The organism is Nitrosomonas sp. ANs5 (assembly GCF_050584665.1).
In the GTDB taxonomy this organism is placed as follows: domain Bacteria; phylum Pseudomonadota; class Gammaproteobacteria; order Burkholderiales; family Nitrosomonadaceae; genus Nitrosomonas.
Window position 1 is genome coordinate 1 of record NZ_JBEUDO010000012.1, and the last position, 57,671, is coordinate 57,671.

Below are 57,671 nucleotides of genomic sequence, written 5' to 3' on the forward strand. Positions count from 1 at the left end.
CCACCCCATCAGCACCATTCGCGCCTATTCGTGGTTACACACCCCCAGCAAGGCCAGTGGCAATATGGCCCACAACCGATCATGACGCCCCATACAGGCGCCTTTCCAGATCGGTGTGGTCCAGAATCGACGCACTGATTTCTTCTATTGAAATACCGCTGGTATCGATAAAGGGAATATCGAATTGCCTGTACAGCTGATTTTGCCACTCGAGTTCCCGCTGGCATTCGGGCAATGAAGCGTAACGACTACCAGGATAGCGTTCTTCACGGATAGCATGCAGTCGCTCAACGCTGAGCGTCAAACCAAACAGCTTGTTGCGCAACGCTTGTAGCGGCGGCGGCAAACGGACGGCACGCATATCTTCCGGTGTAAATGGGTAATTGGCAGCCATCACCCCGTATTGCAGCGCGAGATAGACGCAGACCGGCGTTTTACCGCTGCGCGACACGCCCACCAGGATCACATCTGCGTCCGCCAGTACTTTGGCATTCACACCGTCATCACTATTCAAAGCATACTGAATAGCAGCAATACGCCGGAAATAAGAGACCTCCTGTCTCAATCCATGAGAGCGGCCAGGGACGCGGGCGGAGGGTTGCTGCAAAATGGCTTCCAGAGAACCCAGATAGGTCTCGAAGAAATCAAAAAAATGGCAATCCGCCTGACGCACGACAGCGAGTATCGCCGGATCCAGCAAAGTGCTGAATACCAGCGGCCGCTGCCCTTCCTGCACGCCCACGGTATTAATGCTTTCGACGACAGTTTGCGCCTTGTGGGTACTATTCAGAAAGGAAATATAGTGTTTCTTCCATTCTATCCCGTCAAATTGGGTCAGCAGACTGTGCCCCAGCGTTTCCGCCGTGATGCCCGTTCGGTCCGATAAAAAGAATATGCTGCGTTGCGACATGATGGCTATTTCTCCGCATCAGCCAAGTGCAGCCAGGTATCGATCACTGTATCCTGATTCAGGGAAATGCTGCTGATACCCTGCTCGACCAGCCACCGAGCGAACTCGGGATAATCGGACGGTGCCTGACCACAAATTCCGACATATTTGTTCTGTTTGCGACAGCTCTCTATCGCCATACTCAACAATTTCTTGACCGCTGGATTGCGTTCGTCAAACAAATGCGCAACCAGTTCCGAGTCGCGATCCAGCCCTAGAACCAACTGGGTCATGTCATTGGAACCGATCGAGAAACCATCGAAATATTCAAGGAATTCCTCTGCCAGCACAGCATTGGATGGAATCTCGCACATCATGATCAGGCGCAAATCATTGCGCCCGCGTTCCAGCCCGTTCTCGGCCAGCAATGCCGTGACTTGGCGCGCTTCCTCTAGCGTGCGACAGAAGGGTATCATGACTTCCACATTGGTGAATCCCATTTCCTCGCGCACTTTGCGCAAGGCCTGGCACTCTAGCTCGAAACACTGACGGAAAGAATCGGCCAGATAACGTGCAGCGCCGCGCAGCCCGATCATCGGATTTTCTTCGTGCGGTTCATACCGGTCCCCAGCGATGAGATTAGCATACTCGTTGGATTTGAAATCTGACAGGCGCACAATTACCGCATGCGGGGCAAAAGCTGCCGCAAGTGTTGCAATACCTTCCGTCAATTTCTCGACATAAAAGCTCACGGGATCGGCATAACCGGCTATCCGCTTGTGAATGGCTGCCTTCAGATCCTCCGGCAGTGTTTCAAATTCGAGCAGGGCCTTCGGGTGGATGCCAATGATATTGTTGATGATAAATTCCAGACGGGCCAGCCCTACTCCCTGATTGGGCAGTCGGGAAAACTTGAATGCCTGGGCAGGGTTGCCAACATTCAACATGATTTTGACCGGCAGATCCGGCATCTTATCGACTTCTGTCGTAGTCCGCTGGAATTCGAGCAAGCCCTCGTAAACAAAGCCGGCATCCCCTTCCGCACACGACACGGTGACCGCCTTGCCATTTTCAATATTCTCGGTCGCGTGCTCACTTCCCACCACCGCAGGTATGCCCAATTCGCGTGCAATGATGGCCGCATGACAGGTACGTCCACCACGGTTGGTCACGATCGCCGCAGCGCGCTTCATGATAGGCTCCCAGTCTGGGTCGGTCATGTCCGTCACGAGCACATCGCCCGGTTGTATTTCTGCCATTTGCTCGATGCCTTTGATGATTCGTGCCGTTCCCTGCCCGATTTTCTGGCCCACTGCACGCCCTTGCACCAGCACTTTTCCCCGCTCACACAACCGAAACTGTTCCACAATACGATCAGCCCGGCTTTCCACGGTTTCCGGGCGGGCCTGTACAACGTACATCTGCCCATCGACGCCGTCGAGCGCCCATTCGATATCCATGGGCCGATTGTAATGCTGCTCGATAATCAATGCCTGCCGGGCCAGCTGCTCGACTTGTGCGTCAGTCAATGAGAACCGTTGACTGCGATCGGACGCGACCGGCTGCACGATGGTCGCCTGCCCCGCCTGGGTATCGCTGTAGAGCATTTCGGTCGCTTTGGTGCCCAGTCTGCGCGACAGTATAGCGGGCAATCCTTTTTCCAGATTCGGCTTATAAACGATGAACTCGTCCGGGTTGACGGTTCCTTGCACGATGGTCTCGCCGAGACCATACGCGGCAGTAATAAACACCACCTCCCGGAAACCGGATTCCGTATCGAGGGTGAACATCACGCCGCTGACACCCACATCGCTGCGCACCATCTTCTGCACACCTGCGGACAAAAATACCTGATCATGGCGAAAACCGTGATGCGTGCGGTAAGCGATTGCGCGATCGTTATACAAAGAGGCAAACACTGTTTTGATTGCCGTCAGCAGGTTATCCAGTCCCCGTACATTCAGCAAGGTTTCCTGCTGACCGGCGAAGGAAGCATCCGCCAGATCTTCTGCCGTGGCCGAGGAGCGAATCGCAAATGAGGCATCCTCACCACTGTCAGCGGCCAGTTTCTGATAGGCCTCCGCCAAGGCGTGCTTCAAACCTTCCGGCAGTTCCGCAGCCAGCAACCAGCCACGTATCGCTTTACCGGCGGTGGCCAGCGCTTGCACATCCGCCACATCAAGCGGCGTCAGTAATTGATTGATACGGTCAGACAAGTCATTGGTTTCGAGAAATTCTTGGTAAGCCCGGGTCGTCGTGGCAAACCCGCCAGGCACTTTTACGCCAAGCTGCGTAAGATGACTGATCATCTCCCCTAACGAGGCATTCTTGCCACCCACCGTGGCAACATCACTCATGCCTATTTGATCAAACCATTCAATATAGCCTGTCATTGCATAGCGCTCCTATCAAAATGACAAAATTTTGGCGCCCCGGTCAAGCCCGACCGAAACCTGTATGTTTTAAAATTTGAAAATACCGCTTGCCACCAGGCCAGAGTTTTCTGAAGGGCGGCATCACGGCTTGAACACTGCGATCAATGCAGCCCAGCAGTACGACTACGCATTACAGCCAAAATATTTGCCGTTACGCGTCACGCGCTTGCACCAGCATGGCAGCAGCAACCCGCCTGCCCTCCGTGGAAAGAATGTTATAGGTCCGGCAGGCGGCCTGTGTATCCATCACTTCAAAACCAATCCCTTGCGAAACCAGCGCCTTCATCAGAGACATATTCGGAAACCGTAGCGTTCGGCCTGTACCCAGCAGGATAATCTCAGGCTGGGCCATCAGCAGCGTATCAAAATGTTGTATATCCAGTTGCTCGATACTGCTGACATGCCAATTTTCAATGATTTGATCAGGCAGCACGATCAGATTGCATGCATAATGCACCTGATTGACCGCGACATAGCCTTCTCCATAACCCGAAAACGCATTCAAGCCGGCATAATCGGTAAGATGCAGTTTCATGGCAGTTCCCTCAAAACGATAATAATAATGTTGAGCCCGGCATGCGCAGCAGAACAAAGCAGCGGTGGGCCGCACAGCCGCTAGCATTCACAGACACCTGAGTTCTCACCCTCCGGACAAGGGCAGGCAGGCCCGCTCGGCATGCACGTCATTGCACGATTTAATCAGTAGTTTTCAACCCGGCAAAGTCTAGCGTAACATGGTATGCTTTTTTTTTGAAAGTGCTGAAATGGGGCGCAAAGCAAATAAACTGCATGATTGGCGATAAATCGGGCAGGTAAGCGGAACGTTGGGCCTGGCCCGATATCGAAACGTTTACGAGCGAAGCGAACGAATATAATCAGCGCTGCCCAAAAGCACATTTCGTACCGAACGTTTTGATACCTGTCATGCAAAGACCCATCAAGAAATCCAGCAAACTTGCCCATGTCTGTTACGACATCCGGGGGCCTGTTCTCGATCGTGCCAGACAAATGGAGGAAGATGGCCAGCGCGTCATCAAACTCAACATCGGCAATCCCGCCTCCTTTGGATTCGAGGCGCCCGACGAGATTCTGCAAGATGTCATCAGAAACCTGTCCGCCGCTTCCGGCTACTGCGATTCCAAAGGCCTGTTTGCCGCGCGCAAGGCAATCATGCACTACACCCAGCAGAAGAATATCGCCAACGTACAGATGGACGATATCTATATTGGCAACGGTGTATCGGAACTGATCATGCTGGCCACCCAGGCGCTGCTGGAAAACAATGACGAGGTACTGGTACCGGCGCCCGATTATCCATTATGGACTGCGGCAGTTTCACTGGCGGGCGGCGTTGCGCGGCACTATGTCTGCGACGAACAGTCTGGCTGGCTACCAGATCCGGAAGACATCCGCTCAAAAATTGGCAGCAATACCCGGGCAATCGTGATCATCAACCCCAACAATCCGACCGGTGCGCTCTATCCCGATGCGTTGCTGCTGGATATTATCGAGATTGCCCGGCAACATGGCTTGATCATCTTTGCCGACGAAATCTACGACAAAATTCTCTACGACCAAGCCACGCACACTTCGATCGCCTCGCTGGCTGATGATGTTTTATTCGTCACCTTCAACGGTCTATCCAAGAACTACCGCGCCGCCGGTTTTCGTTCCGGCTGGGCAGTCGTCTCCGGTAACAAACCCCAGGCCCGGGACTACATCACCGGTCTCAATATGCTTGCTTCGATGCGGTTATGCGCTAACGTCCCGGCGCAATTCGGTATTCAGACCGCACTGGGCGGCTATCAAAGCATTCACGATCTGACCATGCCCACCGGCCGGCTCAAACGTCAGCGGGATCTGGCCTGGCAATTACTGACCGATATTCCGGGCGTCACCTGCTTCAAGCCCCAAACTGCGCTATACCTGTTTCCTCGCCTCAATCCAGCGGTTTATCCAATCGAAGACGACGAGCAATTTGCGCTCGACCTGCTGCTGGAAGAAAAAGTGCTGGTCGTACAAGGCACCGGTTTCAACTGGCCCCAGCCCGATCATTTCCGGGTCGTTTTCCTCCCCAATAGCGACGACTTGACTGAAGCCATCGGCCGGATCGCGCGCTACCTCGACCGCTATCGCACACGGCGGGGAACCTGATCATATTGACCTTCAAGGCCAAGCAGCTGACTTGCGCCCTCCCATTGCGTATATAATCCGCAACTAATTTCATTCATGTTTTCAAGAAATCAACTATGAAGCCAATTTACGTAGGTTTGCTCGGCATTGGTACTGTAGGGAGCGGCACTTATGCCGTTCTGAAACGTAACCAGCAAGAAATCGTCCGCAGAACCGGGCGCAACATCGAGATCCGGATGATCGCCGACCTCGATCAGGAAAAAGCACGTCACCTGGTGGCAGGTGATCCTGTCACGATCACGACGGATGCGCACGAAGTGGTCAGGCACCCCGATATCGATATCGTCATCGAACTGATCGGCGGACAAACAATTGCCAAAGCGGCCATACTCGAAGCCATCCAACATGGCAAACATGTCATCACCGCCAACAAAGCACTGCTGGCTGCGCATGGCAACGAAATTTTCGCAGCCGCACAGCAGCACAATGTCATTGTCGCATTCGAAGCGGCAGTGGCTGGCGGCATTCCGATCATCAAGGCATTACGCGAAGGATTGACAGCCAACCGTATCGAATGGATTGCAGGCATCATTAACGGCACCAGTAATTTCATCTTGTCCGAGATGCGCGCCAAAGGGCTGGATTTCAATACCGTACTGGCTCACGCTCAGCAACTGGGTTACGCAGAAGCGGATCCAACCTATGATATCGAAGGCATCGATGCGGCTCACAAAATCACCCTCTTGGCGGCGCTGGCTTTCGGTGTGCCAGTCCGGTTCGATCAAACCTATATCGAAGGGATCACACAACTTGCCAATGACGACATACGCTATGCAGAGGAACTCGGCTATCGCATCAAGCTACTCGGCATTACCAAACGTGTATCCAGTGGCATTGAATTGCGCGTACACCCAGCATTGATACCGGTCAAGCGTCTGATTGCCAACGTAGAAGGCGTGATGAACGCAGTCATTGTCAAAGGCGATGCGGTCGGCCCAACGCTTTATTATGGCGCGGGCGCCGGAGCTGAACCGACTGCCAGCGCAGTCATTGCCGATCTGATCGATGTCACCCGCTTGTTCACCGCCAGCCCGGAACACCGCGTCCCGGCACTCGCGTTCCTTCCCGAACAGCTGTCCGACACGCCCATTGTGTCCATGGAGGCGGTAGAAACAGCCTATTATCTAAGGCTGCAAGTCATGGATAAACCCGGCGTTCTGGCTGACGTCACACGCATCCTGGCAGAATGTGGCATTTCGATCAGCGCCATGGTGCAGAAGGAACATGCCGATGAAGAAGGCAAGGTCAACATCATCATGCTCACACACAAAACTGTGGAAAAGAATGTCAATACGGCCGCAGAAAGAATACAAAGTCTGCCGGTCATGGCTGGCAAAATCATCCGGATCCGGCTCGAAGAGCTCAACAGCTAGCATCCGTATAAACTGTTCTGAATTTCTAGGAGGCTGTCCGAGAATAGCGATCGTAGCGAGGGCGAGGCTGGTTGAGTTGGATTTTTCGATCATTTGAGGCGAATAATCGTTCTATTTAACGAAAAGGATCGTAAAATCCAGCCAATCAGGCTCGTCCGCAGTAGATCAGTCTATTCTCGGACAGCCTCCTAGGGCACTTCTAAAAATTCAGAGTTTTAAACAAGACGAGGCGGGAACAAAAAATGTTGACGCAGCATATGATGGATATGTAAGGGGACATTTTTTGTGAACAACGACGTATTGTGACGAAATATGGATTTTTAGAGGCGCCCTCTATTGAACTCGAATTTCTCCCTGACATATCCGGGCTACGCTTTCGGCAAGGCGTCCCCTATCGTTGACATCCCATTTTATAGGTGAGTATGCGTTATCTTTCGACCCGGGGCGGCATGCCGCCCAGAACTTTTAGTGAAATCCTGCTGACCGGGCTGGCCCCGGACGGTGGACTGACCATCCCCGAAACTTATCCGCAAATAGACACGTCCGAACTGGAATCCTGGCGGCCGCTCGATTATCCGGCGCTTGCCTTCAAAATCCTGTCCCTGTTCATGGATGATATTCCCGCCGAGGATTTGCGTGCGCTGATCACACGCACCTACACGCCAGAGGCGTTCGGCAGCCACGATATCACACCGGTGCAAACCCTTGAACCTGGCCTGCATTTGCTGCGACTGTCCAATGGTCCGACGCTGGCGTTCAAAGATATCGCGATGCAGTTACTCGGGAATCTGTTTGAATATATTCTGGCAAAAAACCATGACGAACTGAATATTCTGGGCGCAACCTCAGGCGATACCGGTTCCAGCGCTGAATATGCCATGCGCGGCAAACGTGGTATCCGTGTATTCATGCTTTCGCCCTACGGCAAAATGAGCGGTTTCCAGACGTCGCAAATGTTTTCACTGCAGGACAAAAATATTTTCAATATCGCGATAGAGGGCGTGTTCGATGATTGCCAGGATATCGTCAAGGCAGTCAGCAATGACCGGGCCTTCAAGCAGAAATATCATATCGGCACCGTCAACTCGATCAACTGGGCACGAATTGCCGCCCAAATTGTGTATTACTTCAAAGCTTATTTTGCAGTCACTGGCTCAAGCCAGGAACAGGTCTCCTTTTCGGTGCCGTCTGGCAACTTTGGCAATATTTTCGCAGGTCATGTCGCGCGCATGATGGGTCTGCCGATCAAGCATCTGATCCTGGCAACCAATGAGAATGACGTACTGGACGAATTTTTCCGGACTGGATTGTACCGGCCGCGCACCACTGTTGAAACCAGACATACCAGCAGCCCATCGATGGACATTTCAAAGGCATCCAACTTTGAACGCTTCATCTTTGATTTGACCGGCCGTGACGCCATGCGCCTCAAGGAACTTTGGAAGTCGGTCGACCAGGGCAGCTCGTTCGATCTGTTCGGCACCGCTTTGTGGACCAAAACAAAGGATTTCGGCTTTGTTTCCGGTGCCAGTCATCATGCCGCACGCATCGCCACCATTCGCGAGTACTACCAGAAATATCAGATTCTTGTCGATACCCATACCGCCGATGGGTTGAAAGTAGGCATGGCGTTCCGCGAAAAGGATGTGCCATTGATTTGCCTGGAGACAGCCCTGCCGGTTAAATTCGCTGAAAGTATCCGGGAAGCGGTTGGATTCGAACCCCCATGCCCGAGTGGATTTAACAATCTCGAGAACCTTCCACAACGTTTCGAGCGCATGGCACCCGATGCCAATCAAGTCAAACAGTTCATCGTCAAACAAGTTGATTCGACCGACTCAACGGATGCTCAGTGAAATCAGCTGATGGGCAATAATCCTACAAGACAGTAGTCGAACAAACGCAATTCCCTGTAAAATCACAAGACAAAGGGATAGATTATCTATATCGAATGCGTCCGCTGCCCCAGGGAAAACCAAACGAATCGGCATGGACCATGGTTAACGTGACCAAGCCATCCAGCAAACAAGGCATCACGCAATGCTCAAGCGTCATGTGCCCCATGATGACGAGCCCGATCAATTTCCCTGGCGCGAACCGCAATCGCCAAAGCCTTCGCATCATCAGCAAAAGTTTGCGCTTTGCTCATCAATAGATCATATGTGAACGAAAAAAAGGAGTGTGCCATGCAATTTTCGATCAGCCGTTTTGATCCGGACAAGGATGAAAAACCTTACATGCAGGATTACGACATCGAGCTGGCCCCCACGGACAGAATGCTGCTGGATGCGCTGATCCGCATCAAGACTGTCGACGACAGCCTGAGTCTGCGGCGCTCCTGCCGGGAAGGCGTTTGTGGTTCCGATGCAATGAACATCAATGGCCGCAATGGCCTCGCCTGCATTACGCCCCTTGCCGAACTGCGCGAGCCGGTCGAGATCCGGCCCCTGCCTGGACTACCGGTCATTCGGGACCTGATCGTCGACATGACCCAGTTCTTCAAGCAATACGATTCGATCAAGCCCTATTTGATCAATAATGATCCCCCTCCCGAGACTGAACGCTTACAGTCACAAGAGGAACGGGCATTGCTCGATGGTGCCTATGAGTGTATTCTGTGCGCGTGCTGCACTACGGCCTGTCCTTCGTTCTGGTGGAATCCCGATAAATTCGTCGGTCCGGCCGGATTGCTACAGGCATATCGTTTTCTGGCTGACAGCCGCGACCAGGCCACGGCCGAACGTCTGGACAACTTGGAAGATCCCTATCGTTTGTTCCGCTGTCATGCCATCATGAACTGTGTCGATGCCTGTCCCAAGGGGCTGAATCCTACTCGCGCCATAGGCAAAATCAAAACCATGATGTTGAATAAAACCGTATGAACCACCAGGCCCGCATGCGTTGGCGCTGCCGTCGTGGCATGCTGGAGCTGGATATCGTATTACAGCGTTTTATCGACAAGCATTACGCGCGACTGGACGAACACCAGCATGAACAGCTGGAAACATTACTGTCACTTCCCGATCATGATCTGTGGGATATGATTATAGGCAATAGCGATGCGCCCGATAAGGCATTGAAACCTTTGTTGAAACTTTTGCAACAAAGTTAACCCCAAACTGACTAAGCATAAGCCCAAGAAGCTGCCCCGAAAATTTGCAGGCACTGTGCGGTGAACATGCATTTAATTGACCGCATGAGCGGAAAATTAAACCCAAATAGCGTCCGACCATACATCGTTTTGTCCCCGGTCAGCTTCCCAGCGTCAATTTTAGGATAAATGGAGAAAATTATGCCCCCACAAAACATAGCCACCTTGTCACTGGGTGAAGGCAAAGAAACCATTGAACTACCCATTCTGTCTGGTAGTGAGGGCCCTGATGTCGTCGATATCCGCTCGCTCTACGCCAAGGGTGATGTATTCACCTATGACCCTGGTTTTGTTTCTACAGCCAGCAGTAAATCAGCTATCACGTTCATCGATGGCGACAAAGGCGTGCTGCTTTATCGCGGCTACCCAATCGAGCAATTGGCAACTCGCTGCGACTTCATCGAAGTTTCCTATTTACTACTGAACGGAGAATTACCCACCCCGGACCAGAAACAGCAATTTGTGCAGACCATCAAGAATCACACCATGCTGCATGAGCAACTGGTCAAGTTCTTCAGTGGCTTCCGGCGCGACGCACACCCGATGGCCGTCATGGTCGGCGTGGTGGGCGCACTCTCCGCTTTCTATCATGAAGCCATGGACATCTCCGATGCGCTGCATCGCGAACAATCCGCATTCCGCCTGATCGCCAAGCTACCGACGATCACGGCCATGGCCTATAAATACAATATTGGACAGCCCTTCGTCTATCCGCGTAACGATCTGGACTACACGGAAAATTTCCTGCACATGATGTTCGCCACGCCGGCCGAAAAATACGTGCCCAATGCTGTCATTGCGCGGGCGATGGATCGCATTCTGATCCTGCATGCGGATCATGAACAAAATGCCTCCACTTCGACCGTCCGCCTGGCCGGTTCAAGTGGCGCCAATCCGTTTGCCTGTATCTCGGCAGGCATTGCCTGCCTATGGGGACCGGCGCATGGCGGCGCAAACGAGGCCTGTCTCAATATGCTGGAGGAAATCGGCGATGTCTCGCGTATCAACGAATACATCAATCGGGCCAAGGACAAGAATGATCCTTTCCGGCTAATGGGCTTTGGACATCGGGTTTACAAAAACTTTGATCCTCGCGCCAATCTGATGCGAGAAACCTGCCATGAAGTTCTGAATGAATTGGGATTGCACAATGACCGGTTATTCAAACTCGCGCTGGAACTGGAAAGAATCGCACTGGAAGATGACTATTTCATTTCCAAGCAACTCTATCCCAACGTTGATTTCTATTCCGGAATCGTGCAGCGTGCGCTAGGCATTCCAACATCCATGTTCACATCCATATTTGCCATGGCGCGCACCGTTGGCTGGGTCGCCCAGTGGAATGAAATGATTTCGGACCCGGAACAAAAAATCGGCCGGCCTCGCCAACTATACGTTGGCGCACCCCGCAGAGATATGCCATGATAATCACTATTTTCTTGAATTGATAAGAACCTGTGAATACCTATACTGTACAGGCTAAGAGCAAGAGAAGCGGCACTCGCTCCCCGCCTCCTTGCCAGGCAATTCCTATCTTCGCGCATCAAGCACTTTATGCTTGGGACATAGGTTGAGAAATTCTTCACAGGCCCTGGATATAATTGCGATGAAACAATTTCTAAAAAACTCGATGCTGTTTGGGGCTAACGCGGCTTTTATCGAAGCGCTATATGAGCAATATCTGGACAATCCGGCCAGTGTGCCCACCGAATGGCATCAGTATTTTGATTCACTGCAACAAACAGAAACAATCTCCGTGCGCGATGTACCGCACTCTCCCATTGTCCAGTCGCTGACACGACCGGCGACCACCCAGCCAGCAGCCACCCTACCGGAAGAACGGCAGACTGCCGCACAGTTGGCGAGCACCGAAATCAAAGAGCGCAAGCAAGTTGCCGTACTGCAGTTGATCAACACCTATCGCTTCCTGGGCGCACGCAGAGCAGCGCTGGACCCGCTCAATTTGCAACAGAAACAGGATGTACCCGAGCTCGATCCAGGTTTTCATGGCTTGAGTGATGGCGATCTGGACCAGGTATTCAACAGCGGCTCACTGGTCGGCCCGGAACGGGCCACCTTGCGCGAAATATTGCAGCGTCTGCAGCAAACTTATTGCGGCAGCATAGGCGCGGAATACATGTACATAGCCGATCTCAAACAGAAGCGCTGGATACAGAACAGGCTCGAATCGGTTGCCTCCCAGCCCAATTTCCCCCCAGAATATAAACGCCATATTCTGGAAAGACTGACTGCTGCGGAAGGATTGGAAAAGTATCTGCATAATCGCTATGTCGGCCAGAAACGTTTCTCCGGAGAGGGCAATGAAAGCCTTATTCCGTTACTGGACAGACTCCTGCAACACGCCGGCACAATCGGTGTACAGGAAATCGCCATGGGCATGGCGCACCGTGGGCGCCTGAATGTGCTGGTCAATACGCTGGGGAAAATGCCTTCCGAGCTGTTCCAGGAATTTGAAGGCAAGCATCCGCAAGCATTGACTTCCGGCGACGTCAAATATCACCAGGGTTTTTCATCCGCTGTCATGACACCTGGCGGCATTCTATACATAGCGCTGGCGTTCAACCCCTCCCATCTTGAAATCGTCAACCCGGTAGTAGAAGGATCCGTACGCGCTCGGCAGCATCGCCTGGGTGACAAAGTTGGCGATCTGGTCATTCCAGTCCTGCTGCATGGCGATGCCGCATTCTCTGGCCAGGGCGTTGTGATGGAAACCTTGAATCTGTCGCAAACCCGCGGCTATGCCACAGGCGGCACCATTCACGTCATCATCAACAATCAGATTGGCTTTACCACATCCGATCCACGCGATAGCCGCTCCACACTGTATTGCACGGACGTCGTCAAAATGATCGACGCACCGGTTCTCCATGTCAATGGAGATGACCCGGAAGCCGTTGTACTGGCGACCGAAATCGCCCTGGATTACCGCATGCAGTTTCACAAAGATATTGTGATTGACTTGGTCTGCTTCCGCCGCCAGGGTCATAACGAGCAGGATGAGCCGATGGTCACCCAGCCGTCCATGTATCGTGTCGTCCGCAAACACCCCGGCACACGCAAGCTTTATGCCGACAAGCTCATCCAGGATGGCGTGATCGACGAAGCCGCTGTGGCGGCCATGGTGCAGTCCTACCAGGACGCGATGGATTCAGGCCACAACCCCAATCCCAACATCTGCTATGACTACAAGCCCCCTCATGCCGTCAACTGGGCACCCTTCCTGAAACCGGTCAAATGGAACAAGCCGGTCAAAACCGGGGTCGCACTCAAAGATCTGAAATATCTGGCTGAACGTCTGACCGATATTCCTTCCACCTTCAAATTACATTCCAGGGTTGAGAAGATTATTGAGGATCGACGCAAAATGGGCGATGGCAATCTGCCGATCGACTGGGGTATGGCTGAAAATCTGGCCTATGCTGCTTTGCTCAAGGATGGCTACCCGATCCGGATTTCCGGGCAGGATTGTGGTCGCGGCACTTTCTTTCATCGTCATGCCGTGCTGCATGATCAGAAACGCGAACAGGACCAATGGGAAGATGGCACCTATGTCCCATTGCGCCATATTGCACCCAAGCAACCCAGTTTTGTCATCATCGATTCGATGTTGTCCGAGGAAGCTGTGCTGGGTTTCGAATACGGCTACGCCACCGCGCAACCCAATGATCTCGTAATCTGGGAAGCACAGTTTGGCGATTTCGCCAATGGCGCACAGGTTGTGATCGATCAATTCATCTCTTCTGGCGAAGCGAAATGGGGACGACTGTGCGGTCTGGTCATGCTGCTTCCGCATGGTTACGAGGGCCAGGGCCCGGAGCATTCTTCGGCACGGCTGGAGCGGTTTCTGCAGCTGTGTGCGGAATACAATATTCAGGTATGCATCCCCTCGACGCCCGCGCAAATCTTTCATTTATTACGCAGACAAATGCTTCGGCCGCTCCGCAAACCGTTGGTCATCATGTCGCCCAAAAGCATGCTGCGTCACAAGGGAGCGGTCTCTTCCCTGGAAGATCTGGCCGATGGCCACTTCCAGGCTATCATTCCCGAAACGGAAGCGCTCGATGCCGACAAAGTTAAACGCATCATTGCCTGCAGCGGCAAAATCTACTACGAGCTGATTACCTATCGGCGCGAGCACAATATTACCGATATGGCGATCATCCGCCTGGAGCAGCTTTATCCGTTTCCCCACGACGACTTTCAGGCTGAAATCGATCGCTATAGTCAGGCACAGGAAGTGGTCTGGTGTCAGGAAGAACCTGGCAACCAGGGGGCCTGGCACCGCATCCAGCACTATTTATTGCGCCATATGCGGGACGATCAAACACTCGGCTATGCATTGCGGCCATCATCGGCCTCACCCTCGGTCGGCTATCTCGCGCTGGACAGGCTATTGCAGAAACAGGCCATCGAAGCGGCATTTCGCGACAAATTATAAAACTCACAATCATCCAGGATCCCGGGTTAAAAATTAAGGAGAACATCATGCTGATCGAAGTCAAAGTCCCCGCGCTATCTGAATCGGTGGCGGAAGCCACTCTGATCAGCTGGCACAAAAAGCAAGGTGAAACGGTTGAGCGTGGCGAGAACTTGGTCGACATCGAAACCGACAAGGTCGTACTGGAACTGCCCGCGCCGCAATCCGGCACATTGGCAGAAATCATTAAGGATGACGGCGCTACCGTGACCAGCGAGGAAATCATCGCCCGCATTGATACCGAAGCACAAGATGAAAAACCCGCTGCGCAGGAGAGCACTGAACCCGCAGCAAAAACCGCTGCCGCCGAGACCCCAGAACCTGTTGCCAAGGAAGAGCAGGCCGATGCGGGTCAGCCACCAGAGACTGCGGCGGAACCTCCGTCATCCATACCGGCACTCATGCCCGCCGCCAAAAAAGCCGCGGCGGAACACCAGCTCGGCGCCCAAGAGATCGAGACCATTCATGGCAGCGGTCGCGGCGGCAGGATTACCAAGGAAGATATCCTGGAGTATGTCAAAAGCAGAAAGGAAACGCCCACACCGCAACTCGCCGAGGCTGAGTCCGGCACCTCTTCCAAGCCACCTCAAAGCGAACCTGCTGCCACAAAACCAGAGCGCCCCGAAAAGCGTGTTCCCATGACGCGTTTGCGCATGCGCATCGCCGAGCGGCTGGTCCAATCCCAGTCTACCGCCGCCATTCTGACCACGTTCAATGAAGTCAACATGCAAGCGATTCTGGACTTGCGCGCACGTTACAAGGATGCTTTCGAGAAGGAACATGGCATCAAGCTGGGCTTCACCTCGTTCTTTGTCAAAGCGGTCGTCGCCGCCCTCAAGAAATTCCCGATCCTGAATGCCTCGGTAGACGGGAACGACATCATTTATCATGAATACTACGACATTGGTATAGCCGTAGCCAGCCCGCGCGGCCTCGTCGTCCCGATCCTCCGCGATGCCGACCAACTCACCCTGGCCGAAATCGAACAACAAATCGCCGACATGGCCAAACGCGCACAGGAAGGCAAAATCACGATCGAGGAATTGACCGGTGGAACCTTTTCCATCACGAATGGCGGTGTATTCGGCTCGATGCTCTCCACGCCGATCATCAATCCACCGCAAAGCGCGATCCTCGGCATTCACGCGACCAAGCCGCGTCCGGTCGTGGAACATGGCCAGATCGTTATCCGCCCCATGAACTACCTGGCGCTCTCCTATGACCACCGCATCATCGATGGCCGCGAAGCGGTACTGTCGCTGGTCGCCATCAAAGAGGCATTGGAATACCCGGCCAGCCCTTTATTGGGCAGCTGATACACTGGCAAACCAGTGATCCACCCGGATCGAACTTATCGATCCGGGTGGATCACTCAAGGAAGTATGCTGAACAATGTCCTCCTGCAAAAAATTCGCTTGCGTTTGTTAACCTAACGGTTCATACTGTCTGTAACGGGTTTTCAAAGTATGACAGCACTTACGTAGTACCACTATTAGCGGTATCCCAGTTTGTCAGCTCCGAGTCTTGATCCTCGTCACACCGGGCAACCGCCCTTTTTAAAAATTATCGCAAGGATGCGTATTATGGCAACTGGTACTGTTAAATGGTTTAATGACGCCAAAGGTTTTGGATTTATCACACCTGCTGATGGAGGTGATGATCTTTTTGCACACTTCTCCGCGATTCAAAATTCTGGCTTCAAATCGCTCTCAGAAAATCAACAAGTGACTTTTGACGTCACCACTGGCCCCAAAGGCCTGCAGGCGTCAAATATTCAGGTGGTGAAATAATCTCACCCCCTTCTTAAGGACAATAAAAAACCCGGTTTTCCGGGTTTTTTATTGTCCTGCTTTCCCATCCGCGCAAAGTCTTGCACCTTCAAACTGCCCCTCATTCACGCTGAAGCAAGCTCCGGAAAATCAGTATAGCCTTTTGCCCCGGTAGGGCTATACCAATCCGCCATGTCGGCATCCGGGCTGAGGGGCATATGCTGGCGAAAACGCTCTACCAAGTCGGGATTGCTGATAAATGACCGGCCGAAGGCGATCAAATCAGCATGGCCAGCAGCAATGGCGGCTTCCGCGCTCGCCTGGGTGTAGCCACAGTTTCCTATCAAGGGCCCATTAAAAACTTTGCGAAAATCGCTCAGTGTCATGGGCTCGCCCAGCTCATGAAAACCGAAGCCCAGTCCATCCATGACATGCAAATAAGCAAGGCCGAATGGGTTCAACTGTTCAGCGACATAAGTGAATTGTTCGCGGAAATCGGGCGACCCCATGTCGTTGAATGATCCGTTAGGAGAAAGGCGCACGCCGACCCTGCCAGATGGCAACACTTCACAGATGGCATGTACGATTTCATGCAGAAAACGATAGCGGCGCTCGATGCTGCCACCGTACGCATCGGTGCGGTGATTGGTTTTCGACTGCAGGAATTGATCCGGCAAATAGCCATTGGCCGCGTGCACCTCGACACCGTCAAAGCCCGCCGCCTGCGCGCGCAAAGCAGCACTGCGATAATCATCGACCACTGCAGGTATTTCATCGATTTCAAGTGAACGCGGCGTTTCAGTAGCGGCTTTCCCCTCGGGCGTAGCAATATAGTCGGCATTCAGTCTGACGGGTGAAGGTGCTACGGCGGGCTTCCCATCATGAAAACTGCTATGCGAAGCCCGCCCGCAATGCCAGAGCTGCAGAAAAATCTTTCCGCCCTTGGCATGTACCGCAGCGGTCACCAGCTTCCAGGCAGCCACCATCTCCTCGGTGTATATTCCAGGCGATTCGTTCCAGCCGTTGCCCTGCTCGGAAATGGAGGTCGCTTCGGAAATAATCAATCCAGCCGATGAGCGCTGCGCATAATATTCCGCCATAAGCCTGTTCGGCAGGCGCGCCACGCCAGCACGGGCACGTGTCATGGGCGCCATGACAACACGATTCCCAAGTTTCAAACCATGCAAATCAAAAGATGCAAGCAAATTGGATGTACTGGACATAATATTCCTCAGTAATTTTCTAGAAATAGCCTAACAACACATGACGCCTCTATACAATTTTCAGCAGGATGTACGAAGCTCAGGATAGTCACTCGTCAAATCAAGCACCGACGAAATGGGCACGTCGGTTTCAGAATTTATATTCCAACGATATTGCCGTGAAGGTATCTGTTCGGGTGTTTCCGGCAGGCACATTGGAATTGTGACGAACTTTGTAGGAGGCCACCATACCTAAGGCGCCCAGCAGCTTGGTCTTTATCGCTGCCACGCCCTCGGCAAAGGTATTATGGGAGCCGCTTTCCATGGCCAGGTCGAAATTGAATGCCGCCACATCATTAAAACGGAATTCGTAATCGGTAGCCAGCCGCAAAATCCCCTCGTTCAAATTTTCATCGGTACGCCGCCTGGACTGCCGCGCACCGGCACCGATCTCGACGTTAAGGTGCTGCCGGGGCAGGTTGACCAGCCGGCGACCGTATCCGATCGCCTCACTGATTTGCTGCTTGAAGCCACCGAATCTATCTTTGCGCCAGTTGACGCGACCAAACGCATAATCGAACTTGTTGAAATCATAAGTCACACCACCACCAGCATCGTAGGCCTCAGCCGTCGTGCGCCCATCCTCACGGGCACCCAGACCGCCAGCAAAGGCATCATACTTCCATGATCCAGGCCGGTATTTCACCGACATCCGCCCATTGATGCTGTCTGTATTGGTATTGCCCGAGGTGGCCAAGTAACCAAACCGGGCCGAGCCAGACCATGGACTTTCCGGCTCTTCCTCATCCGCGTGCGCCAGCAGGCTGAACAATAATCCAAGCAACATAATAGGGAAGCCGAGCGCAAACACGCGGACATGAGTTTTCATCAACAAAATCTCGGGGGGAAACAAATCAGATGCGAGGCAGACCTACATTCGAAACCGCACTATTATACAGAAAGCGATCTGCTGCACGAACGCCCAGGGACAAAGGGGACCGCAGCCTTCATTGCCGCCTTTAGCATTTCCAAGACGCCCCAAAGGGCGGTCACGCAACAGCCTGCCGCCGGAACAGCAATCAGGTGGATGTGGTAGGATATCAAGCCGCAGGCCAAAAGACCAGCCTGCCGTAGCTGTCAGAATCGCAAGGGTTTATTTTATCAGCCAGGTATAGACATGGCCGGCAAAGTTCAGGAGGATGCCGGCGACAATCCAGAGCCAGCCATGCACCCAGAGACCAAAGATGATCATGATGAACCCAGCGGCCGCAAAAACAAGATGCAGTGGATGCGCATGTTCCAGGATCCGCTGGTCCAGCCAGCCCGCCTGCCCGCCGCACCGGTAGGATTCAAGCTTCCTGTCAGGCCAACCCCTGAAATAGCCGTACCCCAAACCCAACAAGTATACGGCTACACCTGCACCAATCCATGGCCAGGCATGCAGCCATAGGCCGCCAATCAGCATCAGCAGCCCAATCATCGCCAACAGCAGCGCAATTGGATGGGTAAAACTCAGAATCAACCGCTCGATAAATGTCGCTGGTTGACCTTCGCGATAGGCGTGGATTCTTTTTTCTGCCCATGTCATAGCTTTCTCCTCTACCAGATGAACATAACCCAATCTATGGGATCAGACTTGGTTGATCATGGCTTTCCGTCGATAATCTTCATATTTGTGATTCCCCCTTGGCGTGGGTGAGACACGCCGCTTCAGTTGTCGCTCTATTCTAGCCTTGAATTGATCACTGCCTAGTACTCCGTTCCGTCAATTAGCTTACAAATGAAATCGATGGATTCGCCTGCCAGGCTAGGCGCAAACCGCAGTCATAGCCGTAGCTATGGCGAGGATTTGCAACAACGCATGACAGGCGAAGGCGCGATTTCATGTAAGCGGTTTGGCGGAACGGAGTACTAGGCCTTGTTGGCCCGCATGACTCGGGGCCAAGATGATTTGCTACTTCTTTCTTGTATTTAACTTTCACCAGCTATCACTTGCCAGTTTGTGCTGGTGCACGCCCCCTTGATTCTATAATAGTCTATAGCTGCAAATCTTTTTCCCAGGGCAAATTCCTGTGAAACATGGTAACTAAGTGATCAATCACAATCCGGACTTTCTTTGGGACATGACGGTTTAGTGGATAGACTGCGTAAATTGTGTCAGCTACAGGGTTTGCAGAAGGTAGGGCGTTGATTAGCCGGCCCTCCATCAACGCCTTGGAGGCGATAAATAGAGGAAGAATGGCAATCCCCAGTCCTGCAATGGCCGCATCTCGCATGGATTCACCATTGTTAATGACAATCCTGCTGCGCACTACCAACGGACGGGGGGCCCGCCGGGTTCTGCTGACTCGAATTGCCAAATCTGGCTGGGCGAAACATTTGAATAGCCGATGCAAGCATGATTGGCAAGCTCTTCAATGGTGACAGGCAAGCCAGCTCGCTGGGCATAAGCCGGACTACAACAAGCTATGCGACGGCTAACAGCTAATTTGCGCGCTATTAGCGTTGAATCGCGCAGTCGTCCAATACGAATTCCAAGGTCGTAACCCTCGCCAGACAGATCAGTAATCTGATCATTTAGCTCAAGTGCAAGTTTCAGGCGTGGATAGTGGTTGATAAACGAAAATAAAATTGGCCCAAGATAGCTTGTTCCAAAAGACATTGGCGCTGCAATACGCAGTACTCCACATAAATCTTCATCTTGTTCTAACAGCGCCTCCGATGCTTGGTCAAGCTGCTGCATGATGGCACGAGCGCGTTGGTAGAATGCAGCACCTTTATCGGTTGCAACCACCCCTCGGGTGGATCGGTGCAACAATTTAACTTTCAACTTGGTTTCAAGATCACTGATACGCTTACTAACAACAGACTTTGACAAGCCCAGTCGCTGCGCAGCCGCACTAATGCTATGAGTTTCTATCGCTTGTAAGAAAGCAAGGATGTCATCAAATCGATGTTGCATTGTTCTGTATTTCCGAACGCAAATTTCGAAGAAGCGGCAATTTTCAACCAGGAGGGAAAAGTGTAATCTTAACGCATTGAATCACATCATGCGTCATTATGAACACATGGCCCGATCTCAAATTTTTACCGGGTTAGCGAAAAAGGAGGCTGCAAATGTTAGCAAAAAGTCCTGGATTATCCGAAAAAAAGTTGCGATTCATCGAACGTAAAACTGACCGTCACTGGGTGGGTGATGGCTTTCCTGTGCGGACACTGTTCAGTTATCCAAAACTTGGGCCAATGATCAGCCCTTTTCTGCTGTTTGATTACGCTGGCCCCGAGGAATTTTTGCCGACAAGCAAGCGCCTCGGTGTCGGAGAGCATCCGCATCGTGGTTTTGAGACGGTGACTATTGTTTATAGTGGAGAAGTTGAGCATCGCGACAGTTCCGGTGGTGGAGGGATAATAGGGCCTGGTGACGTGCAATGGATGACGGCAGCATCTGGCATCGTGCATGAGGAATTTCATGGTAAGAATTTTGCTAAACGGGGTGGTTTATTTGAAGCCGTCCAGCTATGGGTCAACTTGCCTGCCAAGGATAAAATGTCTCCACCGCATTATCAAAGCATCCTGAATAATCAAATTCCCTCCGCCAAGCTACCTGGTGACCAAGGTAGCATACGAGTCATCGCAGGAGAGTTCGATGGGCTTGCAGGGCCCGCCCAGACGTTTACGCCAATTCATATTTGGGATATGCGTCTTGAGAGCGAGCAACCAATCATCCTTAATGTCCCTGATGGCTACAATACCTTGCTTGCGGTACTCAAGGGCGCAATTCAGATGAATGGTTCTGAAACGATTGGCGCAGCGGAAATTGCCGTGCTCGATCCGGCAGGTGATCACGTTCATATCGATTACGCACAAAACGCAACCGTATTGTTGCTTAGTGGCAAACCAATACAGGAACCGATCGTTGGAAGTGGCCCCTTTGTCATGAACACTCAGGACGAAATTCGTCAGGCGATAGCGGATTACCAAAGCGGTAAGATGGGGCATATAGTACCTTCAGCCAGGATTTGTTAGCGGGGTGAAGGGTAACGTTTTTGAGTGTGCATGGAGATGAGAATGACCTTGCAAGAAAAATTGAATGACTTGAATCGCATGATTCTGAAAGGAGAGATATTGGAATCAATGGATAAGTACTACCACGCTAATTGTGTTGTCATCGAAAAAAATGATGTGGTGGCTGAAGGCCTGGAGCAAGCCAAGAAACGTGAATCAGAAATGTTTGAAGGCGTGGAAGCGTGGTTGAAATCAGAGATCATATCGACAGCTGTGGGTGAAAACGTGACGATGACGGAATGGTGTTTTGAGTATAAGCACCAGGACCTTGGTCACAAGAAATTCGATCAGGTGGCGGTTCAGCATTGGCAAGACGGGAAGATCATCAGTGACCGATTTTATGCATTATATTGAATCCAGGATTTCCATTCAGTGAGCTGCTTGATGCTTGGCAGTGGGCGGGAGGACTGCCTCACAAACCAATTCATGATCATCGTATATTTTAATTAACCACAGAGGAGTATGAAATTGAATAAGGATTTTAAATATAACCGGCTTTCCAGGGATGATGCTGCATTACTGTTGGTGGATCACCAATCCGGTTTGATTTCTCTGGTGCAAGATTTTTCACCTAATGAATTTAAAAACAACGTGCTCGCGCTAGCCGCCTGTGGGAAGTATTTTGAACTGCCAACAATTCTAACAACAAGCTTTGAAGAGGGTCCAAATGGACCGCTGGTTCCGGAAATCAAGGAAATCTTTCCCGCAGCCCCTTATGTTGCGCGTCCTGGCAACATTAATGCGTGGGATAATGAAGAGTTTGTCGATGCAGTCAAAAAGACTGGCTGTAAACAACTCATCATAGCGGGTGTGGTGACTGAAGTGTGCGTGGCCTTTCCGGCATTATCCGCTGTGGAGGCAGGCTATGAAGTGTTCGTTGTTACCGATGCTTCCGGCACTTTCAATACAGTGACCCGTAACGCGTCTTGGATGAGAATGCAGTCTGCCGGGGTGCAGTTAATGAACTGGTTCGGTGTGGCTTGCGAGCTTCATCGAGACTGGCGTAACGATGTTGAAGGTTTGGGCGCATTATTATCCAGCTACATCCCAAACTACCGGAATCTGATGACGAGCTACTTTGCCATGAGTAAAAAATAGAAGAATAATTCCATGAGCTATTTTCATGGGGCACCAATAAGTTCGGCAGATCAAGAAAGTTTCAAAATCAACAGGGTAACGAATCAATAGCAATTATAAGAAATCAATCGAATCCGACCCCTTTGATTCTTACTTAGTGGGGTAACTTGTGCAGTTGTGAAAAATGTTACCCCTAAAGCCACCCCTGTTTTAGGCTGGATGCAAACGGATAAGCCAGAATAACTACGGACAATTAATTCTTGCAAATGCGCTTGTTTATTGGTTTCTGCGGACTTGCAAGGATATGAAACTGGCGGAGAGAGAGGGATTCGAACCCTCGATAAGCTTTTTGAGCCTATACTCCCTTAGCAGGGGAGCGCCTTCGACCACTCGGCCACCTCTCCGAAGAAGACTTGCGCAACAGCAGGCGATTGCCCGCATGTCAGCGAGTCTTTAATGTTAGCATGTTTTTGGATGTCTATGTTACTTTGCCTGATCAAGTTCAAACGCCTTGTGCAGCACGCGCACGGCAAGCTCCATATATTTTTCATCCACCACAACAGAAACCTTGATTTCTGACGTTGCGATCATTTGAATATTGATACCTTCTTCCGCCAGGACACGGAACATTTTGCTGGCGATACCGGCATGGGAGCGCATACCGACGCCGATCACCGAGACTTTGGCGATTCTATTGCCGCCTATCACTTCGCGCGCACCAATGTGGGGCAATATCTGCTCCTCCAGAATCTTCATGGTGTTGGCATATTCGTTGCGATTGACGGTAAACGAGAAGTCAGTTGTCCCGTCATGACCAACGTTCTGGATGATCATGTCCACATCGATATTGGCATCCGCCACAGGGCCCAGTATTTGATATGCAATGCCAGGATGATCAGGTACGCCCACGATCGTAATTTTCGACTCGTCACGATTGAATGCAATGCCGGAGATAATGGGCTGTTCCATGTTTTGATTTTCCTCGAACGTAATCAGCGTACCCTCTCCATCCTCTTCAAAGCTGGAAAGGACTCTGAGCTTGACTTTATATTTCCCCGCGAATTCCACCGATCGTATTTGCAATACCTTGGAACCCAGGCTCGCCATTTCCAGCATTTCTTCGAATGTGATGGTCTCTAGCCGCCTAGCCTCTGGCACAACCCGTGGATCCGTCGTGTAAATACCATTGACATCCGTATAGATCTGGCATTCATCAGCACCTAATGCGGCCGCGAGCGCGACAGCCGTCGTATCCGAACCACCACGCCCCAATGTCGTGATATTGCCCGCTTCGTCCCTACCCTGAAACCCGGCAACAATGATCACGTAACCGGCCGCCAGGTCGGCACGAATACGATCCTCGTCGATTTTCAGGATGCGTGCTTTGGTATGCGCATTATCCGTCGTAATACTGACCTGAGAACCAGTATAGCTTTTTGCCTTGATTCCCAGCCCATGCAAAGCCATCGCCAACAACGCGATAGAAACCTGCTCGCCCGTCGAGAGAATGACGTCCAGCTCACGTGGATCAGGATCAGGCTGAATTTCTTTGGCCAGCGAAATGAGACGGTTGGTTTCACCGCTCATGGCAGAGACAACGATCACCAAATCATGCCCTGCGGCACGAAATTTTGCCGCACGCCGGGCAACATTCTTGATGCGCTCCGTACTGCCTACCGAAGTGCCGCCATATTTTTGAACAAAAAAAGCCACGGAAAAATATTTCTCAACTATTGAAAGAATGGTCTAACCGGCCGCAGATTGTACACACTTCTGCAAAAGAATTCTATTTGAGGGCAGAATAACAATAAGGGTTCATTTCAACCTAAAAACGCAGTCAGCCATTATCAGAAAGGAATAAAAGCTTGAATTAAACAACCAAATTTAAATGACATCCTGAACTCAAGGCAAAGGGGAATCACGCTGTGCTGTTTAGAGCACGCTGTAGCTTAACTTTCGCGACAGCGCGATAGCTTGGCAATTACACCTCGTCAGAAATAAAAACTCATGCACCCCAAACCTCATCTAACTGAGGTTTTTAGGCTCGACCATCGAATGATTCCCTCAACGCGCAGGCACTCACTGCCCGTAATGACCCAATCCGTCGGCCCGGTTGAGAGATGCCCGGCCAGGCCGGGTTTCTCGGCAAGCAATAACGCTCAGAAAGACACACCCAATTCTCTCAAGGTTTCTTTTGTCAATTCACCCTTGGCAAGCTGGTGTTGCTGCTGAAAATCGGTCAGTGCACGCATGGTACGCGGCCCCATCAGTCCATCAGCAGCGCCAGGATTAAATCCCGCATCTGTTAATGCTCGTTGAACCTTGCGGATCAATTCCGGTGTTGCCTTGACGACTTCAAGACCATCTTCAAAAGCCTCTGCAGTATCCTGGGCGGATTCTGTTGCCAATGCCGCCAGAGATACAGGCTCATCGACAACACCTGCCGCAATTTCTTCCGATTCCGCTGTGGTATCTACATCATTCAAGGAAGCAATCGATGATTCAGTTCTTTGGATAATTTCATCGGCCTTCTCCAGAATTGACTCCAGCGTTTCCTCCACAGGCTCTGCGGGTGCTGGTGCTGGTGCCGCTGGCGCGACGGGCGCAACGGGTTCTGGCATGACATCTTCACTCTGAATGAATTCCGCCACTCTATCGGGATCCTGATCTTGTTTGGCGACTTCCTCTGTTTCACCACCACAGCCCGAGACAATGCCGGCGACGACTAACGGCAGAACACCTTTTGCTAAAGAATCCAAATTTACTGTTTTCATTTTCAAATCTCCTTATGAAAAAGAACCAACAGGCTTTCCAGAAATCTCTGGCTTTCTCTAAAAATTCAAACTAAAGCGGAATAATTACAATAAAACACGAAAACAAAAATTTGGTTTTAGAGTGGCCTCTTTTTTCCGGAATGCTTCCATTCTACTACGTGATCTCGCGGGATCAATTCAATTTTGTTTGAACGAAAACGTCCGATCAGAAAAAATAAAGCCGCATGCCCCTGAATCGCGACATGCGGTAGCTGAATAGCTTATCCTTATACCCTCGGGCGCAATTACCCGAATAATGGCCCTATCCACCGACTTTTTCAGTAGGTCTCACTGACTGTCACCTGCATAGGCCAGCTTACTTTCAGTTTTTCAGGATCATGGGGACACCCGGCCACACCCGTCATGCAAGTGCAAAAGCAGTTATTGCCTAAGCGTTTACCTGAACACGCCCTGGCGCAAATAGCCGGAAGCACGCGATTCTGCGCATAACATTCGCCTATCCCAGGATTAGGTTCTAAAATAACGGCTCACTTAGGAAGATCAAGCATGATACTCAGCCTGGTTTTGCGCGGCAGCATATTCGCGCTTTTGTGGTGGGCGCTCACGGAAGGCAATTTCGATGCCTGGTGGCTGGGCGGCATCCTGATAATGGTGGCCACGGAAATCAGCCGCCGCCTGATACCTGCACGCACCTGGCCATTGATAGGCTTGCTGCGGTTCATACCATTTTTCATCGAGCGCTCCCTGATCAGCTGTGTGGATGTGGCTTGGCGGGCATTGCGCCCCGGTTTGCACATCGATCCCATTCTGATAAGGTATCCGCTGCGCCTGCCCGAAGGCTTTCCGAGAATCTTCATGGCCAATGTTGTCAGTTTATTACCTGGCACGCTAGCAGCAGAACTGGAAGGATCAGATTTGTTTGTACATGTACTCGATAGCCGCAGCCACTACTGGCGTGAACTCACCCAGCTGGAGCAGCATGTGGCGCAACTGTCTGGCGCTTACCTGCAGGCGACCCCAGGCACAGCCATAACCGGCCGGCAGGACTGTTCATGATAGCTATCATCGACCAGACTTACAAGCGCACCCCACGAGGTGCGACGGAATCGCCTGTTTATCATGCACGCAACCGGAGCATGCTCGACTCCAACCAGATGGAACGGCTCCCATGACTTTGATTTATCTATGGATCACTTTTTTCCTGTTTTTGACATTAATGGCCGGCATGTGGCGGATCCTGCGCGGGCCGACTGCCGCTGACCGGATGTTGGCAGCACAACTATTCGGCACCACCGCAGTCGCCATTTTACTGATCCTCGCGCAATTGGCCGAACAGCCCGCATTTCGCGATGCCGCATTGCTGCTCGCGCTACTGGCAACGGTTACGGTCGTAGCTTTCGTACACCGGGCCTGGCAGACAATTTCCGAGTCAGAAGATGAATCCAGCTGACAGCCTTACCATCCTGCTGCTCATGGCAGGGGCTTTTTTCTTCCTCGCCGGCACTGTCGGACTGCTACGCTTTCCGGATATCTTCACCCGTCTGCACGCGCTGACCAAGGCGGATAATTTAGGATTGGGACTCATCATCGCGGGACTTGTCATTCAAGCAGACAATTGGGCTATCGTGGGCAAGCTTTTGATGATATGGTTGCTGGTATTGCTCGCATCCGCCGCCGCCTGTCATCTGATTGCCCGTACCGCACGCCGAAAGAGGATCTTGCCATGGAAACGCTGACAGCACTTACGCTCGCATTCGACGTTCTGCTTGCGTTGCTATTACTACTAACCGCTGGATTTGCCTTATTCGGCCGTAATTTATTTCGTGCGATTGTTTTGTACATCGCTTTTGGTTTGCTACTGGCACTTGCCTGGATACGTCTGGACGCGCCCGATATCGCGCTGGCGGAAATCGCCATTGGTGCCGGACTGACCGGCGCATTGCTGCTCTCCGCCTGGGCGCGATTGGAACGTTTCGATGACAATCAAGCCGCAGATGAGTCGTCACAAAGCGGCCAGCATCAAACACGCACACCACATTGACGGCAATCGTGCGACGCGCCGGGTTGCACAGCTTTCAGGCCACATGGCGCCCACGTGGAAAGGCATCGCCCTGCAGTCAAGTGACGTCTTGCCCCCGTGAGCTGAAAATCGCACACAGAGCCTGTCCAGCCGAAATTTCGAGGTTTAACAAAAACTGACATGCAGTCATACAATTGTCAACAGGACGTATGCAGCACAGGATAATCCCTCGTCAGTTTTAGGATACATTGCATGCACCGCACCGAAACTGAAAACAGTCTAGGAGGCTGTCCGAGAATAGCGATCGTAGCGAGGGCGAGGCTGGTTGAGTTGGATTTTTCGATCATTTGAGGCGAATAGTCGTTCTATTTAACGAAAAGGATCGGAAAATCCGACCAATGAGGCTCGTCCGCAGTAGATCAGTCTATTCTCGGATAGCCTCCTAGAGACATAAAAACCGGTGAGATCGTTATTTGGAGGTGGCATACATGAACGAAATCATACTTGTCCTCAATGCCGGGTCCTCCAGCGTCAAATTCGGACTGTATCAGGCGAAGCACAGTAATTTATCAAAGCTCTATCAGGGAAAAATCGAGATCCGTGGCACCGCTTCCCGGTTCGAGGTCAAGAATGACCAGGGCGATATGCTCTGGCAACAATCCGTCGATATTTCCTGTCATGAAAATGCAATAGAATTGCTTTTACAATGGCTGCAAACGCAGGCAGGCAATCAGCAGCCCTCGGCAGTAGGTCACCGTATCGTGCATGGAGGATCGCAGTTCAGCCTACCGGTCATTATTGATGAACCCATCCTGGAACGATTGTTCCAGTTAATTCCGCTCGCCCCTCTCCATCAACCCGACAGTCTGGCGGGAATCAGGGCGCTCCAGCAGCTACGGCCAGCCATGCGGCAAATAGCCTGTTTCGACACTGCGTTTCATCACACCATGCCGGATGTTGAACAAATCTATGCCTTACCGCGCTATTTGACAGACAACGGAATTAGGCGTTATGGTTTCCACGGTCTTTCCTATGAATACATCGCCCAGATTTTGCCTGACCACATGGGGGAGCAGGCGGAAAACCGTATTGTGGTCGCGCATCTTGGCAATGGCGCCAGTTTATGCGCGCTGAAAGGGCGTAAAAGTCTTGCCACGACGATGGGTTTCACGCCGCTGGAAGGTTTACCCATGGGAACGCGTTGCGGCAACCTTGACCCGGCTGTCCTGCTTTACCTGATGCGCGAGCAACAGATGGATCATGATCATTTAACCGAGCTGTTACACCGTCGTGCCGGCCTACTGGGCGTGTCCGGCATCAGCGCAGACATGCGTACCCTGCTGGCAAGCGACCACCCTCTCGCCAAACAAGCTGTCGATCTTTTCGTATGGCAGATTTGCCGTCATATCGGTGCAATGATGGCCGCCTTGGAGGGAATCGATGGCCTGGTTTTCACGGCCGGAATCGGCGAACACGCAGCCGCCATTCGCACGCAGATATGCGCCCGCCTCAAATGGCTCGGCATCAAACTCGATGCGTCCGCCAATCAGACCAATGCGGCCCGCATCAGTGCCGATGACAGCCAGGTCAAAGTTCTGGTTTTGCCCACCGACGAGGAAATCGTCATCGCCCGCCATACGCTGCAACTTATCACAGCATGAACCAAGGCAATTTTGCTCTTTGACTTAAGCTTAGCGAGGTAACTCAATATGACTCAGAATCCACAAGCCCTGACCGACGATGAACTGCAAAAAATCGATGCCTATTGGCGCGCAGCCAATTATCTCTCGGTTGGCCAAATTTATCTGCTGGACAATCCATTATTGCAAACACCACTCACTGCACAACATATCAAGCTCCGTTTACTGGGGCATTGGGGCACAACCCCGGGATTGAATTTCATTTATGTGCATCTTAACCGCATCATCAAGCGCGACGACCTAAACATGCTCTATGTCGCCGGCCCTGGTCACGGCGGCCCCGCACTTGTCGCCAACACTTATCTTGAAGGCGCCTATTCCGAACTTTATCCAGATATTTCCCAGGATGTCCGGGGCATGAAACATCTGTTCCGCCAGTTCTCGTTCCCGGGCGGCATCGGCAGTCATGCCACACCGGAAATCCCGGGGTCGATTCATGAAGGCGGCGAGCTCGGCTATGCGTTATCCCACGCGTACGGCGCGGTATTCGACAATCCGGATTTGATCGCTGCCTGCGTCGTAGGCGATGGTGAAGCTGAAACCGGTCCGCTGGCAACGGCCTGGCACTCCAACAAATTTCTTAACCCAGCCAATGATGGCGTGGTACTGCCCATCCTGCATTTAAACGGCTATAAAATTGCCAACCCCACCATTCTGGCGCGCATCAGCCGTGATGAATTGCAGCAGCTGTTTCATGGTTATGGCTACCAACCTTATTTCGTCGAGGGAGAAGACCCGTTCGAGATGCACCAGCTCATGGCCAGCACGCTGGATCAAGTACTCTCGGAAATCAAATCTATCCAGACTCAGGCCCGTCTCAATGGCGTCACACAGCGGCCGCGCTGGCCGATGATCATCCTGCGCACCCCGAAAGGGTGGACCGGCCCCAAAGAAGTCGACGGCCTCAAGATGGAAGGCAGCTGGCGTTCCCACCAGGTGCCGCTTTCAGACCTGACAAAGAAGCCAGAACGCATTCAACAACTCGAAGCCTGGCTCAAAAGCTACCGGCCAGAAGAACTCTTCGATGCAGAAGGAAAACTGGTCGAAGCATTACAGGCACTCGCGCCAACCGGCAATCGGCGCATGGGCGCCAATCCGCATGCCAATGGCGGGTTATTGCTGAAACAACTACGCATGCCGGATTTTCGCGAATACGCAGTCAGCGTCACGCAACCCGGGCAAACCATGGCCGAATCGACCCGCATTATGGGTAGCTTTCTGCGTGATACCATGCGCTTGAATCTGGAAGCCCGTAATTTCCGGGTCTTTGGACCGGATGAAACAGCCTCCAATCGGCTGGGAGACTTATACGAAGTCACACCCAAGACCTGGCTCGCGGAAACCCTGCCCGAAGATGATAATCTGGCACCGGACGGCCGAGTGATGGAGATCCTGAGCGAGCACACCTGCCAGGGCTGGCTGGAAGGCTATCTCCTGACTGGCCGGCATGGCCTGTTTTCCTGTTATGAGGCCTTCATCCATATTGTTGATTCGATGTTCAACCAGCATGCCAAATGGCTCAAAGTCAGCAAGGAAATCCCGTGGCGCAGGCCTATCGCATCGCTCAACTACCTGTTGACTTCCCATGTTTGGCGACAGGATCACAATGGTTTCTCGCACCAGGACCCGGGCTTCATCGATCACGTCATCAACAAAAAGGCCGACATTATTCGCGTATATCTGCCACCCGATGCCAATTGCTTGCTGTACATCACCAACAAATGCCTGCGCAGCCACGATTTCGTCAATGTCATCGTGGCTGGGAAGCAATCCCAGCTGCAATGGCTGGATATGGATGCTGCAATCAAACACTGCACGGCCGGGATCAGCGTATGGGGCTGGGCCAGCAATGATCAGGCCGGCGAACCGGATGTCGTCATCGCCTGCGCCGGCGATGTCCCCACGATCGAGGCCCTGGCAGCAGTCCAGATTCTGCGCGAGCATATGCCCGCACTCAAAGTGCGCGTCATCAACGTAGTCGATCTGATGACCCTGCAGCATGAGCAAGAGCATCCACAGGGTCTGTCCGACAAGGAATTCGATACGCTGTTCACTACCGACAAGCCGATCATATTCGCCTATCACGGTTATCCCTGGCTGATTCATCGCCTGACCTATCGTCGCACCAACCACCATAACCTGCATGTACGCGGCTACAAGGAAGAAGGGACCACCACCACACCGTTCGACATGGCGGTGCGCAACGATCTGGACCGTTTCCATCTGGTCGACGACGTTATCGACCGTGTGCCGCAACTGGGCTACAAAGCGGCTTATCTCCGGCAAATCATGCGCGACAAATTGGTCGAACATCGTGAATACATTAATCGTCATGGTGAAGATATGCCGGAAATCAGAAACTGGAAATGGGCGGCGTCATGAAGCCAAAACCTCAGTTGAATCGCATAGTGAATCAAACATTCATGACGCGCTTCATCTGGTATGCCGTCCGTCTGTTGGCTGCTCTCCTGGTAGCTGGGATGGCATTTGGTCTTGCATTCACCATCGTATCGCTGCCACCAGCCTCACCAGAACTGGCGCTGGCTGTAGCCGACAACATGGCAAAAAGCGGGGTATCACACCCCGTGACTGCCGTATTGCTCAATTTTCGCGGCTATGACACGCTATTGGAAATGGCGGTACTGTTGCTAGCGCTGATTGGCACATGGTCGCTTGCGCCCATACAGGAAATGCCGCCGGTCGCACCCGCGGCGGTACTGGATAGCCTGACACGTTTGCTCACACCATTGATCATACTGACAGTCGGTTATCTACTCTGGGCCGGTGCTCATGCTCCCGGTGGCGCTTTCCAGGCCGGTGCCTTGCTGGCAGCGCTCGGGGTACTGCTCAATTTGACAGGTTGGCACCTGCCCGTTGACCCTATGCGATACTATCTGCGCGGGATAATGGCCGCCGGGCTCATTGCCTTTCTACTGGCCGCAGCAAATGGCTGGATCCATGGCATGCATTTCTTCTCCTACCCCCACGGTCAAGCGCACATGCTGATACTATTCATCGAAACCTTCGCCACGCTATCGATCGGCATCACGCTCGTCACGCTGTTTCTGCTGGGCAGAACAGCGCCGCGCTGATGGTAACCGCACTATTGTATGGATTGACCGGGCTGGGTCTGTTCGCGCTGGGATTGTACGCTTTGATCACCCAGGCGCATCTCTTGCGCAAGTTACTCGCGATCAACATCTTGGGCGGAGGGATCTTTCTAGTACTAGGGGGATTGACGCGCCGGCTGGCCGATGGCCTCACTGATCCGGTGCCGCATGCCATGGTAATCACTGGTATCGTTGTGGATATTGCCGCAACGGCATTGGGTCTGGCAATCATTGTCCGGATACATGCGCTCACTGGCCACACCACGCTTCCCGAAGAACGAGAATGATTCCGGTATCCTCGGTTGGGCGCGATGAGCCCGAGGCGTTCATCAAGAGATAAATCTGCCAGCCCGGCCACGTTGGTATGCTATTTTTTACCCCAGACCCCCGCTCGTCACAACCGTCGGTTGACTTTCCCTTTTGCAGACTTACAATCTCCCTAAGTGTCGCTTTCTGCCGGTTCATCAGCTCAACAAGCCACCCTCCGCCAATTGGGTTGTGATTACTGCATGCCAGGAGATGGTGGCGGATGAACGCTGCGCATTATGAACAGCGATATGCTTCTAAACCATTCTCGTTGGGGAGAAAAAAATTGCGCGATGAGCGTTGCTGTCGCTGAATGCGTATAGAGTGCATTGCAGGCAACACTAGGAGCCGAATGGTACAGTCTTCAAGCCATATGGCAGCGTTACAACGCTCTGGAATGGCATCACCATGAGAGAGACAAGGTTGTGTCTTGCACTGGGGCCTACAAACCGCACATTCCAGCCCGTCCAACCGGATTCTAGGATGATTTGTCTATGCTGATGCTCGACTGGGGCATTCTACTGATCGGCCTGCCATTGAGCGGCGCATTGCTCACTTTCATATTCCACACGCAATCCCACTGGCTCGGAATAGGCACTGCGCTCGCTATCAATGGCTCACTGGCTGCCTTGCTGATGCAATTGTTTGCATCAGCTGGCACGCAGCACTATCCAATCGGTGGCTGGGGCGCCCCCCTGGGCATCGAGCTTTATCTGGATGGCTTGAGCATCACCATGCTCAGTATGTGCTCGCTGGTAGGGTTGGCAGTCAGCTGGTATGCGCCCGCCTACTTCCGCATGCAATCGGTCGACAACCGGGCATCCACTGCGACGGATTCCGTCCCATTCAACAAGCGATCCGGTTCAAGGCTTGTCTGGCAGACAGACAAGGGAGAATATTTCTGGCCATTATGGCTGCTGCTCTGGACAGGCCTGAATGCGCTATTTTTGTCAGCGGATATCTTCAATCTATATGTCACACTGGAATTGATAGGCCTCTCCGCAGTCGCCCTGACTGCGCTGACTGGCAGCCAGGAAGCACTCACCAGCGCCATGCGTTATCTGCTGATCAACCTGCTCGGATCTTTATGCTATTTGCTCGGTGTCGCGCTGCTCTATCATGCCTTTGCCACCGTCGATCTCACCCTGCTTGCCGAACGCATGACGGCCGTGCCAGCCACCTTTGCGTCACTGGGGCTGATGGCAACAGGATTGGCGCTCAAGACGGGATTGTTCCCCTTGCATTTCTGGCTACCCGCCGCGCATGGCAGCGCCGCCGCACCCGTCAGCGCATTGTTATCCGCCCTGGTAGTCAAAGCCTCTTTTTATCTCTTGCTGCGGCTATGGCTGACGTTATTCGAAACATTCAATCCGGCCGTGCCAGATTTGCTGGGTCTGATGGGTGCAGCCGCAGTCATATGGGGCTCACTCCAGGCGCTGCGCCAGGTCCGCTTGAAATTGCTGATTGCCTACTCGACCGTCGCGCAACTGGGTTATCTGTTTATTGCCTTCCCGCTTGCCGCAGGCCATACCGGCGCCTGGTATGGCGCGCTCTATCTAGCCTTGTCGCATGCGCTGGCCAAGGGTGCCATGTTTCTGGCAGCAGGCAATATTCAGTTGTTCGCTGGACATGATCAAATCACCGCACTCGAACGGGTTGCGCAGCAACTGCCGGTCAGTCTGATGGCCTTTGCGCTGGCGGGTGTCAGTATCATAGGACTGCCACCCAGCGGCGGTTTCATCGGAAAATGGTTGTTGCTAGAAGCCGCCATCTCCCAAGGCCACTGGGGATGGGCGATCATCATCCTGGTAGGGGGCCTGCTGGCGGCGGGTGCTATATTCAAGGTCATCGGCCACGCCTTCAACCAGACAACCACACCCCATGCCGTGCAGTCAGTTCCCGCCGCAATGCAATGGAGCGCCTTGATTCTCGCGATCGGCTCATTGCTGCTTGGATTGTTCGCTACGCAGCCACTCGCTTTGTTGGCGGTTGGCAGCCCCTTTGATTCCATCCATTCCGGCAGCCAGCCATGAGCATACAAAGCTGGCTACCATTGCTGATTCTAGCGGGCCCACTGACGTTGGGTGTGATCATATTCATGCTGCCCGAGAACAGTGTGCGCACCCGAACAACGCTCAACCTGCTGGCAGCATTGATCAAGCTGGGTATGGTTGGGTGGATGATCTGGCATGTCTACCGCAGGCAGCATTTCGAATCCAGGATTGCGCTCATGCCTGATTTCGACCTTGCCTTGCAAGTAGGACCGCTTTCGGTATTGTTTCTGGGTTTGTCATCGGTATTGTGGCTGGCAACCACCATCTACGCTGTCGGTTACCTGGAAGGATCGCCTCACCGCAGCCGCTTCTTTGGGTTCTTCAGCCTCTGCCTGGCCGCGACCGCAGGCGTGGCCATGGCCAGCAATCTATTCACTTTTCTCCTTTTTTATGAGCTGCTGACACTGGCCACCTATCCACTTATCGTGCATCGCGGGACTGACATCGCGCGGCGTGCCGGGCAAACTTATCTGGTTTACACTATCGGCGGCGGCACTTTACTATTGGTGGGAACCGTCTGGTTATATACCCTCACCGGTACACTCGAGTTCGTGCCACAAGGTGGATTCGTGCGGGATCTCGGGCAGGCGCACCATGCCGACCTGACTGCCATTTTCATTCTATTGGTCGCGGGCTTGGGCGTTAAGGCCGCATTGGTGCCCTTACATAGCTGGCTACCGCAGGCCATGGTCGCCCCGGCGCCCGTCAGCGCGCTGTTGCATGCGGTCGCGGTCGTCAAGGCAGGTGTTTTTGGGATTGTACGCGTTCTGTATGATGTGTTTGGCATTGAGTTCGCCGCACAGGAGCTAGGGGTCACCACACCGCTCGCGATCATCGCAGCAGTGACCATTCTCTATGGTTCGCTGCGCGCCCTGTTCCAGGACGACCTGAAGCGCCGCCTGGCCTTCTCAACCGTCAGCCAGGTGTCCTACATTACGCTGGGTATCGCGCTGGCAGGCCCCTTGGCTGCAATCGGTGGGCTGGTCCACCTTGTACACCAGGGGTTGATGAAAATCACGCTATTTTTCTGCGCGGGCAATCTGGCCGAAACGCTCGGTATCCACAACATCAGCGAGATGAAGGGCGTAGGTCAGCGCATGCCATTCACCATGGGCGCATTTACCCTGGCCGCACTGGGCATGATCGGCATGCCACCGATTGCCGGATTCATCAGCAAATGGTATCTCGGCCTGGGGGCCCTGCAAATGGAACAGAACTGGGTCATCTGGATACTGATCGCCAGCACCTTGCTGAACGCTGCCTATTTTTTACCGATAATCTATGCAGTATGGTTCTGTGATCCGCCAGTCAGCTGGCTGGCAATGCGCAAGCCTGCCAATCAGGAAACTACTTGGGCATTATTACTCCCTCCGGTCGCGACGGCACTGTTGTCACTGGCGGCCGGCATGCTGGCAGCGCTTCCATACAGCCCCTTGGAATGGGCGTTATTCATCATTCACAGTCAATTCTGGCGCTGATGAACATTCTGTTGCCGACACTCCTGATTGCTGCTGTTGCCTGGCCATTGTTGCTGGGCCTGATTTTGCCATTGCCGCGCAGGCCCGGCATTGCTCTACGGCTGGCGCCCTGGGGTGCATTCCCCGCACTGCTTACAGCCATTTTGCCATCACCCGATCTGCTGATTGAAGTCCCGTGGCTGCTGCTCGGCAGCCTGTGGGGGCTGGATCCGGTCAGCCGGCTATTTCTGCTGCTGGCGGGATTATTGTGGGGAATAGCTGGCTGGCATGCCAGCACGAGTGTGCCCGTATCACGGCAAGTACACTTTTTCTCCTGGTTCAATCTGGCGCTGGCCGGCAATATCGGCCTGATCCTGGCACAGGACATGCTGAATTTTTATCTCTTTTTCACACTAATGAGTTTTGCCTCCTATGGCCTGATCATTCACACGCGCACGGCCGAGGCCTGGCGTGCAGGCACCCGCTATATCATTCTGGTCGTGCTCGGGGAGGCCGCCATCTTTGCCGCGTTGCTCTTGGCCGCCGCTGCGGCTGGAACGCTTTCGTTCGAGCATGCCCGCCCGGTACTCGGACATTCTGCCTGGCTGGATATGATATTGCTGGCGGCCTGGCTGGGTTTCGGCATCAAGGCCGGCGTGCTTGGATTGCATGTGTGGCTGCCACTCGCGCACCCGGTCGCACCCGCTCCGGCCAGCGCTGTACTCTCGGGGGTCATGATTAAAGCAGGCCTGCTTGGCTGGTTGCGGCTGCTGCCGTTGGGCGAAACCATGCTGCCAGCATGGGGCGCATTCTGGATCGTCCTGGGTCTGACTGCCGCATTTTACGCAGTTGTGATTGGACTCACCCAACGTGACGCCAAAACCTTATTGGCCTACTCCAGCATCAGCCAAATGGGCATTCTGACCGCGACCATCGGACTCGGCTTGTTGGCGCCGCACGCCTGGCCCGCCATACTCTCGACACTGCTGATTTATGTACTGCATCACGGTCTGGCTAAGGGCGCATTGTTTCTGGGGGTCGGCATACTTCATCAAGGTGATACCCGCTTACATAAATGGGTCTGGATAGGACTCTGGCTACCTGCTCTGGCATTGGCCGGCGCACCCTTTACCAGCGGCATGCTGGCCAAAACGCTCCTCAAACAGCAAACACTGCAATTGACCGAGTACTGGGCGATGCCATGGCAAGTGCTGCTGCCCGCCAGCGCCATCGCCACAACCCTGCTGCTGGGGCGATTCCTGCTCATGACCGCACCCCGCAACCCTGCCCAACCGCCTGACAATGCCGCACCGATCAGATGGCAGTGGCCATGGTGCATCCTGCTTGCCAGCATCGCCGCCTTCCCGCTGGGCATGGACTGGATCTCGCCCTTTCACTGGTCGGGGCGCGCATTGCTGGACAGCCTGTTACCGGTATTGCCAGCCGCGCTGGTTGTGCTCTATATCAGCCGTTCCCAATCATGCCTGCAGCGGGCCACCAAGGTATTGAACACGCTCCACCTGCCACCTGGCGACATGCTGACAGTCTATGAACGGACAGTCATGTACATACTGGCTGGCTGCCGGCGACTGGGCCGCGATGACTTGCCCCGCTGGCTGGATACCAGCAGGCTAAAATTCCTGGCACTGCGCACATGCCTGGACTGGCAAAAGATCAGCACAAAACTAGAAACTTGGCTTGCCTGGTGGCCACTGGCCCTGACAGGATTTATACTGCTCGGCTTGATCCTGGCCAATGCCAGCCTGCGCTAAAGCAGCTTGGGCAGCCGTCGATATCGTTTCTGAAGACTTGTCATGGCACAGCATAGTCGTAAATTTTGCTTATTCAACTCTCTTAACTACTCTCGAAGGAGAACTACATTGATGCAACGCAACGTTAAAGGCTTCACCCTCATTGAACTGATGATCGTGGTGGCGATCGTCGGTATCTTGGCGGCACTGGCTATTCCTGCTTATCAGGATTACACCATCCGCGCCCGTATTACTGAAGCAATCAGCATGGCATCGGCTGCCAAGACCACCGTCAGCGAGAATATCGCGGTCAATGGTGGCGAACCCCCTGCTGACGCCTGCCTGGGGGTCACCACCATCACGACCCCGACGACAAATATCAATTCAATGACCTGCGAATCTTCCTCGGGTAATATTACTGTCACAACCACCCCTGCAGCCGGAGGTGTCACATTGGTGTTTGCCCCGACACAACCAGGCTCGACAGGCAGCGCAATCATTTGGACTTGCACGCAAACCGCTGGCAGCAGCAATCATGTTCCGCCCAACTGCCGTGCCCCAGCCGAAGCTGGCGGCGTTGAGGAGAGCTGAAACCACGCATCCATGCCAGGCACAATAGTCGACTGACACCAGACATCCATTCAGCCTGTTGCCATCGACCCACCGCCCCAATGGGTGCCCCACTTAAGCTGGATCATTTCAGGCGCGGTGCCATGCCGCGCCTGAGTACCGCAGGCATCCCATCCCTTCATTCAAAGAATTCAGGATGCCAGCTGTATCATCTGATGCACACTGCGCGAACTTGGCGCATATCGGTAATGCCCTGCAAGACTTTTTCGATCCCGTCCTGCCTGAGCGTGCGCATGCCCTCGCGCAGTGCGGTGACGAGCATTTCGGCCACACGCGCGCGCTCCTGAATATTTTTCTTCATGGCATCGGTGGCAGTGAGCAGTTCATGCAGGGCGGCCCGGCCAGCGTAGCCAGTACCGTTGCAGTGGTCACAGCCTATCGGTTCATACAGCCTGATACGTTCATCTGCCTCACCATACTGTTCTATCCAGCGCGCCAAGATTTGCCGGTAGGCGGCACTGGGCTCCGCCTTAAATTGATCGACCTGTTTCAGATCCATGCAATATTCGGTCAGCAGCAGGCGGAGTTCTTCCGGACTGGCCACATGCGGCCGCTTGCACCGGCACAAGCGTTTGACCAGGCGCTGCGCCAGAATACCCAGCAATGCATCGGAAAAGTTAAATGAATCCATTCCCATATCCAGCAACCGGATGATGGATTCCGGCGCGCTGTTGGTATGCAGCGTGGCAAGCACCAGATGGCCGGTAAGCGACGCTTCGATGCCCATGCTAGTGGTTTCCCGGTCGCGCATTTCTCCCACCATGATAATATCCGGATCGGCCCGTAAAAAGGATTTCATCACCGTTGCAAAGGTCAGGCCGGCTTTGGGATTGATTTGCACCTGACGCAAGCCTGATTGCGTGATTTCAACCGGGTCCTCCGCTGTCCAAATCTTGGTTGCCGGTGTGTTCAGGTACTTGAGGATGGAATGCAGGGTGGTGGTCTTGCCGGAACCGGTCGGACCGCAAACGAAGAACAAGCCGTAGGGTTTAGCAATCAGCGACTTGAGCACCTGCAGATTCGGCCCGGCAAATCCCATCTTCTCCAGCGGAATCGGCTCACCCGCAGTCAGTATCCGCATGACCACGTCTTCCACTCCGCCAGCCGAAGGAATGGTCGCCACTCGCAACTCGATATCGAGAGTAGAAAATTTGCGAAAATTGATTTTGCCATCCTGCGGTTTGCGCTTCTCTGAAATATCCAGATCACACATAATCTTGATACGCGTAATCAACGGGTTGCGATAACGCGCCGGCAACTCGATATAAGGCATCAAGGAGCCGTCTTTACGAAAGCGGATGCGGGTATTGCCTTTAGCGGGCAATGGTTCGACATGAATATCGGATACGCCCATCTTGTAGGCATCCATAATGATGCGATTGACCAGCTTGACCAGCTCGTTATCCGCCGCTGCCAGGGCCTCATCGAGCTCACTGGCGGGCTCTTCCGTTTCTTCAACGAAACGCGACAGCATGCTATCAATACTATCCCCACCCTCTTTCAGTCCGTCCTCCCCATAAAACAAATCCAGGGTTGCCCGGAATTCACGCTGGGTGCAGACTGTATAGATAACCTTACGTTCGGGAAAAACCTGGTTGACGATACCCAACGTCTTGATGCGTTCGGGGTCCAGCGTCAGCACCGTCAAGCTATCCATACCGTCGTCTATCGGCAGCCAGCTGTTGCTCTCCACAAACTCTCGCTTGAGATACTTCAACAAGACGAGCGGCCTGGCACGGTCCGCTTGGTAGGGCTCGTATCTGACACCGAAGAAGGCGGCCAGCGCTGCGCCAATCTGAGCGGGTTCAATCTGGAACGTATCGAGCAAAATGTCTTCCAGGTTGCCCCCTGTTGCACGCGCTTTCTGTTTGGCCAATTCGAATTCCGAGGCACCGATCACACCGGTGGCAATCAAGCGATCGTAACGGGTGCGCGTGAACAGCCGTGGCCGTCGCTGCTGTTGAAAAGCACTCGCCAACGCCTGGCAAATCCCGCTCACACTGTCTGCCATATCTTGCACAAAAGGCTGATCATTCTGATGGTTGACAATCTGTACCATGCCCAGCAACTCATGGTGGCTGCGGCCTAAAATCGGGACTACCAGCACCTGCCTGCAACGAACACCGAAGCACGCTTCAACTTTCTGCAACCAATGCAGCTGAACACCTTTCGCCTTGAGTTCAGCAGGATCGGTTGCATCTTCGAGGTTGATCACTCTTTTATGCAGGCTAGCGTAGCCGATCAGACTGTGTCCATCGATCGGCAACTGAAACATCCGATTGGCTGTCTCCAGGCCACTGGTTACCTGCGAAAGCATGCCAGTCCCGTCCTCGCTGACCGCATAAATCATCAACTGGTCAGCTTGACACAATCGGCAAAGGTCTTGGCCTATCTCGGCCAGGATGACATCGATATTTCCAGCTGCTTCAATCTTCCCTATTACCGCCTGAAACTGCTGCACCAAGCCCAGCCAGTCGCGCTGACCTGGGAAACTTGCTACATCCGGCTGTACCTTGATAGGCATGTCCGCTTTCCTCCATCCTAGAACTCGAAAATATGGCCGCTCAATAATCTGCGTGGGTGACTCCGCGTAACACATGCGGTAATTTCGCACATGGTCAAATCCGCTTCATCCTGGCGCAAGTGAGTAATATATATTTCGGCATCATGCCGAAGCTTATTCAGCCCATCGGCCAGCATGGCTGGATAGAGATGTTTCGCATGCAGAGCGATGTCCCGTTTCGCATTGCTGAAGGCCGATTCGATGATCAGGTAGCGTAAATTATCAATGCGGTTGATTGCTTCCCATAGTGGCTCATGCGCGGTGGTGTCACCTGTGAATACCAGGCTGGCCCGCCCGGAATCTAGCCGGTAACCGATCGAAGGCACGACATGATGTGTCGGCAACGGCGTGATCTTGCGTCCATCCAGCATAATAGTTTCACCCACCGTAAGCGGCTGGTAGCGCATATAAGGCTGCCGGGCATTGGGGATAATGGAAAAATCGGGCCAGATATGCCCATTGAACACATGCTGTTGCAGGCTCTGCAAGGTGGCCGGCAAGGCATGTACGGTCAGTGGCTTGGCGCGCTGACAGCCGGCCGTATCGACCAGAAAAGGGATAAACGCAATATGATCCAAATGGGAATGGGTAACGAACACATGGTCGATTTTCAACAACGCATTCAAGCCAAGCTGACCCACCCCGGTGCCGGCATCGATCAGAATATCCTCATCCAGCAGCAACGCGGTGGTATATGCCCCCTCGCCTATGCCACCACTACAACCCAATATCCTCAGCTTCAAGATTGCATCACCTCCCTCTCCGATTTGACAAGACTTGCCGATGGCTGAGCCGTTGCCATGGATGAAGGTTAACTGCATCAGCTTTTCACAAGGCCGATGCGCGTTATTTGAGCAGCAGTACCGGGGTGGTTGCGAGCTGTATCAATTTGCTGGCAACCGAGCCAAGCAATAATCCCTTGATTGCGCCCAGCCCGCGTGGGCCGATGACAATCTGATCACATGTCATTTCGGCAGCAAATTGCACGATCATGGTCACGGGTTCTCCCACAATGATATGATGTTGGTAGACGATATTCGCCTGATCCAACAATGCGCGCGCCTGCCCCAGGTCCTTCAGCCCTTCTTCCTGGTGATATTTGCCGATTTCTTCCTTGTTGATGAACATGGCAATGTCACCATGTAGCGGCACCCGTACATTCAGCAGATGTATCTCTGGCTTTTCCTTATACCAGTCGAGCCGTTCCATAAATTGCTCCACAGCCCGGCCAGAAGCTTCGGATCCATCCACCGGCAGCAACATTTTTAACATGCAGCGCTCCTCCTTCACGTGTATTTCATCACAGACAAAACTCTTGGGCATGCGCCGGCAAACCGTCCCGGACAAGGACAAAGCCACGCCGGCCGATGAGAGCTGCCAATGACCCAGGCCGCCAGCAATCCCGTTTCCGGATAATATAGCTTTTCCGTCGTGGCCAGTTGCTCGAGCAGCTGCTGACGATCCTCAGTCTCTGTTTACGAGATCGACCGTTGTCCGCAGCTTCTTATGAATTCTGGCTGTCAGCCATTTTCCTGTCGCCACCACCAGCAATGCACCACAGGCCGGCACCAGCCAGTGCAGATAGGCAGCCCGGGCTTCTACCCAATCGTAGGTGACGGTATCGGTTGTCAGCATGCCGCCTGCAATCCAGCCAAGCAACCCGGCGCCGATGATGACAATGACAGGAAAGCGCTCCATCCACTTCATGATCACTTTGCTTCCCCAGACAATGATCGGCACACTGAAAACCAGGCCGAACATGACCAGGACAAGACTATCCCTGGCCGCACCGGCAATCCCTATGACATTGTCCAGACTCATCACCGTATCGGCAATGATGATGGTCCTGATGGCGCCAAACAGCGTCGGGCTGTCGCGCACGATGGGGCCATCGCTCGCAGGCTCGGGCAGCAACAGCTTGACCCCGATCCATAACAGCAGCATGGCGCCGGTAATCTTCAGAAACGGCAGTGAAAGCAAATGGAGTGCAAAAAACACCAGCATGATACGCATGCCGATTGCACCCACCATTCCCCAGAATATGCCCCGGTTACGCTGTGTCTCCGGCAAACGCCGGCATGCCAGTGCGATCACGACCGCATTGTCCGCCCCCAGGACAATATCGATGGCAATAATCTGAAAAACCGCCACCCAAAACAGGGAATCAGTCATTTCCATATTTTTCCCTTACTCATCGGTGATAAATGCGTAAATCTCATCCTGTCGTCGCAACGTATCCCGATAACCCATATCAATCAACGCCTGACAGTAAGACGCCTCGAACAATACATAACTCAGCATGGCCGAGCCGTTCGGTTTCATTGCCCCGACAGCCCGGAACAGATAACGCATGGTGCGCGGCAGACTGTCGGCATGCGCTTGCACATACTCTTCGATTTTTTCACTGGGAGAAATGACCATGGAATTGATTGGACGCAGTGACGGCGTTTTCTCTTTTTCACTATTCGGAATCAAGGCCAGTGTCTGATTGATACGCTGCAAACGCTCCAGATCGACATCGAGACTATCGACAAAAATACTGTTCAACACATGTCCCGCTATCTGTGCCATGGGTGGATAGCTGGTCACCTTCACCCGTTCACAATCGATATCCTTTTTTTCGTTCACACCAATCACCAATACCCGTTCCGCACCGAGATGCAGCGCCGGACTCAATGGTGCAAGTTGCCGCATGGAACCGTCACCGAAATATTCACGATTGACCCGGACTGCCGGAAAAATGAAGGGAATCGAGGCCGAGGCAATCAGATGCTGAATCCCGATCCGCACTGGCACACCGATCCGCTGCGCGCGTTTCCAGGGTGTAATGCTCAAATCGCCCTGATAAAATGTGACCGACTGGCCCGAAGCATATCCCCAGGCGGTTATACCCAGCGCATGCAGCGCACCCGCGTGGATGCTTCTGCGTATCCCCCTGAATGGTAGATGACGGCCCAGCAGGCGCTTGAGCGGCACATTATTCAATAGCGAGACAGGTCTGCCGGCCATTTTGCTGGAGATAACCGACCCCATGCAACGCAACGTATTCTGCAACACACCGGTCAGATCAGAACGATAAACCTGTTCGGTGCGCAGGTTCCCCCAAACCGATTCAAGCTGTTTCACACCCAGCGAGAAATGTGTTGCGGACATGGCAATCCCCGCTGCATTGATCGCACCCGCCGAGGTACCGCAAACAATGGGAAAAGGACTGCGTGCATGGGGCGGCAGCATTTCGGCTATGGCTCTGAGCGCCCCCACCTGATAGGCGGCTCGCGCGCCGCCACCGGTTAGCACGAGACCAAGCTTGGGTCGTGACAAGGGATATTTAGTTGTTTCACTCACAGACGACAGGTATTCTCCAGATTGTTTTCAGCTTGCCACGCGGCATTCGTGGACAGATTGTCCAAACGAAAGGATGGGGCGACGGTCAATCGCTCACGAGATTGGGGGCGATTGACCATCGCCTGGCTTGAAGCCATGCATAGACTCGATTTGAGTGACACTTGAAAAACTTGCGCCCATATGGGGCTACGACTTTCATCGCTCATCCTGATATTGCGCCCATTATCCGCCTATATTATGCGGCATGGTATTCTGCTCCAATGCCCTCCCGGCCTTTCAGTTGTTGCAAGGGTTACATCAGGACCGGCGCATGGAAGTATGACAAAACTCACCTTCCTCTTCCCATCTATTCACTATACTGATTCGCAAGTCCACTGCATAGGAAGCTGATTCAGAAAATAGAATAACCCAGTGTGAAAAAGCCAGGGAAACCGGATTCTCATTCCAATTCCGGCCAATAGCTTATTTATGGTGCGATAGCTAGTACTCCGTTCCGCCAAAACGCTTACATGAAATCGCGCCTTCGCCTGTCATGCGTTGTTGCAAATCCTCGCCATAGCTACGGCTATGACTGCGGTTTGCGCCTAGCCTGGCAGGCGAATCCATCGATTTCATTTGTAAGCTAATTGGCGGAACGGAGTACTAGGAGGCTGTCCAAGAATAGCGATCGTAGCGAGGGCGAGGCTGGTTGAGTTGGATTTTTCGATCATTTGAGGCGAATAGTCGTTCTATTTAACGAAAAAGATCGTAAAATCCGGCCAATCAGGCTCGTCCGCAGTAGATCAGTCTATTCTCGGACAGCCTCCTAGACAATCATCCCCGATAAGCTTTCCTCCATTCATTCTCGTCTCTATTTTCGCACAACTTTCGCAAGATGCTCCTGGTAAGCTGCCGCAACAGCGTATAATGCGAAGCTGCAGTAAATGCTATTCGGATAATCGAGCATGAATCATGCGGATGGCTGGCTTTGCTATTTTACCAGCCGAGGTTCGTCAGTCCATGGATTATAAAATTTTTCACAAAGGTTAAAATATTCATGACATTCAGGCTCACATTAACAGTTAACCGGGTCAATACTCATACAACATGCTTGCCCGGCGCTGAATGGCATTGCCCGCATGTTCTCAAGATGGCGATTGATCATCTTGAGAAGGCACATTTATTCTGCTTACCCATGCGGCTGCTCAATGACTGCCATTTGACCTCTGAACCAGTAAAACAGGCACGATTTATCTTCATATAAGTGCATGTCTGATCCGGTTGCGATGACAAGCAGCGGTTAACTGAGTCGATACAACCAAATAACCTTGTAAAACATTATGACGCATACTGGGCTTTTCCCTCACATCGAACCCTTTGAACAAGGCATGCTGCCGCTCGACAGTATCCACACCATGTACTGGGAGCAATCAGGCAAACCTGATGGCGTGCCTGTCCTGTTTCTTCATGGCGGACCCGGGGCCGGATCCACCCCCGCTCATCGCCAGTTCTTCGACCCTGACCATTACCGGATCATCATCTATGACCAGCGTGGCGCCGGGCGTTCTACGCCACTGGGCGAAACACGTGATAATACGACGCCCCTGCTTATCGAAGACATCGAAACGCTGCGACAGCATCTTGGAATCGACAAATGGCTGGTATTTGGTGGCTCCTGGGGAAGCACACTGGCGCTGGCCTATGGAGAAACCCATCCAGATCGCTGCCTGGGATTTATTTTGCGAGGAATCTTTCTTTGCCGGACGAGTGAAATCAACTGGTTTCTGTATGGGTTGCGTAATTTCTTTCCCGAGGCCTGGCGTGAATTTGTCGCGCCGCTTTCACCCATCGAGTGTTGCGACATTCTTTCGACCTACTATCGCTTGCTGATGCACCCCGATCCTGCGATTCACATGCCTGCCGCCCGGTCATGGGGTCGCTACGAAGGACGTTGCTCCACCTTACTGCCCAGTCCGGAAACAGTCGACTATTTCGCCAGCGATTCCGTCGCGCTCGGCCTGGCCAGAATGGAAGCGCATTATTTCATTCACAACATTTTTCTGCCCGAAAACAGCCTGCTCGAAAACGTGGAAAAGCTTTATCATCTGCCTGCCGTAATCGTGCAAGGCCGTTACGACGCGGTCTGTCCGATTATTAGTGCGGAGGATCTTCACCGGGCATGGCCACAAGCAGACTATGTCATCGTCAATGATGCCGGCCATTCAGCGTGGGAACCCGGCATTCAAACCGAGCTGATCAAAGCAACCGAGGCTTTCAAGTCGAAATTGTAAAGCCAGTCCGGCATCAGTCCAGGCCGAGCTTGGAGAGATCGATCTGGCCAGCCATGTATGGTATGTCTACAGGCGCCTGATACGGTAAAACGCCAAGCAAGGGACAATCCAGGCGTTCAATCAGCGCACGGAGATTCTCTTCCGGCTGCAGCATAGCCGGATCGATCCGATTGGCCACCCAACCGGCCAAGGTCAAGCCAGCGGCATGAATGGCACGGCGAGTCAGCAGGGCGTGGTTGAGACAACCCAGCCTCATCCCGACGACCAATATGATCGGCAGTCCCAGCGCCCTGGCCAGATCGCTGATGTCGTGACGGCTGCCCAACGGCACCAGGAAACCGCCGGCACCCTCGACAATTGTGACATCCACCTGGGAGCGAAGGCTGGCGTATGATCGCTGAATCACATCCAAGTCGATTGCCAGACCCGCCTGCTGCGCAGCAATATGTGGCGCAATCGGTTCCGTGAAGGCGTATGGGTTGATCAAGGCGCGTGAGGCATCATGATTGCTTGCCGCGATCAGCAATTCCACATCTTGCCATTTTCCATTCTCACAACCCGCAGCTACCGGCTTCATGCCGGCTACGGAATGACCGCTTGCCCCCAGGGCCCGCAGCAACGCGCAGCTGACGACCGTCTTGCCAACACCGGTATCGGTGCCCGTTACGAACCATCCAGCCATCGTCACTGGCTAGACCAATCCGAGCTTGCGCCGGGTTTCCGGCTTGAGGCTGACGGTGCGTGGTTCCGGTTTCCAGGCGTGACCATACACGACCTCATAGGTTGCCGGCAACTTGCCATCCTGGCGCAACGCTTCGTAGCGATCGATTACCTGCTGCCAGACCCCTTTGCCAGTCAGGCCACGGCGCCGGCCATGCGTCACGTTTTGCGCACCGATTGCCTTGAGATCCCGCATCACGCCCCTGACATCATCATAGGTCAGTGTGATGTATTCCATATCCATGACCGGCAGTGAAAAACCACAATGCACCAACAGATCGCCAATGTCATGCATATCCGTAAAACGATTGACATGACTGAAGCGATCCACGGGTTTGAATGCTTGGCGCAACTCCTTCAACGTATCGGGCCCAAAGGTGCTGAACATCAGCAACCCACCCGCTTTCAGCACACGATGTGCTTCCGAGAATGTCTGTTTGAGATCATTGCACCATTGAATGGCCAGATTAGACCAGATCATTCCGATGCTGGCTTCGTGCAGCGGCAACTGCTCGATATCCGCGCAAATATAGCCCGTGCTGCGACGGTGGACAAATGGCAGCCATCGCCGCCAGCCAGGCAACATGTCAGTCCCAGATGCGCGCGCCTGCAGATGCATCGATTGCGCGATATCAATCGCCATCATCGCGGCTGCGGGATAGCGCGCAGCCAATAGACGTGTGCCATAACCCGGTCCGCTGCCGGCATCGAGTATCGTATCGGGCATATATTTTATATATTCCAAACGCGACAGCATGCGATCGCAGATCTCACGCTGCAGTACGGCCGACTGCTCATAGCTGGCAGCCGCCTGCTCAAATGCCCGCCGCAGCAGGCGCTTATCAAGGGTATGATCGTAAAGCATCGAAACAATCCGTGAACAATCTGGGGAAAGAAAGAAATGGGGCATGTCCGCAGTGCGGAATAGCCTTTAACTGCGCCTGGCGGAATTGCTGCTGCATCCAGTTGGCGGCATCAATCGGTGTAATCACATCATTCTCTCCATGTATCAACAAGACCGGCTGCATAATCTCCTTCAATTCGGCTCTCAAATCATTCGTCAACAAAATCTGCAGACCTGCCCGGAGGGCATTTGGTTCGGGTTGGGCGCGTTGCAAGAGGCTACTGCGCAATTGCGCCAGGACCTTGCTCTGATCGACACCCCCTCTCACCTGCAGCGTCAGAAAACGGCTCAGGGTTTGTTGATAGTCGCGCGCGAGATTTTCCATGAAGAACTGCAATGTCAGTGGCTCCATTCCCCATGGCCAGTCAACCCGTTTCACGAAACAGGGGGTGGTGGCAACCAGCACAAGCTGACGCACGCGTTCGGGCACCCGCAACGCCAACTTGATCGCAATCTGCCCGCCAAGCGACCAGCCACACACGATACAGCGTTCGGGCAGCTGGGTAGCAATCCGTGACACCACGCCCTCGAGCGTGTCAAGCTGGCAAGCGCGGCTTAATCCATGGCCTGGCAAATCGATCCGATGCAAACGAAAGCGTGATTGCAGCTTTGCCGCGACACTATCCCAGATACCACTGTGCATGGCCCAGCCATGCAGCATGACCAGATCGGGACCATCACCTGCCGTTTCAATATGCATCGCATTCATGAAATATCCGCCAACTCATGCAAGACTCTAACCAGCTGATCGATATCGGTTTCCGAATGGGCGGCAGACAATGTTATCCGTAACCGCGCCTGACCCTGTGGCACGGTCGGCGGGCGAATCGCCGGCACCCAGATGCCCTGTTCGCGCAAAGCCATACTCAGTCGCACGGCTTCCTGACTTTCCCCTACCAGTAACGGCTGAATCGGGGTCTCCGAGGCCATCAGTGCCCAGGGCAGGGCTTGCAATCCTCGCTGCAACCGTTCGATCAGGCACTGTAACCGCACTCGCCTCCAGGCCTGCTGTTCGATCAACTGCAAGCTCGTCAACAGCGTATGTGCCAGCAATGGTGGGGTTGCCGTGGTATAGCCATAACTACGCCCATGCTGTACGAGCGTTTCGATGACCGCTAATTGCCCAGCCACGAATGCCCCTGATACACCGGCAGCCTTCCCGAGCGTCGCCATATAAATGAGCTGGGGATACTGCTGGCCATGCGCGTTGGAAAAAAACAGGCTACCTTTGCCCTGTTCGCCCAACACACCGAATCCATGCGCGTCATCCAGCAGCAACCAGGCATCGAAACGCTGACACAATGCCAGCAAATCCGCGATCGGTGCCCTATCACCATCCATGCTGAATATCGCGTCAGTCATGACCAAACGCCGGCGTGCCGGGAATTTCTCTAACTGGCGCGCGAGCACGTCCAGATCAAGATGCGGATAACGAACGAATTGCGCGCGGGAAAGCAAGGCTGCGTCATTGAGTGACGCGTGGTTAAGCCGGTCAGCAAAGACCGCATCGCCGCGCCCGATCAGTGCGGTAACCGCTGCCAGATTGGCCATGTAGCCAGTTGAAAACAACAGTGCGCGTGGAAATCCGCTAAATTGCGCCAACGCCGTTTCCAGCTCGTGATGCGCGCGGGAATGGCCACTGATCAGATGCGATGCGCCCGCGCCCACGCCATAACGCCGCGCGCCTTCCACAACGGCATCAATCAGCGCTGGATGATTTGCCAGCCCCAGATAATCGTTACTACAAAATGCGAGATAATTTTTACCGTCAATCGTCACATGTGGTGACTGCGGCCCTTCCAGCACTGGACGAGAACGGTAGAGCCCATCCTGTTGCCGCGTGTGCAGCGCCGCACACAAATCTGTCAGCATAGTGCCTACAAGGCATGCAAACCCAGTTTCTCGAACAAGGCCATGTCGTCGTCCGCTTCGGGATTGCCCGTAGTCAGCAATTTCTCACCGTAGAATATGGAATTGGCTCCAGCCAGGAAGCATAATGCCTGCACCGCCTCCGGCATCTCCTGCCGGCCGGCGGAAAGCCTGACCATCGCTTTCGGCATGGTGATCCGCGCGGCCGCGATGGTCCTGATGAATTCAAAAGGATCGAGCTTGGGCGTGCCATACAACGGCGTCCCCTCGACCTGGACTAGGTAGTTGATCGGCACCGATTCCGGATAGGGATCGAGATTGGCCAGCTGCGCGATCAGGCCCGCCCGGGCTGCACGCGACTCTCCCATGCCAACGATACCGCCACAACAGACATTGATATCAGCGTTACGCACTTCCTGCAGCGTCTCAAGGCGATCCTGATAATGGCGCGTCGTGATGATTTCGTCATAAAACTCGGGCGCCGTATCAAGATTGTGGTTATAGTAATCCAGTCCAGCCTGTTTGAGCTGAGCAGCCTGGCCGGGTTTCAATATCCCCAGGGTGGCGCAGGTTTCCATTCCCAATGCCTTGACCGCAGCGATCATCTCAGCCATGCACTCGATGTCGCGCTGCTTGGGCCCCCGCCAGGCGGCGCCCATACAAAAGCGAGTCGCCCCGCTTTGTTTCGCTCGACTGGCCGCCGCCACGACTTCTTCCCGAGACAGCATCGCCTGATTCTGCACCCCGGTATGATAGCGCGCTGCCTGCGGACAATAGGCACAGTCCTCGGAACAGCCGCCGGTCTTGACGGACAGCAAAGTGGACAATTGCACGGCATTGGCCTCATGATGCTGGCGATGGATTGTTTGCGCCTGATAGAGCAGGTCTGCGAAGGGCAGATCCAATAATGCCTGGATGCGCGAAATAGGCCAACGAAACGACCGATCCGATTGACCCGAATGTGCTGATTGCGGCGCTGATTGCTTGTCAGAAATTAAACCAGTTCCAGATTCCATGTCCGTTGACGGCGAAAGCCTTGCTCCAAGTTATAATAAGTTCCGCCGAATCATCAGGGATAGCGCCAAAGTTGTCAAATTTTCTTTCTCAAATTCTGAACAAACGATTAAATCTTGGGCAGTGCTTTCAGCACGGGCAATGTCTGTTATGCCTTGCGGCCTGTGATCAGACTCTATGCGACGCCTGTATTCGCAGCCTGCCCTGGCTGCCTCGCGAGCATTGCCCGGCCTGTCTGCTGCCTATGACCCCTGCGCGCCTCTGCGGCACCTGCCTGTCCAAACCGTCAGTCTGGACAGATGCCAAAGCTGCTTTACAATATGCCTTCCCGGTTGACGCCATGATCCAGGCCTTGAAATACCAGGCTGATCTAACGCTTGCGCCCGTCCTGGCCGATTTGCTGTCTGCCGAAATTGCATCCACGACCCGGCCTGATTGCGTCGTTCCAGTGCCCATTCATCCAGCTAGATTGCGGCAAAGAGGATTTAATCAGGCACTCGAAATTGGCCGCCATTTATGCCGGAAAACAGGCAACAAGTTGCTGCCGGATGCATGCACACGCACCCGCGAAACGCCCTCCCAGACGGCACTCTCTTGGAAAAAACGGCGCAAGAATGTCCGGCACACCTTTGCCTGTGCGCTCGACTTCTCTGGACAACATGTTGCGATTCTGGATGACGTCATGACAAGCGGTGCAACGCTGGCTGAAATGGCCAGCGTGATTCAGCGCCAAGGCGCAGCCCGCATCAGCATCTGGGTCGTGGCACGCGTGCTGCCCCGCTCCCTTACCAACGCAGGACAATGAACCATGCATGACCGACCATCAACGCCCGGCTTGATCACATGACGCACACAACAATAGCCTTACCCATTATTCAAAGAAGTTGAACCCGGCATGCTCGAAATCATTCTCTACCAGCCCGAAATCCCGCCCAACACCGGCAATATCATCCGCCTATGCGCCAACACAGGCACACGCTTGCACCTGATCAAACCTCTGGGATTCCAACTGAACGACAAACAGCTACGGCGTGCGGGACTGGATTACCATGAATCGGCTTGCCTGATCATCCACGACAATTGGAATGCCTGCCTGGCAAATTTGCCAGGCAGGCGCATTTTCGCAGTCACCACCAAGGCGACACAGCATCACGATCAAATCAGCTACAGCGCTCAGGATGTTTTCTTATTCGGCTCGGAAAGCCGTGGTTTGCCCAAAGATCTGCTGGAGACTTTTCCGCATCATCGCCGCATTCGCATCCCGATGCTGCCCGCCCGCCGCAGCCTGAATCTGGCCAATTCTGCTGCGATTATCGTTTATGAGGCCTGGCGACAGAATGGTTTCGAGGGCGGAATGTAACGGCCAAATGGATGCCAACAAGGGGCACATAGCATTATAGCGCAACCACCGCGCCCAAATGCCTACTCAAGGCATTCTGGTAGGCGATATGGGCTGCGCTGACATCCTGCACAGCCACTCCCACTGATTTGAAATAAGTAATCTGATCGGGGCGACTACGACCCGCCTTCGATCCCGACAGGATCTCACCCAGTTCGGCATGGATATGCGCTTGGGTGATCAGCCCCTGCTGCAAGGGCACGATCAAATCACCCGCCTCATTGAGCGCTGATACTCTTGAATCGACAACGACCAGCGCACGACGCACCGTCTCGCTATCCACTTCCTGCATCGCTGCGGTATAAGAACCGACACCATTGACATGGGCACCCGGTTTGAGCTGTTTGCCGCTGAAAACGGGCGTGGATGAAGTGGTGGCCGTACAGATGATATCGGCTCCGGAAACAGCCCTATCGGCACTGGCCGCCACCGCGATGCGTTGCGGCACGGGCCCGGCACCTGCCATTTCGGCTGCCATCTTCTCAGCGTGGGCAGTGGTTGGACTATAGATACGCACTTCCTGAATATCACGCACGCAGCAGACGGCCTCCAGCTGCGTACGCGCCTGAACGCCACTGCCAATGATTGCGACGATGCTCGCATCAGCGCAGGCCAACAGATCTGTCGCCGCACCCGAGACGGCACCGGTACGAATAGCCGTGAGCGAGGCTGCCTCCATCAGCGCCAACGGCCGGCCTGTATCTGCTTCCAGCACCATGACAACCCCATGAATCAATGGCAAGCCCGTTGATGGATTGTCAGGAAAAACGGAAACCACTTTCACCGCCAGGCCCCGGCTTTGCTGCAGATGTGCCGGCATGACCAGCACCGTCCCGATCGTCTCTCCCGAGACGGCAGTCACTTCCAACCGGCTGCGCAGCGGCATTGCCGCTTGCCCCGCTGCCAACTGAAGAAAAGCCTGCTTCATGCCGGCAATGGCCTCCGTCATCGGCAAGACTTGCCTGATGTCAGCTGCAGATAAAATACGTATTTCCATAACAATATATTATTTATAAACAAAGATCAGTCATGATTAACCAGCCAGCGGTGCCACCGACCACCAATCATTGACACTTCCCTGGCAGGCCTTCAGTCATTCAAGGCAGAACGTATACGGCCACCCAGGTTCTCATGCAAGATACGAGGTGTCACAAATATCAACAATTCCCGCTTGTCATCGCGTTTTGCTGTATTCCTGAATAAATTGCCCAGAATGGGTATGTTCCCCAGGAAGGGCACCCGGTTGCGATCTTCTTTTTCTATCTGCTCAAAAATACCGCCAATGACCACCGTCCCACCATTCTCCACCAATACTTCAGTAATGATCTGCTTGGTATCGATGGCAGGTCCGGCGGGCGTATTCTCGCCACGGGTATCCTGATTGACCTGCAACTTCATGATGATATTGTCATCTGGTGTGATTTGCGGCGTGACTTTAAGACCAAGCACGGCTTTTTTGAACTGAATCTGCGGCCGGGTCGCACTGACGATCTGAAAGGGTATTTCAGTCCCTTGCTCGATACTCGCCTCCACCCGGTTGGCCGTAACCAAGCGTGGGCTGGCGATAATGCGCCCCTTGCTGTCCGATTCCAGCGCGGACAGTTCCAGATTGATCAACGTGCCATTATTAATCTTGATCAAACTCAGACCCAGCGCGGCCGGACCGCCGGCAACCCCGGCCAGCGCCGCGGCCGGCAAGTTGACATTCAGGTTTTGCCCGCCCGCGGGCGATATCCCGGCGGCCAGATCACTGGAATGATCCAGATTCCCCGAAATGCCCAGGTTGCGTCGCCCGATCCGGGTCGCGTTCTGCACGCCGAAACGGGCGCCTAGATTGCGGCTGAAGGTGTCGGTCGCTTCGACAATCCGGGTTTCGATCATGACCTGCCGCACCTGGGTATCAAGGTGACCAATATGCTTGGCCACTTCAGCCAGCCTGGCTGGGATATCGGTAACGGTCAGCGTATTGCTGATATCATCGATTTCGACCGCACCCCGCTGACTCAGGATGCCTTTGAGCGGAATTGAACTTGCCGTCCTGTAATTCAATTTGAAAGTTTCTGTATGCAATGTCTCCAGCTCTGAAATTTGCTGGCGTTGTTCCAACTGCAGTTTTTCTCGGGCAGCGATTTCTTCTCTTGGTGCTACAAAAATGACATTGCCCACTCTGCGCTTATCGAGATCATTTGTCTGCAGCACGATATCCAGTGCCTGGTCCCAGGGCACATCCTTCAACCTCAGGGTCAAGCTGCCCTTGACGGAATCGCTGGCGATGATATTCAGGTCGGTAAAATCGGCAATCACTTGTAAGACCGCGCGGACTTCCACATCCTGGAAATTGAGCGACAGCTTCTCTCCGGTATAACCCCCGCTGGCCAGCTTTTTATGGATAGGAATCTGCTCGTCCTCATTGACTGGCCTCACCTCGAGTATCAGCTGTCTCCCTGTCTGATAAGCTGCATGCGCCCAATGACCATAGGGTTCAATTGTCAACCATACACTGTCATCCTTTGTCATGGCCTCGATAAATTGCACCGGTGTGGCAAAATCCATGACATTCAGGCGCCGTTCGAGATTCGGCGGCAAGTAAGCTTTTGCAAACACCACCAGCAGCCTGCCACCCTGACGATGCACATCGATAACCGCTCCAGGCTGGGACAGCTCCACCACGACCCTCCCTTCGCCATGCGCCCCGCGCAGGAAGTCGACATCCAACAAGCTCAACCGTGTCCGGCCCTGCTGCACGTCAGCACTGGCAAACATTGCTGGATCAGAGGGTGTGTAGGCCAGCCCGGCTTCCTTGAGGACAATCAGCAGGTGGTGATTGTCAAGAGTGCTTTCAAAACCCACTGCTTTCGACAAATTCATGATCAAACGGGTTCGGTCCTCGGTCTGGACAACATCGATTCCATGCAGCACGCCCTGCCTGACTTCAACCCCAGATTTTCCAAGCGCACTGGCAGCCCGATCAAAATCGAAGTAGAGACGCGCAGGATTATTCAACAATACGCCGGCAGGAGGCACCGCGAGCGGTTGATCAAGTGTTATTCTGACAATCAACCAGCCATTCTCATGAACCGATATATCCAGCGCACGAATACTGTTTTTGACCATGGACGCATCCGCTGCGCGCGCCACCCAGACCGCCGCCAGCAAACAAACCCCTAATGCGCACAAAATCATTCGGGCGAACCACAGCTGCCTTTTGCTGCACCATGCCTCAAGCTTCATCCAGTTCATTATTCCCGCTCCCGCGTTTGCAGCATGAGTACGCTCATACGCTCAGTCCAGTCATGGTCGCCGTTGCGCACGATTTCCCTCAAAGTAATCTCCGCTTCGGTGATTTCCGCAATCAGGCCGAAATTTTCTCCCACATAATTCCCCCTTTTGACTCGATAAATACTGTTATCCGGCGTCTTGATCAAGCCAAAGACATGCCTGCCGCGCTGCAGCGAGCCGACCATGGTCAAATTCTCCAGCGGATAACTTTCCAGTACCTCCTTGGGGCGCGCCAGATCAGGTCGACGTTCATTCCGGACAGTTTTGTCCTGCCGGCCTGCACGATTACTGAAAGGATCCTGCAGGTCAAATGCCTGATAAACAAACCCATTGAGCGGCCGCATTGCCGGCAAGGCCTCTATTTCCTCCTGCAAACCCTCCCCCGGGTTTTCGATAAAAGCTTCCAAGTCATCATAACCTTGCTCGCCACAGCCACTGCTCAGCAGGATTATCAATAGAGACACGCCTAAATTCAGCCGCCCGATCAAGGATGTGCTCCATTGCGTTCAGCGCTTGCATCACCGAGATAGCGATAGGTTTTCGCAACCGCATGCAGCACCAGTTGATGGTTCTGGCCCGGAATAATTTCTATATCATGCAGCGTCACGATACGCGGCAACAAGGCCAGATCGCTGGCAAAGGCGCCAATATCGTGATAACCACCGGTTACCCTGAATGTAACCGGCAACTCGGCATAGAAGTCCTGGATGATTTCACGGGCAGCTGGTTTGAATAACTCGAACTGCAGCCCACGTCCCAGTCCAGCACGATTGATCTCCACCAACAAGGCATCCAGTTCGGATTTATCGGGCAATTGTGTTAACAGGGTGCTCAACGTTTGCTCTACATCTGCCAATTGCAAACGCAAAATATCGAGATTCATCGCACTGCGCTTCCTGAGCAAATAAGTGTTCTTGAGTTCGGCCTCTCGCGTCCGCGCCTGATCCAAGGTTGCCCACTGCGCTGTCCAGTCCAGAAAATACCCCGCCAGGATAATGCTCCCCAACAACCCTGCCAGCGCGCAGATCTTGGCCGCTCCCGGCCAATTACCCGGCTCACTGAAACGAATATGGACAATCTCATCCAGCAGGCTCATGACTGATTCCTCCCCCGTTCAGCATGCCTATCGATCACTTCTTGTTGAGCACTGCTGTCCGGTCGCTCGACAAGCCTGACACTCAAATCAAATTCATTGAGTCGCGCGCCATTCACGGTAACCGCCCTGATCTCAATCAGCAACGGCGACTCAAACCAGGGAGAAGCCTCCAGACTGCGCATCAAGCGTGACACCCAAACATGTGATTGGGCATAGCCGCCAAGATAAAGCTGCTGCTTGCTCTGCCTGAAACTTTTCAAATAGACGCCTTCCGGCACTCGCCGCGCAATTTGATCCAGTACCTGCACTACTTGAACGCGATTCGCCTGCAGGCTCTCGACCACATTCCTGCGCGCCAGCAGCACCTGGTTTTTTTCCCTGATCGCCTGGATTTCAGTCAGCTGCCGTTCAAGCTTGATCAGCTCAGCCTGCAGAAACCGATTGCGCTTGTCCTGATGCGCGATGCCAGTCGCCAGGATGGCATGTACACCCCACACCACCAGTACACCCAGCAACGATAGCAATCCGGCCATCCAGGCAAATTGCCGCCGGCGTACTTGGCGTTCAGTTTCACGATAGGGAAGCAAATTGATACGGATCATGCCGGTCGCCTCAATCGATCACACGTTGTTTATTCTTGCCATGGTTATGCCATACATCATCGGCCGCCTCCACCTGCCAGGCATTTCTGCATCAGTGCATCACAGAACCACGCCTGGCCAACCCGCTGGCAATCAGGAGTGCAGGGGCGTCCACCT

54 protein-coding genes and 1 tRNA gene (1 of these 55 running past the window's edge) are annotated in these 57,671 nt (G+C 53.5%); 27 read left to right on the plus strand and 28 right to left on the minus strand.

Translation table 11 applies throughout. The annotated features are described in order from the left end of the window. Positions 1–79: 79 nt before the first annotated feature. The 3 genes from ABTW62_RS04595 to ABTW62_RS04605 all read right to left on the minus strand — a co-directional run bounded on the left by ABTW62_RS04595 (position 80) and on the right by ABTW62_RS04605 (position 3,859). Entirely contained in the window at positions 80–910 is an 831-nt protein-coding gene (locus ABTW62_RS04595) for a pyruvate, water dikinase regulatory protein (RefSeq protein WP_430903409.1), read from the minus strand. Positions 911–915: 5 nt separating this feature from the next. Further along, positions 916–3,282 carry a phosphoenolpyruvate synthase gene (gene ppsA / locus ABTW62_RS04600; RefSeq protein WP_430903410.1) on the minus strand — a complete coding sequence of 789 codons (2,367 nt, stop codon included), beginning with the start codon at positions 3,280–3,282 and terminating at the stop codon, positions 916–918. Between the two features lie 193 nt (positions 3,283–3,475). Continuing rightward, positions 3,476–3,859 (minus strand): Mth938-like domain-containing protein, encoded by a 384-nt coding sequence (locus ABTW62_RS04605; RefSeq protein ID WP_430903411.1) that lies wholly within the window; start codon positions 3,857–3,859, stop codon positions 3,476–3,478. 389 nt (positions 3,860–4,248) lie between these two features. On the opposite strand from ABTW62_RS04605, the gene ABTW62_RS04610 reads away from it, so the two are divergent. From ABTW62_RS04610 to ABTW62_RS04650, 9 genes are all read left to right on the plus strand, one after another. Further along, complete coding sequence (locus ABTW62_RS04610) at positions 4,249–5,478, plus strand: pyridoxal phosphate-dependent aminotransferase (RefSeq protein WP_430903412.1); 1,230 nt, start codon at positions 4,249–4,251, stop codon at positions 5,476–5,478. Positions 5,479–5,573: 95 nt separating this feature from the next. Next, positions 5,574–6,890: a homoserine dehydrogenase gene (locus ABTW62_RS04615; protein ID WP_430903413.1), complete on the plus strand. Its 1,317-nt coding sequence runs from the start codon at positions 5,574–5,576 to the stop codon at positions 6,888–6,890. 422 nt (positions 6,891–7,312) lie between these two features. Next, positions 7,313–8,746, plus strand: coding sequence for a threonine synthase (gene thrC, locus ABTW62_RS04620; RefSeq protein ID WP_430903414.1), 1,434 nt, complete (start codon positions 7,313–7,315; stop codon positions 8,744–8,746). 330 nt (positions 8,747–9,076) lie between these two features. Continuing rightward, on the plus strand, positions 9,077–9,772 hold the full coding sequence (locus ABTW62_RS04625; protein ID WP_430903415.1) for a succinate dehydrogenase iron-sulfur subunit: 696 nt from the start codon (positions 9,077–9,079) through the stop codon (positions 9,770–9,772). Continuing rightward, positions 9,769–10,002, plus strand: coding sequence for a succinate dehydrogenase assembly factor 2 (locus ABTW62_RS04630; protein ID WP_430903416.1), 234 nt, complete (start codon positions 9,769–9,771; stop codon positions 10,000–10,002). Before ABTW62_RS04625 ends, ABTW62_RS04630 begins: the two co-directional genes overlap by 4 nt. A gap of 180 nt (positions 10,003–10,182) precedes the next feature. After that, the gene (gltA, locus tag ABTW62_RS04635; protein WP_430903417.1) at positions 10,183–11,466 is read left to right on the plus strand and encodes a citrate synthase; all 1,284 of its coding nucleotides are present in this window, start codon (positions 10,183–10,185) and stop codon (positions 11,464–11,466) included. Between the two features lie 181 nt (positions 11,467–11,647). Further along, positions 11,648–14,500, plus strand: coding sequence for a 2-oxoglutarate dehydrogenase E1 component (locus tag ABTW62_RS04640; RefSeq protein WP_430903418.1), 2,853 nt, complete (start codon positions 11,648–11,650; stop codon positions 14,498–14,500). A 47-nt stretch (positions 14,501–14,547) separates the two neighbouring features. Next, positions 14,548–15,855 carry a 2-oxoglutarate dehydrogenase complex dihydrolipoyllysine-residue succinyltransferase gene (gene odhB, locus ABTW62_RS04645; RefSeq protein WP_430903419.1) on the plus strand — a complete coding sequence of 436 codons (1,308 nt, stop codon included), beginning with the start codon at positions 14,548–14,550 and terminating at the stop codon, positions 15,853–15,855. A gap of 267 nt (positions 15,856–16,122) precedes the next feature. Next, positions 16,123–16,329, plus strand: a complete 207-nt coding sequence (locus ABTW62_RS04650; protein WP_090411996.1) for a cold-shock protein — start codon at positions 16,123–16,125, stop codon at positions 16,327–16,329. A gap of 104 nt (positions 16,330–16,433) precedes the next feature. Here ABTW62_RS04650 and ABTW62_RS04655 read toward each other — a convergent pair whose 3' ends face one another. From ABTW62_RS04655 to ABTW62_RS04675, 5 genes are all read right to left on the minus strand, one after another. Then, complete coding sequence (locus ABTW62_RS04655; RefSeq protein ID WP_430903420.1) at positions 16,434–17,531, minus strand: alkene reductase; 1,098 nt, start codon at positions 17,529–17,531, stop codon at positions 16,434–16,436. Between the two features lie 130 nt (positions 17,532–17,661). Next, a complete protein-coding gene (locus ABTW62_RS04660; RefSeq protein WP_430903421.1) occupies positions 17,662–18,399 on the minus strand; it encodes a DUF481 domain-containing protein in 738 nt (245 codons plus the stop codon). Between the two features lie 264 nt (positions 18,400–18,663). Continuing rightward, positions 18,664–19,098 carry a hypothetical protein gene (locus ABTW62_RS04665; RefSeq protein WP_430903422.1) on the minus strand — a complete coding sequence of 145 codons (435 nt, stop codon included), beginning with the start codon at positions 19,096–19,098 and terminating at the stop codon, positions 18,664–18,666. Between the two features lie 448 nt (positions 19,099–19,546). Then, positions 19,547–19,786, minus strand: a complete 240-nt coding sequence (locus tag ABTW62_RS04670; RefSeq protein ID WP_430903423.1) for a LysR substrate-binding domain-containing protein — start codon at positions 19,784–19,786, stop codon at positions 19,547–19,549. A gap of 35 nt (positions 19,787–19,821) precedes the next feature. Then, a complete protein-coding gene (locus tag ABTW62_RS04675) occupies positions 19,822–20,472 on the minus strand; it encodes a LysR family transcriptional regulator (protein ID WP_430903424.1) in 651 nt (216 codons plus the stop codon). Between the two features lie 155 nt (positions 20,473–20,627). Here ABTW62_RS04675 and ABTW62_RS04680 point away from each other — a divergent pair, with 155 nt between their 5' ends. From ABTW62_RS04680 to ycaC, 3 genes are all read left to right on the plus strand, one after another. After that, the gene (locus tag ABTW62_RS04680) at positions 20,628–21,536 is read left to right on the plus strand and encodes a pirin family protein (protein WP_430903425.1); all 909 of its coding nucleotides are present in this window, start codon (positions 20,628–20,630) and stop codon (positions 21,534–21,536) included. A 42-nt stretch (positions 21,537–21,578) separates the two neighbouring features. Then, positions 21,579–21,929, plus strand: coding sequence for a SnoaL-like domain-containing protein (locus tag ABTW62_RS04685; protein WP_430903426.1), 351 nt, complete (start codon positions 21,579–21,581; stop codon positions 21,927–21,929). 108 nt (positions 21,930–22,037) lie between these two features. Then, a complete protein-coding gene (gene ycaC / locus ABTW62_RS04690) occupies positions 22,038–22,673 on the plus strand; it encodes an isochorismate family cysteine hydrolase YcaC (protein ID WP_430903427.1) in 636 nt (211 codons plus the stop codon). Between the two features lie 290 nt (positions 22,674–22,963). Here ycaC and ABTW62_RS04695 read toward each other — a convergent pair. The 3 genes from ABTW62_RS04695 to ABTW62_RS04705 form a co-directional block, all read right to left on the minus strand. Next, a tRNA-Ser gene (locus tag ABTW62_RS04695) sits at positions 22,964–23,056 on the minus strand. A gap of 79 nt (positions 23,057–23,135) precedes the next feature. Continuing rightward, positions 23,136–24,365: an aspartate kinase gene (locus ABTW62_RS04700; RefSeq protein ID WP_430903428.1), complete on the minus strand. Its 1,230-nt coding sequence runs from the start codon at positions 24,363–24,365 to the stop codon at positions 23,136–23,138. Positions 24,366–24,811: 446 nt separating this feature from the next. Then, positions 24,812–25,426, minus strand: a complete 615-nt coding sequence (locus ABTW62_RS04705) for a peptidoglycan-binding domain-containing protein (protein ID WP_430903429.1) — start codon at positions 25,424–25,426, stop codon at positions 24,812–24,814. A 546-nt stretch (positions 25,427–25,972) separates the two neighbouring features. Between ABTW62_RS04705 and ABTW62_RS04710 the strand changes: the two genes are divergently transcribed. From ABTW62_RS04710 to ABTW62_RS04765, 12 genes are all read left to right on the plus strand, one after another. Next, positions 25,973–26,482, plus strand: coding sequence for a Na+/H+ antiporter subunit E (locus ABTW62_RS04710; RefSeq protein WP_430903430.1), 510 nt, complete (start codon positions 25,973–25,975; stop codon positions 26,480–26,482). Between the two features lie 112 nt (positions 26,483–26,594). After that, the gene (locus ABTW62_RS04715; RefSeq protein ID WP_430903431.1) at positions 26,595–26,876 is read left to right on the plus strand and encodes a monovalent cation/H+ antiporter complex subunit F; all 282 of its coding nucleotides are present in this window, start codon (positions 26,595–26,597) and stop codon (positions 26,874–26,876) included. Next, positions 26,863–27,162, plus strand: coding sequence for a monovalent cation/H(+) antiporter subunit G (gene mnhG / locus ABTW62_RS04720; protein ID WP_430903432.1), 300 nt, complete (start codon positions 26,863–26,865; stop codon positions 27,160–27,162). The genes ABTW62_RS04715 and mnhG overlap by 14 nt, the downstream gene beginning before the upstream one ends. After that, complete coding sequence (locus tag ABTW62_RS04725) at positions 27,150–27,467, plus strand: Na(+)/H(+) antiporter subunit B (protein ID WP_430903433.1); 318 nt, start codon at positions 27,150–27,152, stop codon at positions 27,465–27,467. Before mnhG ends, ABTW62_RS04725 begins: the two co-directional genes overlap by 13 nt. A gap of 467 nt (positions 27,468–27,934) precedes the next feature. Next, the gene (locus tag ABTW62_RS04730) at positions 27,935–29,107 is read left to right on the plus strand and encodes an acetate/propionate family kinase (protein WP_430903434.1); all 1,173 of its coding nucleotides are present in this window, start codon (positions 27,935–27,937) and stop codon (positions 29,105–29,107) included. 48 nt (positions 29,108–29,155) lie between these two features. Further along, positions 29,156–31,528: a phosphoketolase family protein gene (locus ABTW62_RS04735; RefSeq protein WP_430903435.1), complete on the plus strand. Its 2,373-nt coding sequence runs from the start codon at positions 29,156–29,158 to the stop codon at positions 31,526–31,528. 26 nt (positions 31,529–31,554) lie between these two features. After that, on the plus strand, positions 31,555–32,238 hold the full coding sequence (locus ABTW62_RS04740) for a Na(+)/H(+) antiporter subunit B (RefSeq protein WP_430903436.1): 684 nt from the start codon (positions 31,555–31,557) through the stop codon (positions 32,236–32,238). After that, entirely contained in the window at positions 32,238–32,543 is a 306-nt protein-coding gene (locus ABTW62_RS04745) for an NADH-quinone oxidoreductase subunit K (protein WP_430903437.1), read from the plus strand. The genes ABTW62_RS04740 and ABTW62_RS04745 overlap by 1 nt, the downstream gene beginning before the upstream one ends. 513 nt (positions 32,544–33,056) lie before the next feature. Further along, complete coding sequence (locus ABTW62_RS04750; protein ID WP_430903438.1) at positions 33,057–34,595, plus strand: complex I subunit 5 family protein; 1,539 nt, start codon at positions 33,057–33,059, stop codon at positions 34,593–34,595. Beyond that, entirely contained in the window at positions 34,592–36,094 is a 1,503-nt protein-coding gene (locus ABTW62_RS04755; RefSeq protein ID WP_430903439.1) for a complex I subunit 5 family protein, read from the plus strand. The genes ABTW62_RS04750 and ABTW62_RS04755 overlap by 4 nt, the downstream gene beginning before the upstream one ends. Continuing rightward, positions 35,977–37,845: a complex I subunit 5 family protein gene (locus tag ABTW62_RS04760; protein ID WP_430903461.1), complete on the plus strand. Its 1,869-nt coding sequence runs from the start codon at positions 35,977–35,979 to the stop codon at positions 37,843–37,845. Before ABTW62_RS04755 ends, ABTW62_RS04760 begins: the two co-directional genes overlap by 118 nt. 111 nt (positions 37,846–37,956) lie before the next feature. After that, positions 37,957–38,415, plus strand: coding sequence for a pilin (locus ABTW62_RS04765; protein WP_430903440.1), 459 nt, complete (start codon positions 37,957–37,959; stop codon positions 38,413–38,415). 187 nt (positions 38,416–38,602) lie between these two features. Here the strand turns inward: ABTW62_RS04765 and ABTW62_RS04770 are convergent, their stop codons facing one another. From ABTW62_RS04770 to ABTW62_RS04795, 6 genes are all read right to left on the minus strand, one after another. Beyond that, complete coding sequence (locus ABTW62_RS04770; protein ID WP_430903441.1) at positions 38,603–40,978, minus strand: GspE/PulE family protein; 2,376 nt, start codon at positions 40,976–40,978, stop codon at positions 38,603–38,605. A gap of 17 nt (positions 40,979–40,995) precedes the next feature. Next, entirely contained in the window at positions 40,996–41,760 is a 765-nt protein-coding gene (locus ABTW62_RS04775; RefSeq protein WP_430903462.1) for a 3',5'-cyclic-nucleotide phosphodiesterase, read from the minus strand. A gap of 103 nt (positions 41,761–41,863) precedes the next feature. Beyond that, complete coding sequence (locus tag ABTW62_RS04780) at positions 41,864–42,289, minus strand: universal stress protein (RefSeq protein WP_430903442.1); 426 nt, start codon at positions 42,287–42,289, stop codon at positions 41,864–41,866. Positions 42,290–42,481: 192 nt separating this feature from the next. Next, positions 42,482–43,195 carry a TerC family protein gene (locus ABTW62_RS04785; protein ID WP_430903443.1) on the minus strand — a complete coding sequence of 238 codons (714 nt, stop codon included), beginning with the start codon at positions 43,193–43,195 and terminating at the stop codon, positions 42,482–42,484. 9 nt (positions 43,196–43,204) lie between these two features. Further along, positions 43,205–44,362, minus strand: a complete 1,158-nt coding sequence (locus ABTW62_RS04790; RefSeq protein ID WP_430903444.1) for a patatin-like phospholipase family protein — start codon at positions 44,360–44,362, stop codon at positions 43,205–43,207. Then, entirely contained in the window at positions 44,359–44,568 is a 210-nt protein-coding gene (locus ABTW62_RS04795) for a hypothetical protein (protein ID WP_430903445.1), read from the minus strand. The genes ABTW62_RS04790 and ABTW62_RS04795 overlap by 4 nt, the downstream gene beginning before the upstream one ends. Before the next feature lie 1,113 nt (positions 44,569–45,681). On the opposite strand from ABTW62_RS04795, the gene pip reads away from it, so the two are divergent. Next, a complete protein-coding gene (gene pip, locus ABTW62_RS04800; RefSeq protein ID WP_430903446.1) occupies positions 45,682–46,632 on the plus strand; it encodes a prolyl aminopeptidase in 951 nt (316 codons plus the stop codon). 13 nt (positions 46,633–46,645) lie between these two features. Here pip and bioD read toward each other — a convergent pair whose 3' ends face one another. From bioD to bioB, 5 genes are read right to left on the minus strand one after another with little or no spacing between them, the layout of a single operon-like run. Beyond that, a complete protein-coding gene (gene bioD / locus ABTW62_RS04805) occupies positions 46,646–47,314 on the minus strand; it encodes a dethiobiotin synthase (RefSeq protein WP_430903447.1) in 669 nt (222 codons plus the stop codon). 9 nt (positions 47,315–47,323) lie between these two features. Further along, positions 47,324–48,217: a malonyl-ACP O-methyltransferase BioC gene (gene bioC, locus ABTW62_RS04810; RefSeq protein WP_430903448.1), complete on the minus strand. Its 894-nt coding sequence runs from the start codon at positions 48,215–48,217 to the stop codon at positions 47,324–47,326. Beyond that, positions 48,195–48,965: a pimeloyl-ACP methyl ester esterase BioH gene (gene bioH, locus ABTW62_RS04815; RefSeq protein WP_430903449.1), complete on the minus strand. Its 771-nt coding sequence runs from the start codon at positions 48,963–48,965 to the stop codon at positions 48,195–48,197. The genes bioC and bioH overlap by 23 nt, the downstream gene beginning before the upstream one ends. Continuing rightward, the gene (bioF, locus tag ABTW62_RS04820) at positions 48,962–50,128 is read right to left on the minus strand and encodes an 8-amino-7-oxononanoate synthase (RefSeq protein WP_430903450.1); all 1,167 of its coding nucleotides are present in this window, start codon (positions 50,126–50,128) and stop codon (positions 48,962–48,964) included. Before bioF ends, bioH begins: the two co-directional genes overlap by 4 nt. A 5-nt stretch (positions 50,129–50,133) precedes the next feature. Continuing rightward, positions 50,134–51,141: a biotin synthase BioB gene (bioB, locus tag ABTW62_RS04825; protein WP_430903451.1), complete on the minus strand. Its 1,008-nt coding sequence runs from the start codon at positions 51,139–51,141 to the stop codon at positions 50,134–50,136. A 242-nt stretch (positions 51,142–51,383) separates the two neighbouring features. Here bioB and ABTW62_RS04830 point away from each other — a divergent pair, with 242 nt between their 5' ends. Together ABTW62_RS04830 and trmL are read left to right on the plus strand one after the other, a co-directional pair. Continuing rightward, entirely contained in the window at positions 51,384–51,944 is a 561-nt protein-coding gene (locus ABTW62_RS04830; protein ID WP_430903452.1) for a ComF family protein, read from the plus strand. Positions 51,945–52,034: 90 nt separating this feature from the next. Next, on the plus strand, positions 52,035–52,499 hold the full coding sequence (gene trmL, locus ABTW62_RS04835; protein ID WP_430903453.1) for a tRNA (uridine(34)/cytosine(34)/5-carboxymethylaminomethyluridine(34)-2'-O)-methyltransferase TrmL: 465 nt from the start codon (positions 52,035–52,037) through the stop codon (positions 52,497–52,499). 34 nt (positions 52,500–52,533) lie between these two features. Here trmL and ABTW62_RS04840 read toward each other — a convergent pair whose 3' ends face one another. The 6 genes from ABTW62_RS04840 to ABTW62_RS04865 form a co-directional block, all read right to left on the minus strand. After that, on the minus strand, positions 52,534–53,535 hold the full coding sequence (locus tag ABTW62_RS04840) for an ornithine cyclodeaminase family protein (RefSeq protein ID WP_430903454.1): 1,002 nt from the start codon (positions 53,533–53,535) through the stop codon (positions 52,534–52,536). A 92-nt stretch (positions 53,536–53,627) separates the two neighbouring features. Beyond that, positions 53,628–55,778 carry a type IV pilus secretin PilQ gene (pilQ, locus tag ABTW62_RS04845; RefSeq protein WP_430903455.1) on the minus strand — a complete coding sequence of 717 codons (2,151 nt, stop codon included), beginning with the start codon at positions 55,776–55,778 and terminating at the stop codon, positions 53,628–53,630. Further along, positions 55,778–56,281 (minus strand): pilus assembly protein PilP, encoded by a 504-nt coding sequence (locus tag ABTW62_RS04850; RefSeq protein ID WP_430903456.1) that lies wholly within the window; start codon positions 56,279–56,281, stop codon positions 55,778–55,780. The genes pilQ and ABTW62_RS04850 overlap by 1 nt, the downstream gene beginning before the upstream one ends. Before the next feature lie 20 nt (positions 56,282–56,301). Then, entirely contained in the window at positions 56,302–56,913 is a 612-nt protein-coding gene (locus ABTW62_RS04855; RefSeq protein WP_430903457.1) for a type 4a pilus biogenesis protein PilO, read from the minus strand. After that, positions 56,910–57,515 carry a PilN domain-containing protein gene (locus ABTW62_RS04860; RefSeq protein WP_430903458.1) on the minus strand — a complete coding sequence of 202 codons (606 nt, stop codon included), beginning with the start codon at positions 57,513–57,515 and terminating at the stop codon, positions 56,910–56,912. Before ABTW62_RS04860 ends, ABTW62_RS04855 begins: the two co-directional genes overlap by 4 nt. Positions 57,516–57,606: 91 nt before the next feature. Next, a protein-coding gene (locus ABTW62_RS04865; protein ID WP_430903459.1) for a pilus assembly protein PilM crosses the window boundary here: on the minus strand, positions 57,607–57,671 show its end. 1,057 nt of this gene lie beyond the right edge of the window; the window shows 65 of its 1,122 coding nt (coding positions 1,058–1,122); its start codon lies beyond the right edge, outside the window; its stop codon occupies positions 57,607–57,609.

What these genes read in the sequence shown, in the direction of transcription:
- ABTW62_RS04655 (WP_430903420.1), bottom strand. Translation starts at nt 17,531, where the DNA reads ATGTCCAGTACATCCAATTTGCTTGCATCTTTTGATTTGCATGGTTTG.
- ABTW62_RS04710 (WP_430903430.1), top strand. Translation starts at nt 25,973, where the DNA reads ATGATACTCAGCCTGGTTTTGCGCGGCAGCATATTCGCGCTTTTGTGG.
- ABTW62_RS04735 (WP_430903435.1), top strand. Translation starts at nt 29,156, where the DNA reads ATGACTCAGAATCCACAAGCCCTGACCGACGATGAACTGCAAAAAATC.
- gltA (WP_430903417.1), top strand. Translation starts at nt 10,183, where the DNA reads ATGCCCCCACAAAACATAGCCACCTTGTCACTGGGTGAAGGCAAAGAA.
- ABTW62_RS04705 (WP_430903429.1), bottom strand. Translation starts at nt 25,426, where the DNA reads ATGAAAACAGTAAATTTGGATTCTTTAGCAAAAGGTGTTCTGCCGTTA.
- ycaC (WP_430903427.1), top strand. Translation starts at nt 22,038, where the DNA reads ATGAAATTGAATAAGGATTTTAAATATAACCGGCTTTCCAGGGATGAT.
- ABTW62_RS04795 (WP_430903445.1), bottom strand. Translation starts at nt 44,568, where the DNA reads ATGAGCGATGAAAGTCGTAGCCCCATATGGGCGCAAGTTTTTCAAGTG.
- ABTW62_RS04745 (WP_430903437.1), top strand. Translation starts at nt 32,238, where the DNA reads ATGGTAACCGCACTATTGTATGGATTGACCGGGCTGGGTCTGTTCGCG.
- thrC (WP_430903414.1), top strand. Translation starts at nt 7,313, where the DNA reads ATGCGTTATCTTTCGACCCGGGGCGGCATGCCGCCCAGAACTTTTAGT.
- ABTW62_RS04755 (WP_430903439.1), top strand. Translation starts at nt 34,592, where the DNA reads ATGAGCATACAAAGCTGGCTACCATTGCTGATTCTAGCGGGCCCACTG.
- bioB (WP_430903451.1), bottom strand. Translation starts at nt 51,141, where the DNA reads ATGGAATCTGGAACTGGTTTAATTTCTGACAAGCAATCAGCGCCGCAA.
- ABTW62_RS04765 (WP_430903440.1), top strand. Translation starts at nt 37,957, where the DNA reads ATGCAACGCAACGTTAAAGGCTTCACCCTCATTGAACTGATGATCGTG.
- mnhG (WP_430903432.1), top strand. Translation starts at nt 26,863, where the DNA reads ATGAATCCAGCTGACAGCCTTACCATCCTGCTGCTCATGGCAGGGGCT.
- bioF (WP_430903450.1), bottom strand. Translation starts at nt 50,128, where the DNA reads ATGCTGACAGATTTGTGTGCGGCGCTGCACACGCGGCAACAGGATGGG.
- ABTW62_RS04725 (WP_430903433.1), top strand. Translation starts at nt 27,150, where the DNA reads ATGGAAACGCTGACAGCACTTACGCTCGCATTCGACGTTCTGCTTGCG.
- ABTW62_RS04595 (WP_430903409.1), bottom strand. Translation starts at nt 910, where the DNA reads ATGTCGCAACGCAGCATATTCTTTTTATCGGACCGAACGGGCATCACG.
- pilQ (WP_430903455.1), bottom strand. Translation starts at nt 55,778, where the DNA reads ATGAACTGGATGAAGCTTGAGGCATGGTGCAGCAAAAGGCAGCTGTGG.
- ABTW62_RS04860 (WP_430903458.1), bottom strand. Translation starts at nt 57,515, where the DNA reads ATGATCCGTATCAATTTGCTTCCCTATCGTGAAACTGAACGCCAAGTA.
- ABTW62_RS04855 (WP_430903457.1), bottom strand. Translation starts at nt 56,913, where the DNA reads ATGAGCCTGCTGGATGAGATTGTCCATATTCGTTTCAGTGAGCCGGGT.
- ABTW62_RS04640 (WP_430903418.1), top strand. Translation starts at nt 11,648, where the DNA reads ATGAAACAATTTCTAAAAAACTCGATGCTGTTTGGGGCTAACGCGGCT.
- ABTW62_RS04605 (WP_430903411.1), bottom strand. Translation starts at nt 3,859, where the DNA reads ATGAAACTGCATCTTACCGATTATGCCGGCTTGAATGCGTTTTCGGGT.
- ABTW62_RS04610 (WP_430903412.1), top strand. Translation starts at nt 4,249, where the DNA reads ATGCAAAGACCCATCAAGAAATCCAGCAAACTTGCCCATGTCTGTTAC.
- ABTW62_RS04675 (WP_430903424.1), bottom strand. Translation starts at nt 20,472, where the DNA reads ATGCAACATCGATTTGATGACATCCTTGCTTTCTTACAAGCGATAGAA.
- ABTW62_RS04830 (WP_430903452.1), top strand. Translation starts at nt 51,384, where the DNA reads ATGACCCCTGCGCGCCTCTGCGGCACCTGCCTGTCCAAACCGTCAGTC.
- bioH (WP_430903449.1), bottom strand. Translation starts at nt 48,965, where the DNA reads ATGAATGCGATGCATATTGAAACGGCAGGTGATGGTCCCGATCTGGTC.
- ABTW62_RS04840 (WP_430903454.1), bottom strand. Translation starts at nt 53,535, where the DNA reads ATGGAAATACGTATTTTATCTGCAGCTGACATCAGGCAAGTCTTGCCG.
- ABTW62_RS04665 (WP_430903422.1), bottom strand. Translation starts at nt 19,098, where the DNA reads ATGACATGGGCAGAAAAAAGAATCCACGCCTATCGCGAAGGTCAACCA.
- ABTW62_RS04730 (WP_430903434.1), top strand. Translation starts at nt 27,935, where the DNA reads ATGAACGAAATCATACTTGTCCTCAATGCCGGGTCCTCCAGCGTCAAA.
- ABTW62_RS04785 (WP_430903443.1), bottom strand. Translation starts at nt 43,195, where the DNA reads ATGGAAATGACTGATTCCCTGTTTTGGGTGGCGGTTTTTCAGATTATT.
- ABTW62_RS04625 (WP_430903415.1), top strand. Translation starts at nt 9,077, where the DNA reads ATGCAATTTTCGATCAGCCGTTTTGATCCGGACAAGGATGAAAAACCT.
- ABTW62_RS04615 (WP_430903413.1), top strand. Translation starts at nt 5,574, where the DNA reads ATGAAGCCAATTTACGTAGGTTTGCTCGGCATTGGTACTGTAGGGAGC.
- ABTW62_RS04770 (WP_430903441.1), bottom strand. Translation starts at nt 40,978, where the DNA reads ATGCCTATCAAGGTACAGCCGGATGTAGCAAGTTTCCCAGGTCAGCGC.
- ABTW62_RS04685 (WP_430903426.1), top strand. Translation starts at nt 21,579, where the DNA reads ATGACCTTGCAAGAAAAATTGAATGACTTGAATCGCATGATTCTGAAA.
- bioD (WP_430903447.1), bottom strand. Translation starts at nt 47,314, where the DNA reads ATGGCTGGATGGTTCGTAACGGGCACCGATACCGGTGTTGGCAAGACG.
- odhB (WP_430903419.1), top strand. Translation starts at nt 14,548, where the DNA reads ATGCTGATCGAAGTCAAAGTCCCCGCGCTATCTGAATCGGTGGCGGAA.
- bioC (WP_430903448.1), bottom strand. Translation starts at nt 48,217, where the DNA reads ATGCTTTACGATCATACCCTTGATAAGCGCCTGCTGCGGCGGGCATTT.
- ABTW62_RS04780 (WP_430903442.1), bottom strand. Translation starts at nt 42,289, where the DNA reads ATGTTAAAAATGTTGCTGCCGGTGGATGGATCCGAAGCTTCTGGCCGG.
- ABTW62_RS04630 (WP_430903416.1), top strand. Translation starts at nt 9,769, where the DNA reads ATGAACCACCAGGCCCGCATGCGTTGGCGCTGCCGTCGTGGCATGCTG.
- ABTW62_RS04750 (WP_430903438.1), top strand. Translation starts at nt 33,057, where the DNA reads ATGCTGATGCTCGACTGGGGCATTCTACTGATCGGCCTGCCATTGAGC.
- ABTW62_RS04670 (WP_430903423.1), bottom strand. Translation starts at nt 19,786, where the DNA reads ATGCGAGATGCGGCCATTGCAGGACTGGGGATTGCCATTCTTCCTCTA.
- trmL (WP_430903453.1), top strand. Translation starts at nt 52,035, where the DNA reads ATGCTCGAAATCATTCTCTACCAGCCCGAAATCCCGCCCAACACCGGC.
- ABTW62_RS04650 (WP_090411996.1), top strand. Translation starts at nt 16,123, where the DNA reads ATGGCAACTGGTACTGTTAAATGGTTTAATGACGCCAAAGGTTTTGGA.
- ABTW62_RS04660 (WP_430903421.1), bottom strand. Translation starts at nt 18,399, where the DNA reads ATGAAAACTCATGTCCGCGTGTTTGCGCTCGGCTTCCCTATTATGTTG.
- pip (WP_430903446.1), top strand. Translation starts at nt 45,682, where the DNA reads ATGACGCATACTGGGCTTTTCCCTCACATCGAACCCTTTGAACAAGGC.
- ABTW62_RS04715 (WP_430903431.1), top strand. Translation starts at nt 26,595, where the DNA reads ATGACTTTGATTTATCTATGGATCACTTTTTTCCTGTTTTTGACATTA.
- ABTW62_RS04680 (WP_430903425.1), top strand. Translation starts at nt 20,628, where the DNA reads ATGTTAGCAAAAAGTCCTGGATTATCCGAAAAAAAGTTGCGATTCATC.
- ppsA (WP_430903410.1), bottom strand. Translation starts at nt 3,282, where the DNA reads ATGACAGGCTATATTGAATGGTTTGATCAAATAGGCATGAGTGATGTT.